The 57,671-nt window shown below is 56.1% G+C and carries 49 protein-coding genes and 1 riboswitch (2 of these 50 running past the window's edge); of the genes, 26 read left to right on the top strand and 23 right to left on the bottom strand.

Translation table 11 applies throughout. The features are described 5' to 3' along the window. Positions 1-1,624, top strand: partial view of a Na/Pi cotransporter family protein gene (locus ACL2XG_RS14870; RefSeq protein ID WP_410012634.1) — the 3' portion only. Its footprint begins 38 nt before the window's first position; 1,624 of the gene's 1,662 nt are visible here — the last part of the coding sequence; its start codon lies beyond the left edge, outside the window; it ends in the stop codon at positions 1,622-1,624. A gap of 54 nt (positions 1,625-1,678) precedes the next feature. Here ACL2XG_RS14870 and lysC read toward each other — a convergent pair whose 3' ends face one another. Beyond that, positions 1,679-3,040: a lysine-sensitive aspartokinase 3 gene (gene lysC, locus ACL2XG_RS14865; protein ID WP_413721835.1), complete on the bottom strand. Its 1,362-nt coding sequence runs from the start codon at positions 3,038-3,040 to the stop codon at positions 1,679-1,681. A gap of 113 nt (positions 3,041-3,153) precedes the next feature. After that, a riboswitch (Lysine riboswitch) is annotated at positions 3,154-3,347 on the bottom strand. A gap of 186 nt (positions 3,348-3,533) precedes the next feature. Here lysC and pgi point away from each other — a divergent pair. The 7 genes from pgi to ubiA all read left to right on the top strand — a co-directional run bounded on the left by pgi (position 3,534) and on the right by ubiA (position 11,186). Further along, positions 3,534-5,183: a glucose-6-phosphate isomerase gene (gene pgi, locus ACL2XG_RS14860; RefSeq protein WP_413721836.1), complete on the top strand. Its 1,650-nt coding sequence runs from the start codon at positions 3,534-3,536 to the stop codon at positions 5,181-5,183. A 474-nt stretch (positions 5,184-5,657) separates the two neighbouring features. Continuing rightward, the gene (gene yjbE / locus ACL2XG_RS14855; RefSeq protein WP_410012631.1) at positions 5,658-6,020 is read left to right on the top strand and encodes an exopolysaccharide production protein YjbE; all 363 of its coding nucleotides are present in this window, start codon (positions 5,658-5,660) and stop codon (positions 6,018-6,020) included. A gap of 69 nt (positions 6,021-6,089) precedes the next feature. Beyond that, complete coding sequence (locus tag ACL2XG_RS14850; protein ID WP_410012630.1) at positions 6,090-6,737, top strand: YjbF family lipoprotein; 648 nt, start codon at positions 6,090-6,092, stop codon at positions 6,735-6,737. Then, positions 6,734-7,489 carry a capsule biosynthesis GfcC D2 domain-containing protein gene (locus ACL2XG_RS14845; RefSeq protein WP_410012629.1) on the top strand — a complete coding sequence of 252 codons (756 nt, stop codon included), beginning with the start codon at positions 6,734-6,736 and terminating at the stop codon, positions 7,487-7,489. Before ACL2XG_RS14850 ends, ACL2XG_RS14845 begins: the two co-directional genes overlap by 4 nt. Next, positions 7,489-9,576, top strand: a complete 2,088-nt coding sequence (locus tag ACL2XG_RS14840; protein WP_413721837.1) for a YjbH domain-containing protein — start codon at positions 7,489-7,491, stop codon at positions 9,574-9,576. The genes ACL2XG_RS14845 and ACL2XG_RS14840 overlap by 1 nt, the downstream gene beginning before the upstream one ends. A 185-nt stretch (positions 9,577-9,761) precedes the next feature. Further along, complete coding sequence (gene ubiC / locus ACL2XG_RS14835) at positions 9,762-10,268, top strand: chorismate lyase (RefSeq protein ID WP_410012627.1); 507 nt, start codon at positions 9,762-9,764, stop codon at positions 10,266-10,268. Positions 10,269-10,322: 54 nt separating this feature from the next. Next, the gene (gene ubiA / locus ACL2XG_RS14830) at positions 10,323-11,186 is read left to right on the top strand and encodes a 4-hydroxybenzoate octaprenyltransferase (RefSeq protein WP_410016660.1); all 864 of its coding nucleotides are present in this window, start codon (positions 10,323-10,325) and stop codon (positions 11,184-11,186) included. A 47-nt stretch (positions 11,187-11,233) separates the two neighbouring features. On the opposite strand, the gene plsB is transcribed toward ubiA, so the two are convergent. Continuing rightward, positions 11,234-13,693, bottom strand: coding sequence for a glycerol-3-phosphate 1-O-acyltransferase PlsB (plsB, locus tag ACL2XG_RS14825; protein WP_413721838.1), 2,460 nt, complete (start codon positions 13,691-13,693; stop codon positions 11,234-11,236). A gap of 125 nt (positions 13,694-13,818) precedes the next feature. Between plsB and ACL2XG_RS14820 the strand changes: the two genes are divergently transcribed. The 3 genes from ACL2XG_RS14820 to ACL2XG_RS14810 all read left to right on the top strand — a co-directional run bounded on the left by ACL2XG_RS14820 (position 13,819) and on the right by ACL2XG_RS14810 (position 15,531). Continuing rightward, entirely contained in the window at positions 13,819-14,187 is a 369-nt protein-coding gene (locus ACL2XG_RS14820) for a diacylglycerol kinase (RefSeq protein WP_413721839.1), read from the top strand. Positions 14,188-14,307: 120 nt separating this feature from the next. After that, a complete protein-coding gene (gene lexA / locus ACL2XG_RS14815) occupies positions 14,308-14,916 on the top strand; it encodes a transcriptional repressor LexA (RefSeq protein ID WP_410012624.1) in 609 nt (202 codons plus the stop codon). Positions 14,917-15,321: 405 nt separating this feature from the next. Further along, a complete protein-coding gene (locus ACL2XG_RS14810) occupies positions 15,322-15,531 on the top strand; it encodes a CsbD family protein (RefSeq protein WP_413721840.1) in 210 nt (69 codons plus the stop codon). A 232-nt stretch (positions 15,532-15,763) separates the two neighbouring features. On the opposite strand, the gene zur is transcribed toward ACL2XG_RS14810, so the two are convergent. After that, complete coding sequence (gene zur / locus ACL2XG_RS14805) at positions 15,764-16,273, bottom strand: zinc uptake transcriptional repressor Zur (RefSeq protein ID WP_410012622.1); 510 nt, start codon at positions 16,271-16,273, stop codon at positions 15,764-15,766. 165 nt (positions 16,274-16,438) lie between these two features. After that, positions 16,439-17,068: a transcriptional regulator RcsA gene (gene rcsA, locus ACL2XG_RS14800; protein WP_410012621.1), complete on the bottom strand. Its 630-nt coding sequence runs from the start codon at positions 17,066-17,068 to the stop codon at positions 16,439-16,441. Between the two features lie 428 nt (positions 17,069-17,496). Between rcsA and dusA the strand changes: the two genes are divergently transcribed. The 3 genes from dusA (at position 17,497) to ACL2XG_RS14785 (ending at position 22,105) form a co-directional block, all read left to right on the top strand. After that, positions 17,497-18,534, top strand: a complete 1,038-nt coding sequence (gene dusA / locus ACL2XG_RS14795) for a tRNA dihydrouridine(20/20a) synthase DusA (protein ID WP_413721841.1) — start codon at positions 17,497-17,499, stop codon at positions 18,532-18,534. A 292-nt stretch (positions 18,535-18,826) separates the two neighbouring features. Further along, complete coding sequence (gene pspG, locus ACL2XG_RS14790) at positions 18,827-19,045, top strand: envelope stress response protein PspG (RefSeq protein WP_410012619.1); 219 nt, start codon at positions 18,827-18,829, stop codon at positions 19,043-19,045. A gap of 297 nt (positions 19,046-19,342) precedes the next feature. Then, on the top strand, positions 19,343-22,105 hold the full coding sequence (locus ACL2XG_RS14785) for an inverse autotransporter beta domain-containing protein (protein ID WP_413721842.1): 2,763 nt from the start codon (positions 19,343-19,345) through the stop codon (positions 22,103-22,105). Between the two features lie 47 nt (positions 22,106-22,152). Here ACL2XG_RS14785 and ACL2XG_RS14780 read toward each other — a convergent pair whose 3' ends face one another. From ACL2XG_RS14780 to ACL2XG_RS14765, 4 genes are all read right to left on the bottom strand, one after another. Further along, positions 22,153-23,838, bottom strand: coding sequence for a hypothetical protein (locus ACL2XG_RS14780; RefSeq protein ID WP_413721843.1), 1,686 nt, complete (start codon positions 23,836-23,838; stop codon positions 22,153-22,155). 11 nt (positions 23,839-23,849) lie between these two features. After that, positions 23,850-24,842, bottom strand: a complete 993-nt coding sequence (locus ACL2XG_RS14775; RefSeq protein WP_413721844.1) for a hypothetical protein — start codon at positions 24,840-24,842, stop codon at positions 23,850-23,852. An 87-nt stretch (positions 24,843-24,929) separates the two neighbouring features. After that, positions 24,930-25,976 (bottom strand): hypothetical protein, encoded by a 1,047-nt coding sequence (locus ACL2XG_RS14770; protein ID WP_410012615.1) that lies wholly within the window; start codon positions 25,974-25,976, stop codon positions 24,930-24,932. Between the two features lie 624 nt (positions 25,977-26,600). Beyond that, complete coding sequence (locus ACL2XG_RS14765; protein WP_413721845.1) at positions 26,601-27,584, bottom strand: quinone oxidoreductase; 984 nt, start codon at positions 27,582-27,584, stop codon at positions 26,601-26,603. 150 nt (positions 27,585-27,734) lie between these two features. On the opposite strand from ACL2XG_RS14765, the gene dnaB reads away from it, so the two are divergent. The 5 genes from dnaB (at position 27,735) to ACL2XG_RS14740 (ending at position 32,488) form a co-directional block, all read left to right on the top strand. Beyond that, complete coding sequence (gene dnaB, locus ACL2XG_RS14760) at positions 27,735-29,141, top strand: replicative DNA helicase (RefSeq protein WP_410012613.1); 1,407 nt, start codon at positions 27,735-27,737, stop codon at positions 29,139-29,141. Positions 29,142-29,158: 17 nt separating this feature from the next. Then, the gene (gene alr, locus ACL2XG_RS14755; RefSeq protein ID WP_413721846.1) at positions 29,159-30,253 is read left to right on the top strand and encodes an alanine racemase; all 1,095 of its coding nucleotides are present in this window, start codon (positions 29,159-29,161) and stop codon (positions 30,251-30,253) included. A gap of 94 nt (positions 30,254-30,347) precedes the next feature. Next, the gene (locus tag ACL2XG_RS14750; protein ID WP_413721847.1) at positions 30,348-31,538 is read left to right on the top strand and encodes an aromatic amino acid transaminase; all 1,191 of its coding nucleotides are present in this window, start codon (positions 30,348-30,350) and stop codon (positions 31,536-31,538) included. Positions 31,539-31,715: 177 nt separating this feature from the next. Next, entirely contained in the window at positions 31,716-32,132 is a 417-nt protein-coding gene (locus tag ACL2XG_RS14745; protein ID WP_410012610.1) for a secondary thiamine-phosphate synthase enzyme YjbQ, read from the top strand. Between the two features lie 2 nt (positions 32,133-32,134). After that, entirely contained in the window at positions 32,135-32,488 is a 354-nt protein-coding gene (locus tag ACL2XG_RS14740; protein ID WP_410012609.1) for an MmcQ/YjbR family DNA-binding protein, read from the top strand. Positions 32,489-32,529: 41 nt separating this feature from the next. Here the strand turns inward: ACL2XG_RS14740 and ACL2XG_RS14735 are convergent, their stop codons facing one another. The 5 genes from ACL2XG_RS14735 to ACL2XG_RS14715 form a co-directional block, all read right to left on the bottom strand. Continuing rightward, complete coding sequence (locus tag ACL2XG_RS14735) at positions 32,530-33,672, bottom strand: M20 family metallopeptidase (RefSeq protein WP_413721848.1); 1,143 nt, start codon at positions 33,670-33,672, stop codon at positions 32,530-32,532. A 45-nt stretch (positions 33,673-33,717) separates the two neighbouring features. Then, positions 33,718-34,797: a phosphotriesterase gene (locus tag ACL2XG_RS14730; RefSeq protein WP_410012607.1), complete on the bottom strand. Its 1,080-nt coding sequence runs from the start codon at positions 34,795-34,797 to the stop codon at positions 33,718-33,720. A 5-nt stretch (positions 34,798-34,802) separates the two neighbouring features. Continuing rightward, the gene (locus ACL2XG_RS14725; RefSeq protein WP_410016659.1) at positions 34,803-35,798 is read right to left on the bottom strand and encodes an ABC transporter permease; all 996 of its coding nucleotides are present in this window, start codon (positions 35,796-35,798) and stop codon (positions 34,803-34,805) included. Between the two features lie 23 nt (positions 35,799-35,821). Then, the gene (locus ACL2XG_RS14720) at positions 35,822-36,568 is read right to left on the bottom strand and encodes an ATP-binding cassette domain-containing protein (protein ID WP_410016658.1); all 747 of its coding nucleotides are present in this window, start codon (positions 36,566-36,568) and stop codon (positions 35,822-35,824) included. Between the two features lie 432 nt (positions 36,569-37,000). Further along, positions 37,001-38,020 (bottom strand): LacI family DNA-binding transcriptional regulator, encoded by a 1,020-nt coding sequence (locus tag ACL2XG_RS14715; RefSeq protein WP_413721849.1) that lies wholly within the window; start codon positions 38,018-38,020, stop codon positions 37,001-37,003. A gap of 415 nt (positions 38,021-38,435) precedes the next feature. Here ACL2XG_RS14715 and ACL2XG_RS14710 point away from each other — a divergent pair, with 415 nt between their 5' ends. Further along, positions 38,436-39,407, top strand: coding sequence for a substrate-binding domain-containing protein (locus tag ACL2XG_RS14710; RefSeq protein ID WP_413721850.1), 972 nt, complete (start codon positions 38,436-38,438; stop codon positions 39,405-39,407). A 91-nt stretch (positions 39,408-39,498) separates the two neighbouring features. Here the strand turns inward: ACL2XG_RS14710 and ACL2XG_RS14705 are convergent, their stop codons facing one another. Further along, complete coding sequence (locus ACL2XG_RS14705) at positions 39,499-40,398, bottom strand: ribokinase (protein WP_413721851.1); 900 nt, start codon at positions 40,396-40,398, stop codon at positions 39,499-39,501. A gap of 27 nt (positions 40,399-40,425) precedes the next feature. Between ACL2XG_RS14705 and ACL2XG_RS14700 the strand changes: the two genes are divergently transcribed. Further along, complete coding sequence (locus ACL2XG_RS14700) at positions 40,426-41,268, top strand: BtpA/SgcQ family protein (protein ID WP_410012603.1); 843 nt, start codon at positions 40,426-40,428, stop codon at positions 41,266-41,268. Between the two features lie 2 nt (positions 41,269-41,270). After that, a complete protein-coding gene (locus tag ACL2XG_RS14695; protein ID WP_413721852.1) occupies positions 41,271-41,915 on the top strand; it encodes a TenA family protein in 645 nt (214 codons plus the stop codon). A 56-nt stretch (positions 41,916-41,971) separates the two neighbouring features. On the opposite strand, the gene uvrA is transcribed toward ACL2XG_RS14695, so the two are convergent. Further along, a complete protein-coding gene (uvrA, locus tag ACL2XG_RS14690; protein ID WP_410012601.1) occupies positions 41,972-44,827 on the bottom strand; it encodes an excinuclease ABC subunit UvrA in 2,856 nt (951 codons plus the stop codon). A gap of 260 nt (positions 44,828-45,087) precedes the next feature. On the opposite strand from uvrA, the gene ACL2XG_RS14685 reads away from it, so the two are divergent. Beyond that, positions 45,088-45,648: a single-stranded DNA-binding protein gene (locus ACL2XG_RS14685; RefSeq protein WP_410012600.1), complete on the top strand. Its 561-nt coding sequence runs from the start codon at positions 45,088-45,090 to the stop codon at positions 45,646-45,648. A 614-nt stretch (positions 45,649-46,262) separates the two neighbouring features. Further along, positions 46,263-48,143, top strand: a complete 1,881-nt coding sequence (locus ACL2XG_RS14680) for a group II intron reverse transcriptase (protein WP_413721853.1) — start codon at positions 46,263-46,265, stop codon at positions 48,141-48,143. 255 nt (positions 48,144-48,398) lie between these two features. On the opposite strand, the gene ACL2XG_RS14675 is transcribed toward ACL2XG_RS14680, so the two are convergent. The 7 genes from ACL2XG_RS14675 to ACL2XG_RS14645 form a co-directional block, all read right to left on the bottom strand. Then, positions 48,399-49,943 (bottom strand): amidohydrolase family protein, encoded by a 1,545-nt coding sequence (locus ACL2XG_RS14675; RefSeq protein ID WP_413721854.1) that lies wholly within the window; start codon positions 49,941-49,943, stop codon positions 48,399-48,401. A gap of 23 nt (positions 49,944-49,966) precedes the next feature. Then, complete coding sequence (locus ACL2XG_RS14670; protein ID WP_413721855.1) at positions 49,967-50,848, bottom strand: carbon-nitrogen hydrolase family protein; 882 nt, start codon at positions 50,846-50,848, stop codon at positions 49,967-49,969. Further along, positions 50,848-51,654: an ABC transporter ATP-binding protein gene (locus ACL2XG_RS14665; protein ID WP_413721856.1), complete on the bottom strand. Its 807-nt coding sequence runs from the start codon at positions 51,652-51,654 to the stop codon at positions 50,848-50,850. The genes ACL2XG_RS14670 and ACL2XG_RS14665 overlap by 1 nt, the downstream gene beginning before the upstream one ends. Continuing rightward, positions 51,651-52,571, bottom strand: coding sequence for an ABC transporter permease (locus ACL2XG_RS14660; protein WP_413721857.1), 921 nt, complete (start codon positions 52,569-52,571; stop codon positions 51,651-51,653). Before ACL2XG_RS14660 ends, ACL2XG_RS14665 begins: the two co-directional genes overlap by 4 nt. Continuing rightward, on the bottom strand, positions 52,568-53,617 hold the full coding sequence (locus tag ACL2XG_RS14655) for an ABC transporter substrate-binding protein (protein ID WP_410012594.1): 1,050 nt from the start codon (positions 53,615-53,617) through the stop codon (positions 52,568-52,570). The genes ACL2XG_RS14660 and ACL2XG_RS14655 overlap by 4 nt, the downstream gene beginning before the upstream one ends. Before the next feature lie 105 nt (positions 53,618-53,722). After that, positions 53,723-54,610: an ABC transporter substrate-binding protein gene (locus tag ACL2XG_RS14650; RefSeq protein ID WP_413721858.1), complete on the bottom strand. Its 888-nt coding sequence runs from the start codon at positions 54,608-54,610 to the stop codon at positions 53,723-53,725. 320 nt (positions 54,611-54,930) lie between these two features. After that, positions 54,931-55,662, bottom strand: coding sequence for a GntR family transcriptional regulator (locus ACL2XG_RS14645; protein WP_413721859.1), 732 nt, complete (start codon positions 55,660-55,662; stop codon positions 54,931-54,933). A 331-nt stretch (positions 55,663-55,993) separates the two neighbouring features. Here ACL2XG_RS14645 and ACL2XG_RS14640 point away from each other — a divergent pair, with 331 nt between their 5' ends. Both ACL2XG_RS14640 and ACL2XG_RS14635 read left to right on the top strand, forming a co-directional pair. Beyond that, complete coding sequence (locus tag ACL2XG_RS14640) at positions 55,994-56,614, top strand: response regulator transcription factor (protein ID WP_413721860.1); 621 nt, start codon at positions 55,994-55,996, stop codon at positions 56,612-56,614. A 28-nt stretch (positions 56,615-56,642) separates the two neighbouring features. Continuing rightward, a complete protein-coding gene (locus ACL2XG_RS14635) occupies positions 56,643-57,074 on the top strand; it encodes a hypothetical protein (RefSeq protein ID WP_413721861.1) in 432 nt (143 codons plus the stop codon). A 9-nt stretch (positions 57,075-57,083) separates the two neighbouring features. Here the strand turns inward: ACL2XG_RS14635 and ACL2XG_RS14630 are convergent, their stop codons facing one another. After that, positions 57,084-57,671: the 3' portion of a helix-turn-helix domain-containing protein gene (locus ACL2XG_RS14630; protein ID WP_413721862.1), read on the bottom strand. The gene runs 240 nt beyond the window's last position; 588 of the gene's 828 nt are visible here — the last part of the coding sequence; its start codon lies off the right edge, out of view; its stop codon occupies positions 57,084-57,086.

Raw genomic sequence — 57,671 nt, 5'->3', positions numbered from 1 at the left:
GCTGGTTTGGGGGACGCATATTGTCCGTACCGGGATCATGCGTGTCTACGGTGCCCGCCTGCGGCAGGTGCTGAGCAGAAGCGTAGAAAAAAAACCGATGGCGTTCATGGCGGGCATCGGCGTTACGGCGCTGGTCCAAAGCAGTAACGCCACGGCAATGCTGGTCACCTCGTTTGTCGCCCAGGGCCTGGTGGCGCTGACGCCGGCCCTGGTGATTATCCTGGGCGCCGATGTCGGTACCGCGCTGATGGCCCGGGTGCTGACGTTTGACTTATCCTGGCTCTCCCCCCTGCTGATCTTTATCGGCGTCTGCCTGTTCCTGAGCCGTAAGCAATCGCGCGTCGGCCAGATAGGCCGGGTGTGTATCGGCCTGGGCCTGATCCTACTGGCGCTGGAGCTGATTGTCGCCGCCTCGACCCCCATTACCCAGGCCAACGGCGTCAAGGTCCTGTTCTCATCACTGACCGGCGATGTGGTGCTCGACGCCCTGCTCGGCGCGCTGTTCGCCATTATCAGCTACTCAAGCCTGGCGGCGGTGCTGCTGACCGCGACGCTGACCGCCACCGATGTGATTTCCTTTAAGGTGGCCCTGTGCCTGGTTATCGGCGCCAACCTGGGCAGCGGCATCCTGGCGATGATCAACGCCAGCGGGCAAAACGCGGAAGGCAAACGCGTGGCGCTGGGCAGCCTGCTGTTCAAGCTGGTGGGCGGCTTGGTGGTATTGCCGGCCATCTCATTCCTGGCCGGCCTGCTTGGGCGCCTGCCGGTCAGCGCCTCGGAGCTGGTGATCTATTTCCATGTTTTTTATAACCTGATTCGCTGCCTGCTCCTGGTGCCGTTCGCCGGGCCGATGGCGCGCTTATGTACACAATGGATCGGCGATACGGCGGTCGGCGACGTGGGCGTGCGCCCGCGTCATCTGGATACCAGCGCCCTGGATACGCCCGCGCTGGCGCTGGCCAATGCCTCGAGGGAAACACTGCGCATGGGCGATGTGGTGGAAAGCATGCTGCTGCTGCTTCGTGAAGTGCTGCACGGCCAGCCGAATAAAGACCGGGAAATACGCCGGCTGGATGATGATGTCGACGTGCTGTACACCGCCATCAAACTCTATCTGGCCCAGATGCCGAAAGAGGATCTGGAGGAAGCGGATTCCCGCCGCTGGGCCGAGATTATCGAAATGGCGCTCAACCTGGAACAGGCCGGGGATATTATCGAGCGCATGGCCGGGGATGTGGCCGCCAAGTCTCTGGCCACGCGCCGGGCCTTTTCCACCGAGGGGCTGCAGGAGCTTGATACGCTGCACGAACAGCTGATGTCCAACCTGCGCCTGAGCCTGTCGGTGTTCCTGACCGGCGATATCACCAGCGCGCGGCGCCTGCGCCGCGCCAAACATCGATTTCGCATTACCGACCGGCGCTATGCCCATGCCCATGTGGATCGCCTCCACCAGCAAAATGTGCAGAGCCTGGAAACCAGTTCGCTGCACCTTGGGCTGCTCGGGGATATGAAGCGGATGAACTCCCTATTCTGTTCGGTGGCCTATAACGCGTTGGAACTCAATGAAGAGGACGAGGCGGAAGAGAATGAGGAGCGGCGCGACAAGGCATCCACCCCGCTCTAAAGGCCCGTCATCCCTGGTTGGTCCGGGCGCCCACGCGCCCGTGCGGGGATAACGTCAACCAAACAGGTTGTGGTGCAGGGTCTTGACCACTTGTTCCGCGTCCTGTCCCGGCACCAGCAGGCACAGGTTATGGCTGCTGGCGCCATAGCAGATCAGCCGGATATTAAACGGGTCCAGTACGCCAAATACATCTTTACCCACCCCGCAGGCCTGGGAGAGCTTATTGCCGATCAGGGCGATCAGCGCCAGGTTCTCTTCAACCTCCACCCGGCACAGGGATGAGAGTTCCGTCAGCAGGGACGTGGTCAACAGGCTGGCGCTGGACGAAGTCGATCCCGTGGTGTCCATGGTCAGCGCCACGCTCACCTCGGACGTGGTAATCAAATCCACGGAAATATAATGGCGCGCCAGGATATTGAACACTTCGGCCAGGAATCCGCGCGCCTGCAGCATATTCAGACTGTGCAGGGTCAGCAGCGTTTGCCGGCGGCGCAGGGCAATGGCGCGGAACAGCGGTGGATTGAGCGTTTTATTGCACACCAGGGTGCCGCCGGCATGAGGGTCCTTACTGGACCCGACAAAAACCGGAATATCGCTGCGCACCGCCGGCAACAAGGTGGCGGGATGCAGGATTTTGGCGCCGAAGGTGGCCATTTCCGCCGCCTCCTCGAAACTGATTTCATCAATGCGCTTGGCCTCGGGCACGACGCGCGGGTCGGTGGTATAGATACCGGGCACATCGGTCCAGATGTCGATGCGCTGGGCCTGCAGCGCTTCGCCCAGCAGGGCGGCGGTATAATCGCTGCCGCCCCGTCCCAACGTGGTGGTGCGCCCTTTGGCCTCACTGCCGATAAAGCCCTGGGTAATGATCAGCGCCGCGTCGATGCGCGGCAGCAGCAGGCTTTGGGTTAATTCCTTCAGGACGGCGATCTCCGGCTCGGCATGGCCGAAACGGTCATTGGTACGCATCACCTTGCGAATATCGAACCATTGGGCCTGCGCCTGGCGCTGGCGCAGCACCTCAACGAACAGCAGCGTCGACATCAGTTCGCCGTGGCTGACCAGCTCATCGGTCAGGGCATGGGATGTGGCGAGGCCCGCCGCCTCGGACAGCATGGCGATATTATCGAGCATGCGGTCAATTTCCTCGCGAATCACCCGCGAATCGGCCAGCCGGTCGATAATGGCATACTGGATGCGGCGGATTTCATCCAGATGAAAGGCGCGGCGCTCGGGTTCTTTGCCTTCAGCCAGCGCCACCAGCAAATTGGTGACGCCCGCCGAGGCGGACAACACCACCAGACGGACGGCGGCATTGGACAGCACGATATCCGCGCTGCGGTTCATCGCGTCGTAATCGGCGACGCTGGTGCCGCCGAACTTCGCCACGATAGGGGACTGTATTGATTCTGCCATGCTATTAATGCCTCTAATGCCTCGTGTCAGGATGCCATCCTTGATGACAACATATTAAGCTTTTGGCACGAGTCAGGGGCGGGAAACAGGGAGCAGGCGTAGAAGACTACGGTACACCCAGAAGCGCCCCACCGTGCCTATCGCCAATGGCGAAAATGCCGGTGACAACCCATGGGATTCAGCCCATGCGGCCGGTAACGCCGGCCCGTTTGCCGTACGCTGCCTCGGCGTCGCTCCCCCTTGGGTTTCATCAGCGGAAAACGGATCCTCCGAAACCTTGCCTGGGCGACGCGCCTCTTCTGGTTCACGCAACGGGTGCGCTACTAGGACCTTACAAATAGCGGGTAATTACCCCGGTGTCAACGGGCAGCGCATGATGCAAACGCATTTATCCTGAAAAGAGGGCAATCGCAAGAAAAGGGGTCGCAACTCGTGAGCTACGCGATACAATCATTGTCATCACGTCTTTTTATTCTCAATAAGAGCGTTGCCTATGAAAAACATAAACCCTAGCCACACCGCGGCCTGGAAAGCGCTGCAGCAGCATTTTGAACACATGAAGGATGTTACCATCAGCGAACTGTTCGCCAGGGACAACTCCCGTTTCGACACCTTCTCCGCCACCTTTGACGACCAGATGCTGGTCGATTATTCCAAAAATCGCATTACCCATGAAACGCTGGAAAAATTGCAGGCCCTGGCCCGGGAGTGCGATCTCGACGGGGCCATCAAGTCGATGTTCTCCGGTGAAAAGATCAACCGCACCGAAGATCGCGCGGTGTTGCACGTGGCCCTGCGTAACCGCAGCAACACGCCGATCCTGGTGGACGGCAAAGACGTGATGCCGGATGTGAACGCGGTATTGGCCAAGATCAAGCAATTCTGCCACAGGGTCATCGGCGGTGAATGGAAAGGCTATACCGGCAAAGCGATCACCGACGTGGTGAATATCGGTATCGGCGGCTCGGATCTCGGGCCTTATATGGCGACCGAAGCGCTGCGCCCGTTTAAAAACCACCTGACCATGCACTTCGTATCCAATGTCGACGGCACCCATATCGCCGAAACGGTCAAGCACCTCGACCCGGCCACCACCCTGTTCCTGGTGGCGTCGAAAACCTTTACCACCCAGGAAACCATGACCAACGCCCACAGCGCGCGCGATTGGTTCCTGCAGACCGCCGGCGATGAAAAACACGTCGCCAGGCACTTTGCCGCCCTGTCCACCAATGCCAAGGCCGTGGGTGAATTCGGCATCGATACCGACAATATGTTTGAGTTCTGGGACTGGGTCGGCGGCCGTTATTCCCTGTGGTCGGCCATCGGCCTGTCCATTGCCCTGTCCGTGGGTTTTGACAATTTTGAACAGCTGCTCAGCGGCGCCCATGCCATGGATCGCCATTTCCGGGACACCCCGGCGGAACAAAACCTGCCGGTGCTGCTGGCCTTGATCGGCATTTGGTATAACAATTTCTACGGCATGGAAACAGAAGCCATCCTGCCCTACGATCAGTATATGCACCGTTTCCCCGCGTATTTCCAGCAGGGTAATATGGAGTCCAACGGCAAGTACGTGGATCGCAACGGCCATCCGGTGGATTACCAAACCGGCCCGATTATTTGGGGTGAACCGGGCACCAACGGCCAGCATGCCTTTTACCAGCTGATTCACCAGGGCACCAAAGTGGTTCCCTGCGATTTTATCGCCCCGGCGATAAGCCATAATCCGCTCAGCGATCATCACGCCAAGCTGCTGTCGAACTTCTTTGCGCAAACCGAGGCCCTGGCGTTTGGTAAATCTTTGCAGGTGGTCGAGGACGAATTCGCGGCGGCGGGTAAAACCCCGGATCAGGTCGGGCACGTGGCGCCTTTCAAAGTCTTCGCCGGCAATCGGCCGACCAATTCCATACTGCTCAGGGAAATCACCCCTTACAGCCTGGGCGCGCTGATTGCGCTGTATGAACATAAAATCTTCACCCAGGGCGTTATCCTGAACATCTACACCTTTGACCAATGGGGCGTGGAACTGGGTAAACAGCTGGCGAACCGGATCCTGCCGGAACTGGCGGCCGATGACCGGGTCACCAGCCATGACAGCTCCACCAATGGCCTGATTAACTGCTTTAAAAACTGGCGCGGCTGATACGCGCCGAAGGCCTTGCAGGACGGCCAGGGAACGGCCGCCGGGAGGCCGTCATATCCGGCGGTTGCGCTGCTTTCGCCGGTGTTGCAGAAAACAGCCGTGGTGTTAACTGTTTGTTACTTGGCGGCTTTTTGGCACTCTTTAAGGATTTTCCTAAAAACTAGCCGCGCCTGTTTTCAGAATAAGGCGCATCGTTGCGGGCAGGGAATATAAAAACCGGCTCTAAGGCCTTATTTTAAAACACGCAGACGGCTTATATACTTTTGGGCGTATAAGCCTCCTCATTGAGGTACTGACAGCGGAATTATCTGATTTTGCCCCTTGGCGTGAACTTCTCATTCACCGAAAAATTGTGCCCTAAATCGCATTACTGGTGATTAATTTTGCTTTTATGCAACAAAAGAGGGCATTTCACTACTTTGCCGCGTACCAATGCGGTGTCGCGCATTTTTTCGGCTAAATCAGGGATGATGAATGCAAGATATATTTTATTGCATTATATTCCTTTATGATGCTTATATAAGGCAAATCATCATTTCATTGCTTTATAGTCATCATCCTCATGAATCAAAGGTAATAAATATGAATAAACTGTTTAGTGTAGTAATGGCTGCAATGTTGATGGCTAGTGGTTCTTATGCGTTAGCTGCCACGCCGGGTAACAGTAGCGGTAACACCGAGACTGCTTCTGGTCTGAGCGCCGGGGCTGCCACGGCAGTCGGCGTTGGTGCGGTCGCACTGTTAGCTGGAGTGGCCTTAATCGGCGCTCATAATGACGATAACGGTGACGGTAATGGCAATACCGGTACCGGCACCACCACCTCAACGGTGCAGTAATAATAACTATTCGATAACCACACGCAAGTGTGGTTATTTTTTGGTCTCCTTTCGTTTGGGATAAACGACGTGCGCTATTTATTTATGGTGGTGGTGTGCTTTCTGGTGGCCGCTTGCAGTCAGTCGCAACAAGGTATTGGTGAAACATTCAAACTGGCGCTGTTCGGCACGCCGGACGTTGAGTTAACGCCGGAGCAGGTCCATGACATTCCTTACGCCAGTATTTACGCGCGCATCAATGACGGCGCGCAGATCTTCATGGTCTTGGCTTATGCCGAAAACGGCGATTTAAAATGGGTTTCGCGCGATAAAGCCATGCTGGTGACCCGCAATGGCCGCCTGATCAAAACCCTGGGCCTGCCCGATAATCTCCTCGAAGTCACCAACCTGGCCTCCGATCCGCTGGCCCACGCTCAAAGGATTACCGACGGCACTGAATGGACCCGCATCCAGTCCTGGACGGAAGATAAACAACTACGTTCGGCAACCCTGACCTCCCGTTTCACCCTGGCGGGCACCGAGACTATTACCGTATTGAATGCGCCGCACGCCTACCGCGTCATCAATGAGGATGTTACGGTGGCCGAGCTCAACACGCATTATCAAAACCGCTTTTGGATCGAACCAGGCACCGGCGCCGTGCGCAAAGCCCAACAATATGTCGGGCCGGGTAATTTCCCGATTGAAACCATCACTTTAAATCCTTATAAGCCATGAAAAAACAACTCTTACTCGTAGTGAGTTTATGTGCTGGTTTTATTGCCTCCGCCGCAGCCGACAGTCGTGTGGCGGTTTATTCTCCAGGTCAATCGCAGCCCGTGGTCCTGACGGGGATTAATACCCTCCAGCAGCTGACCCTGGATCCGAAACTGGCCGGGCGTACCTGGTGGCCCGGCACCGTTATCGCGGAAAACCTGGCCACCGCCGTCCAGCAGGAGCAACAGCGGCAATTGCTGGCGCGCCTGAGCGCCCTGAGCGCCGATTTCCGCCAGGACAACGACTTGGATCTGGCCGATGCCGTTGATCGGGTGCGCGGCCAGATCGCCGCCCTGAAGGTGACCGGGCGTCAGTTCGTCTCGCTGGACGCGGACGTGATTCGCCTGCAGACCGGCGCCAACCGCAGGCTCGTGGGCGACTACAGCCTGTATACGCTGGCTAAGCCGACCAGCGTTTATGTTTTCGGCGCGGTGACGCCCACCGGTTCACAGCCGTTTCAGGTGGGTCGCGACGCGGATGATTATCTGCAGACCCACCAGCGCCTGAGCGGAGCCGAAAGAAGTTATGCCTGGATAATCCTGCCGGATGGGCAGGCCAAATCGGTGCCGGTGGCCTACTGGAACCGGCGCCACAATGAAGTGGCGCCGGGCAGTGCGATTTACGTGGGTTTTTCCTCGTGGTCATTGCCGCGGGCCTATCAGGACGTAAACGAAAAAATTGTTTCCTTGCTGACACACCGGATCCCTGACTGATGAAAACACAATATCTATTAAGTCTCATCGCGCTGTCAGTGGCCTCCGCTTGCCAGGCGGCCTCCTATACCGAGCCGCTGGGGCCATCGCAGATGGATATGGGCGGCGCCGGGTTATTGCAAACCCCCTCCGGGCGCATGGCGAAGGACGGTGAATTCAGCCTGAACTACCGGGATAACGATCAGTACCGCTTTTATTCCATCAACGTGCAGCTGTTCCCCTGGCTTGAAAGTACTATCCGCTATACCGACGTCCGTACCCGGCAATACAGCGCCAATGAAAATTTCAGCGGCGATCAAACCTATAAAGATAAGGGTATCGATCTTAAATTGCGGTTATGGGAAGAGGGGTACTGGCTGCCCGAGACCTCGGTGGGTATCCGCGATTTTGGCGGTTCCGGCCTGTTTGACAGCGAGTTTATCGCCGCCAGCAAAGCCTGGGGTCCCCTGGACTTCACCCTGGGGCTTGGCTGGGGCTACCTGGGCAACAGCGGCAATGTGAAAAACCCGTTCTGCGAAGTTTCCGATGGCTACTGCACTCGTAATAATGCCCACCGCAGCGCCGGTTCATTTAACACCGGCGACTTCTTTCATGGCCCGGCCTCGCTGTTTGGCGGCGTGGAATACCAAACGCCGTGGCAGCCGCTGCGCTTTAAGCTGGAATATGAAGGCAACGATTACGAAGGGGATTTTGCCGGCCGGCTGAAGCAGGACTCGCCGGTCAACGTCGGCGCCATATACCGGCTTGGCAAATGGACGGATCTTAACCTGAGCTATGAACGCGGCAATACCGTGATGTTCGGCGTAACATTTCGCACCAACTTTAACGACCTGACCCAGCAGCATCGCGACAGCGAAAAACCGGCTTATGCGCCGCAGCCGCAGACCGACATGCTCCAGCATCAGGTGGTGGCGCAGCAGCTGACCGATATGGACAGCAACGCCGGTTTTGCCGGCCCGCATATCCAGGTCAAAGATCGCACCCTGTATATGACCGGCGAGCAGTATAAGTACCGGGATAATGCAGAGGGTGTCGATCGCGCCAATCGGATCCTGGTCAATAACCTGCCGGCGAATATTGATACGCTGAAGGTGACCCAGACCCGGCAAAACCTGCCGCAGGTGACCACGGAAACCGACGTGAAGAGTTTGCAGGACACGCTGGCGGGCTACCCCCTGGGGCATGAGCAGCCGCTCAAGCAGCGCCGCACCGAGCCGGATGTGCCGAAAAACGCTGAACAGGGTTACTATATCGAACGGGACCGCCTGCAGCTTGGCTGGGCGCCGGTGCTTAACCAATCGTTCGGCGGGCCTGAATCGTTTTATATGTATCAAATCGGCGTCGAAGGCACGGCCAGTTATTGGCTGACCGACCATTGGGTGACCTCCGGTACCCTGTTCGGCAATATCATCAATAACTATGACCGGTTTAACTTTACCGCGCCGCCGAGCGACTCGCATTTGCCGCGCGTCCGTACCCGGATTCGGGAATATGTGCAGAACGATGTTTATATCAGCAACCTGCAAACCACCTATATGGATCGCCTGGGCGACGGCTGGTACGGCCAGCTTTACGGCGGTTACCTGGAAATGATGTACGGCGGCGTCGGCGGTGAAGTACTGTACCGCCCGCTGGACAAGAACTGGGCGGTGGGTCTTGACGGTAACTACGTCAAGCAGCGCGACTGGGACAATATGATGCAGTTCGCCGACTATACCGTGGCGACCGGCAACCTGACCGGCTACTGGCAGCCCGGCTTTTTGGACGGCGTACTGGTTAAAGCCAGCGTCGGACGATACCTGGCCAAGGATAAGGGCGTCACCTTCGATGTCTCGCGCCGCTTTGACAGCGGGGTCACCGCCGGCGCCTTTGCCACCTTTACCAATGTCTCCAAAGAGGATTATGGCGAAGGGTCGTTTACCAAAGGATTCTATCTCTCGATTCCGCTGGATCTGCTGACGCCGACGCCGAACCGCAGCCGGGCGCAGCTGAACTGGATCCCGCTGACGCGTGACGGCGGCCAGATGGTCGGCCGGAAATACTATCTGTACGGTCTAACCGAAGAACGTTCGCCGGCGCTGGAATAGCGGCGGGCAGATCTGATTTTAACGGCCTCCCTGCGGAGGCCTTTTTTTTGCCGCCGGCGCCTTAGCGCCCGGCGACCGGTATATTGCCGCCTGAAGAAACGCATTCTTCCCGCATCGGCAGGTTAATAAAATGGCGTTCTGAGCTACAATATCGGAGCTGACCACCTGAAACCATGGGGAACAGGATGACGGACGATCCCTCTATCGCCTTATTGGCATCCATTACCTGGCTGACTGACCAGGATCCGCCGCCATCGCCCGCCCTGGCGGACTGGTTGATGGAACAAGGGTCGATGACCCGGCGCTTCGAGCGCCATTGCCGGCGGGTTACCATCCGCCGCGGCCGCGAAGGTTATTTCCCGGCCCAGGCGCTGGGAGACGATATCGCTCTGTTGCCGCCAAGCGATCGCTACTGGCTGCGCGAAATCGTCTTATGCGGCGATGAACGGCCCTGGCTGGCCGGCCGCACCCTGGTGCCCGAAAACGCCATGAACGGAGCGGAGTGGGCGCTCACCACGCTGGGAGATATCCCCCTGGGCCGCTGGCTGTTCCGCGGCCGGGCGCCGGAGCGGGACTTTATCCAGCTGGGCCGCGCTGACGGCCTGTGGGCGCGGCGCTCCTGCCTGCGGCCGGACGGTAAGCCGTTATTGCTGACCGAACTGTTTTTACCCCAAGCCCCGCTGTATTGTTAAGCGCCGTGCGAGAATGATGAAGTAAAGGAGAAATAAGTGGAACAAAGCGCCACGATGGGCAAATGGCAGGCCTGGTGCCGCCTGATGCGCATTGATAAACCCATTGGTTCTCTGTTATTGCTTTGGCCGACCCTGTGGGCTTTATGGCTGGCGGGAAGCGGCACGCCCGCTTTCGGCACGCTGGTGGTATTTGTCCTCGGGGTGTTTTTCATGCGCGCCGCGGGGTGTGTCGTCAATGATTATGCCGATCGCAAGATAGACGGCCACGTCAAGCGTACGGCATCCCGCCCTTTGCCCAGCGGTCTTATCAGCGAAAAAGAAGCCAAGATCATCTTTGTGGTCCTGGTGGGGGTGTCGTTTGGGCTGGTGCTGACGCTTAATACCATGACCATTGCGCTATCGGTGGCGGGACTGGCGCTGGCCTGGGCGTACCCCTTTATGAAGCGGGTAACCCATCTGCCGCAACTGGTGCTGGGCGCGGCGTTCGGCTGGTCGATACCGATGGGCTACGCGGCGGTCAGTGAGTCCTTACCTCTTTCCTGCTGGCTGCTGTTTGCCGCCAATATCCTCTGGACGGTGGCGTACGATACGCAGTACGCCATGGTGGATCGCGATGACGATATCCGTATCGGCGTCAAATCCACCGCCATCCTTTTTGGGCGCCATGACAAACTGATTATCGGCCTGCTGCAAGCGGCGACGCTGCTGTTGCTGGTCTGGCTGGGAATACGGTCTGCGCTGGGGGTGATGTTCTATACGTCCCTGGCGCTGGCGGGGGCGTTATTTGTCTATCAGCAAAAACTGATCGCGCGGCGGGAACGGGATGCCTGTTTTAAAGCTTTTTTAAACAATAACCTGGTGGGCATGCTGATTTTTATCGGTATTGCCCTGAGTTTTTTCGGCCAGGGCCGTTTATAGCAGCGCGGTAAAGACGGGCGATGCGTCGGCATACGCCCGTTGCTTTCTTACACCGTGGACGGGGAGGCGTCTTCCGGCGTTGCGGCCAGCAGGCTGGCGCTGTTAATGGTCAGCTGTACCTCCGGCGTCATCAGTTCGCTCAGGATTTCGCTCATCTCATTGACCTTCTCGCCGATGGCATCGCCGGTGTCGCTAATATAATGTTCATCCCGCAGCGTCGCCACCAGGGTGGAGAATACCGCTTTATCAAAAAACTCCGGCGCGTTGATGCCATGCAACACCGAAAGTCGCTGGGCCATAATCCGGCTTTCCTTCTCCAATGTGCTGCGATTGATCCGGGGATTAAAACGCAGCAATGAAAAGGTAATGGCATACCGTTGCAATGTCTCGCGCACGCCCGCCGCCAGCAGTTGCAAGGTAAATGATTGCGGAGGGTTCAAGAACAACTGCCCCTCGCGCTCGGCAATCAGCTCCTGGCGCGACAGTTCCCCGATGAGCGCGTCGATGACCGGGCCGAGCTGCGACGTCTCGTAGCGCATGAACAGCTCGGCTTTCATCAGTGGGTAAAGCAAATCGATACGGCGTGCCAGCTGCGCGCGATCGATGCCGGGATGGCCGATAATGATACTGGCGACCAACGCGGGCAGGATAAACAGATGCTGGATATTATTGCGGTAATAGGTCATCAGTACCGCCTGCTCGCGGGACAGGTAGATGATATCGCCAATGGTATCCTGCTCGACGCTGAATTTGTTCATCGCCAGGGCATGCTCCAACAGGTCCTGCGCCGTGGTGTCCGGCACCGTGACGTCATCGGCGTAGGGCACATTGCGCATCAGTTCCAGATAGCAGGCCAACTGCTGCAAAAGCTGCTCGCGGGTTAACGAACGCTGGCGGGAGGCCAGCAACACCGTGGAACACAGGTTGATGGCGTTTGCCGCCGCGGCGTTATTAATGCGCACCATGATTTTCGCGGCGATGTCATCCACCGCCGGCGCCAGCCAGCCGGGACGCTGGGCTTCGATGGGGTCGATGGAATCACGCCAGTGCGGTACCTGCTGGTTAAGATAGGCGCTTAACGACAGCGGCTCGCCAAAATTGACATAACCCTGTCCCAGGTTGCGTAACTTACGTAAACCGCGCACCATCTGCACAAAGCCTTCTTTTTCCTTGGTGGCGCCCCGTAATTCCTTGGCGTAGGTCGCCACTTCCATAACATGTTCATAGCCGACATAGATGGGCACCAGCGTAATAGGCCGGTTGCCGCCGCGCAGCATCGCCTGGATGGTCATGGTCAATGTGCCGGTCTTGGGATCGAGCAGGCGCCCGGTACGCGACCGCCCGCCTTCCATAAAATATTCCACCGAATAACCCCGGGTAAATAACTCACCCAGATATTCGCGGAATATGGTGGAGTAAAGTTTATTGCCCTTGAAGGTACGCCGGATAAAAAACGCGCCCAGCCGACGAAAAATCGGACCCGCCGGCCAGAAGTTCAGGTTAATGCCGGCGGCGATATGCGGCGGCACCAGCCCCTGATGATACAGGACATAGGACAGCAGCAGATAATCCATATGGCTGCGGTGACAGGGCACATAGACAATCTCATGGCCGTCCTCGGCCAGTTGCCGGACGCGTTCGGCATTGCGCACGTGCAGGCCCTGGTATAGCCGGTTCCAGGTCCAGCTTAATACCCGATCCGACAAGCGCACGGCTTCATAGGAAAAATCCGCCGCAATTTCTTCCATCAGCTCGATGGCGTTTTGCTGCGCTTTATCAGTCGAGATTTTTTTAGCGCGGGCTTCGTCCTCCACGGCTTTTTCAATCGCCTTGGACGCCAGCAGCTTATTAAATAAATCCTGACGGACAGGCAGCCGCGGCCCCACAGCCACCAGGCGTTGGCGGGCAAAATGAATCATGGCGACGCGTGCCAGCTTCTGCGCGATGGTTTTATCGGTGCCATGCTCGGTCGCCATATAGCGCATGGACAGCGGACGGGAAAAACGCACAAAGCTGTCGCGCCCCAACCACAAGACGGCGATAAACTTCTGGAAACCATTGAGGAGGCGCAACTGGGGCGCCGGCTGGTTCTGCTGCGCTTCACGGCCGGGCGATCGTCCGAACATAACGGATACCGGCACCATCTGGACATCAAGCTGCGGATTATTGCGATGTAAATCCAGATAATCGTGAAACAGCTTCACGGATTCCAGTTTTTCGGAAAAATAGCGAAAAATACGGGGGCCATCGTGGATAAAGACGTAGCGCGGCAAGACGACGCCGTCGATCTCCAGCGGTATCAGCGGATCGGACAACCCCAGTTGCAGACATTGCGCGCGCAGGGTGAGCAGGTCCGTCTTGGAGTTATAGGGCAAAACATACATCATTGGCCGCAGCGGGTCCAAGCCGGCTTCTTGCCGGGGATTGGCGGGAATGGCTTTACTCCGCACCAGTAGCCTGAGCGGTAAATTCAACAACGTATAATAAATAGTACGCCAGCCTGACATATCTTCGTGAAGCCTCTTGTTAGCATTGCGCCACAAGAATACCAGAAACCGCGCGACAGATCTGTGGTGATGCGAACGAGAAGAAACGGTAATATAGGCACAATTTTTCTTTAGCGCGCAAAATTATGGCAAACCAAACCAACGGACTTCGGCGCATCTTTAACGCCATGGGCTATTCCATAAAAGGATATCGCGCCGCCTGGCGGCATGAAGCCGCTTTTCGCCAGGAAGTGGTGGTTGCCGTGGTGGCGGTTGCCCTTGCCTGTTACCTGGAGCCAGAACCCGTGGCGCGGATTTTATTGATCGGTTCGGTATGGCTGGTGCTGATCGTTGAGATCGTGAATAGTGCTATTGAAGCGGTGGTGGATCGCATCGGGCCGGAGCTGCATCCACTTTCTGGCCGGGCGAAGGACCTGGGCTCGGCGGCGGTGACCCTGGCCATTGTTTTGGCGCTGTTCGTGTGGATAACGCTGTTATGGCGGTATATTCCTTAAAATGGCCGGTGCGGCCGGTCGTCGGCAGGGTTTTATCACATTTTGCAACGCTTGTGGTTTTCAATTGCTGCGGACCTGTATATACTCACAGAAAGACTGTATAAACAAACAGGGGACGGAATGAAAGCATTAACCGCCAGACAACAAGAGGTATTTGACCTCATCCGCGATCATCTTGCGCAAACCGGCATGCCGCCGACCCGGGCGGAGATCGCGCATCGTCTGGGATTTAAATCCCCTAACGCCGCCGAAGAGCACCTTAAGGCGCTGGCGCGCAAGGGCGCCATTGAAATCGTTTCCGGCGCCTCGCGCGGCATCCGGTTATTGATAGAAGAAGAAACCGGCCTGCCGCTGATCGGCCGCGTGGCCGCCGGAGAACCCCTGCTGGCCGAACAGCATATCGAAAGCCATTACCAGATCGATCCCGATCTGTTTAAGCCCCACGCGGATTTCCTGCTGCGTGTCAGCGGCATGTCCATGAAGGATATCGGCATCATGGACGGCGATCTGCTGGCGGTGCATAAAACCCAGGATGCCCATAACGGTCAGGTCGTGGTGGCGCGAATCAATGACGAGGTCACGGTAAAACGCCTGAAAAGACACGGTAACATCGTTGAGTTGCTACCGGAAAACAGCGAGTTTTCGCCCATTATTGTCGATTTGCGCGAGCAGGAAATGTCCATCGAAGGTTTAGCGGTCGGCGTTATCCGCAACGGCAACTGGATTTAACTCACGGTGCTCCATGGCATCCTGAATATCCCTTATCCCGCGTCAGCGAGGATTTTATGGCGGATAACCGGCGACGCGGAATGCGGGTTCGCCGCCATAAAAGTGCTGCGGCGCGGCCGCTGCCGCTAGCGGTATTTATATTTAGTTACAATTAGCGGTGTACGGGCTGATACCTTCTACCTACTGTTTTATTTCACCTTATAGCCCATACGGCGTTTATAACCCTGCCAATATGGTCTAATCATCTGCTGAATAAACCTTATGCCAAATCCCCTGCTATACTTTAGACATAGGGTTAACTTATGACATGCAGGTTTTGGGACGCAATACGTGTCCTCGCTATGCGCTAACAAAACCTGGAGTGGCAGATGTTGACTGAGAAACCGATAACCAAGGAGAACTCCGATGAACAAAGATCAAGCCAGCGGTAATTGGAAACAGTTCAAAGGTAAAATGAAAGAACAATGGGGTAAGCTTACTGACGATGATCTGACGGTAGTTGAAGGTAAACGCGATCAGTTAATCGGTAAGATCCAGGAACGTTACGGTTACGGTAAAGAAGCCGCGGAAACGGAAGTAAAGGACTGGGAAACACGTAACAAATATCGTTGGTAATGATTTTTGGAAATCATGACTAATGCATGACTAATGCATATTCACTGTGCGGTTATGGCTTCCTTAAGTGTTCCTACCCAAAGGTACAAGGACGTACCACCTATTTAATATGATCCTATCAGCATTCCTCTGTTTTGCGGCCTCTCCAATGTATTAACCAAACGCGTTATCTCACTTCAGCCATAATAAACGTCATTTGCTCCCGGGTTCTTGTAAAAGCCAAAATGGGACGCTAGCGTTTCTTTATCGCTACGCTATGATCGTGTCCGCAGTCCTGGGGATTGTCACAAGCTTGCACTTCGGCGCATAAGGTACAAAACCCGTGTGCCTCGACGACATTATGGCGCATGGCGAAACCCGTGGCTTGCGCCATTTTTTGCAAAATATCTTCAATGCCTTCGGTTGATTGTTCAGTCACCTGGCCGCAGCGATCGCAGATAAAGAAGGCGGAGGTGTGACTGGGCTGCTCAAAATGGTGGCAAAGAACAAAGCTGTTAGTGGATTCCACTCTATGGATAAAACCTTGTTCCAGAAGGAAATCCAGCGCGCGGTAAATTGTCGGCGGCTTTGCCTGCGGTTCCGTCGCCCGCAGCAGATCAAGCAGGTCGTAAGCACTGATCGCGCCATCCTGCTGTGTCATCAGGCGCAACACTTCCAGTCGCTGTGGCGTCAGGCGCACGTTGCGTTGCTCACATAATTGTTCAGCCTGGCTGAGCAATTGAGACTGATCGGTGGTATTCATAGCGTTTCCCCCACTGCTGATTTCCGCCCTCTATCTTATCATGAAGGCGGAAAAACGCCGAATATTGGCGTGTTTTAACCCATATTGTCACCGGCAAAAGGGTGAGGGGACGGGGATCGGGGGCAGGTTTCTTTAGCTGTGGCGTTCGAACGGAGCCGCTGGTTTTCAGCAAACGGGATAACGGATATTGATACTATCTGTGACGCTGTTGGCAATAGCAATTAAATGGTATATCACCTGTTTATTACTGGCCTTGGTTTTCCGCTTAATATTTATTTTGTGAGAAGAAAGCGTTTTTTCTTTAATGTGCAATTGGGTACAGATATACATGGTGTCATAACCTGACATCCACATGGTTAAAATTTCTACTTCGGTCTTGCTAAAACGCAGCGGAGAGAACCCGATGGCGGAATCGTCATTGCGCCAGGCTTTGGTGTCCATAAAGTAACGGATTATCATTAACAATGTGCTGATCTTTATAAATTTTGATAAAATAATCACATTGTCCCTGATCGGCACGAAATCATGGAACTTAATATTCTCATTACCAATGAAAATAAAAAAAAGCGTCAAAGGCCGTTCGTCAATAATGGATTTTAATCCTTCTCCATCCCCTTGATACTGATAAGAGTTTTGATTAATAAAAACTATCGAAGGATTGGCGTTTTTGCATCTCATTCGCAACGTGCTGATATTGTCCACATCGCGAATGGCGCCTTTGATACCGCTTGCCGACAATGAGCTTTTAAGCGCGCATTTAGTATAAGTGCAAGGATCGAGTATAAATACTGTCATAATAATATCTGCAATTAGATTCATCCTGAAATAAAAAGGATTCGGATAAAAAATGACATAGGGGGATATTAAAATATAAAAATTACTGTCTATATCGATTTATCATTTTTCAACCTTTTATCAGCATGGCTGGATAAATTTGAATTAAGATCATGTGATAAATGATTATGATCGCTTTGTAAATCACTTGGGGAGGTATTGGGATGAAATGGTGCTTATTTGAGACGCCGTGGCCTTTTCGCGCATTCTGGAAGCATGATTATTTAACAATCTTTAAACATTTACCTATGTTTAGTAAGAATTAAACATTAACATGTTTGATGAATCGCCGCATTGGGTGTTCGCTACCTAATAGGGTTTCTGTGATACACTACACAGATAATCTCCCTGTATTCCTTAAACCCATTTTTATGCCTGCATATGACGTTATGACATTTTCAACCGAGGCTAACAGCCGGCTGGCCGTAGCGCCTTTATCCCCGCAGCACTTCTCCGTCGCGCCGATGCTGGACTGGACCGATCGTCACTGCCGCTATTTTCTGCGCCAGTTGACCCGTCATGCATTGCTGTATACGGAGATGGTGACCACCGGCGCATTGCTATACGGCAAGGGCGACTACCTGGCCTATAACGAGGCCGAGCATCCGGTGGCGTTGCAATTGGGCGGCAGCGAGCCGGATGCATTGGCGCAATGCGCGCGCATGGGCGCGCTGCGCGGTTATGACGAAATTAATCTTAATGTCGGCTGCCCTTCCGACCGGGTACAAAACGGCCGCTTCGGCGCCTGCCTGATGGCTGAGCGCGAGCGGGTGGCCCATTGTATCGCCGCTATGCGCTCGGCGGTGTCGATTCCGGTGACAGTGAAAACCCGTATTGGTATAGACGAACAGGATAGTTATGAATTCTTGTGCGAGTTTATCCAGACTGTGGCTGAGCAGGGCGGCTGCGAGACCTTTATTATCCATGCGCGTAAGGCGTGGCTATCGGGGCTGAGCCCGAAGGAAAATCGCGAGATACCGCCGCTGGATTATGAACGCGTCTATCAGCTAAAACGCGATTTTCCTTCCTTGACGTTTGCCATTAATGGCGGCATCACGACGCTTGACGACGCCCAGCGGCATCTGAGCTGCCTGGATGGCGTGATGATAGGACGCGAGGCCTACCAGAATCCCGGTATGCTGTGCCAGGTGGACAGCCGGTTATTTGGTGTCGTTGATCCCCATGACACCATGACAGCGGTGGTGGAAGCCATGTTTCCTTATATGGAACGCGAGCTGGCGAACGGCACTTACCTCGGCCATATCACCCGCCATATGCTTGGGATATTCCAGGGCGTGCCGGGCGCGCGGCAATGGCGACGTCATCTGAGCGAAAACGCCCACAAGCCCGGCGCCGGTATTGAGGTGGTACGTCAGGCATTGGCCAAAGTGGCAAAAGCTGAACCGATGCGGTGCGTTGCCGAATAACTTTTGCCGGCTGCCCCCAGCCAATGGGTACCGCCATGCGCCGCCGGGGGCGAAAGCGCGTCATGAGGGCTATTGTGGCCATGGCGCGGGATTGAGGCTGCTGATAGCGGCGATAATAACTATTAATTAGTCAAAAATACCATTCCTGCTTTGAGCACAACACTATTTTTCATTATTTTTCAATGGTCTGGCGCGCTACTTTATTGGCACGATTTTTGTAATATGTTTATTATCATCGCAATAGGCGCAGAAGGTCCAGCCTGCTGTGTCACCCCGATTTCAGGAGCCTGTAATGGTGGAATTCGTCTTTGTCATCGCATTCTTTTTCATGCTGCTGTTGACCGGTATCTCATTCCTGGGCGTACTGGCGGCGCTGGCGGTGGGTTTCCTGGTCATGATGTTTGCCGGCGTGCTGGTCATGGCGTTGAAACTGCTCCCCTGGCTGTTACTCGCGCTGGTGGTGGCCTGGATCTGGCGTACGGTTAACCCGCCCCGTTTTCCCCGCTATTAAGCTACCCGCCCGGGATGGGCGGCATAGGTGTTATATCTAATCCGAAGTCTTCCAGCTGGCGCCTTACCTGACAAGGGCAAGGTGCCAAAACGTTATTTTTGATATAATAATATTAGTATCCCATAAGCTTTTCAAAAACCCAGCGAATATCTCGATATTGCTTATTTATAGATTGCTATAGTAGCTCTCGTTATTTAAAGCTATGCGTCCACTCACATCGCTATATAAATGAGAGCTGCATTTCATTGAAGCTGATGTGCATTTTTAATATATATTATTTATAATGCGTGGTATATCATGCAGCTAACTAAAGTTAAAATACATAAATCGTTATTTTATCGATTAGCTTTTTTTAAGTATTTTATTTGGCTTTTTGTTTTTATAATCCTGATGTTGCACTCTGTTATCATTGATGTGCATGCTGCTGAGACGCAAGGTGCCACTGTATTTATGAGTCGGACTTATATTTTAGGGGAAGGGGAAACGGTTGATTCTGTAGCAAGGAAATATCATATTACAGCGGAAAATTTAAAAAATTTGAATAAATTCCGTACTTTTTCGAAACCTTTCGCTTCATTGACGGCAGGGGATGAAATTGACGTGCCGGCTGGCGACACCTTGAGTAAGCCTGGTTTGCCCATAGCCGTGGCGACCGACGATGATCAGCGGTTCATCAATAGGTTTTCCACGCTTGGCACGATGATGTCCGCCGATCAATCCGATGGGGAGATGGGAGCAAGGGTTGGCTCGCTGGTGACCGGCGAGGCAGGCGCGGCCATGCAGAAATGGTTAAATCACTATGGTACCGCCAGGGTGAAGATCAATACCGATAATCGTTTCCGCTTCGTAAATAGCTCGCTGGATTTTTTATTACCTCTGTATGACGACGACTCTGCTATGTTATTTGTGCAATTGGGCGGGCGGAATAACGACGATAGGAACACCCTTAATATGGGATGGGGAATAAGAACCTATCATGATGCCTGGCTGTACGGGATGAATTTTTTCTACGATAACGACCTGACCGGCAACAATCGTCGGGCAGGCGTAGGCGCGGAGGCCTGGACCGATTACCTGAAATTATCCGCCAACAACTACTTTGCTTTGTCCGGCTGGCATCAGTCGCGGGATTATGCCGATTATAATGAACGGCCGGCGGACGGCTATGATGTGCGCGCACAAGCCTGGCTACCGGCCTGGCCGCAATTAGGCGGGAAACTCATCTATGAAAAATACCGCGGAGATGATGTGGCCTTGTTCGGCAGGGGAACCCGGGTGCAAAATCCTTATGCCGTGACGCTGGGGGTGAATTATACCCCTTTCCCGTTATTAACCCTGGGCGCAAATTACCGCATCGGAAAAGGTAATAATGAGGATACCTCTATCAACCTGCAGCTAAACTATCGCATCGGCGAGACGTGGCAAAAACAAATCGACCCCGCGGACGTTGCCGTTATGCGTACTCTGGCCGTAAGCCGTTATGATCTGGTCGAACGTAACAACGATATTGTTCTCGAATACCAGAAGCAAGAATTAATCCGCCTGATTTTACCAGAGCAGTTGACCGGAACCGCCGGTGAGACAATGCATATCAGCGCGCAGGTTATGGCAAAATATGGGCTGGCAAGGATTGATTGGGATGCCGCGGAGCTTGTGGGGGCGGGGGGCGCGGTAACCCTTCCTGCCACGGATGCCATCGACATCGTGCTGCCGCCGTTCCGGCAGGGAGGAGCTTCGGCCAACCGCTATCATCTGCGCGCGCGCGCCATCGACCAACAGGGCAATGGGTCAAACCAGGCACAGGTGGTCATCAACATCGTGGCCCCCGCCGAACAGCTAGTGATAAGTGGGCTTGCGGTGACGGTGGATAACGCCGAAGCGAACGGCGCCGCGGCTAATGAGGTTCAGGCCACCGTCACCCTGGCCGGGCGGGCGGTCGCCGGGCAGGCGGTCAACTTTAGCGCCACCAATGAGGCCACGGTGCCAAGTCCAGTGGTCACGGACCGCTTTGGTATCGCCACCGCCCGGATTACCTCGTTGAAAGGCGGTACCAGCCAGGTGAGGGCGACGGTCGCGGGCAGCAGCCGCGCGGTGGATGTGCATTTTGCTGCTGTCGCCGCGCCGGACGAAGCCAACACGACGCTTGAGATTTTAACCAGCGGCGATAAAGTGGCCGACAATATTGACGCCCACCAGATTAAACTTACGGTAAGGGATATAAACAATCAGCCCCTGGCCGATCTGCCGGTGACCTTCTCGGCGGATAATGACGCCAGGGTGAATCCTGCCAGCGGACGCACGCGTGATGACGGTACCTTGATGGCAAGCGTCACCACCGATCGGCCGGGGCCGGTCAAGGTGACGGCGGCGGTCGAAGGTATCAGCAAAACCTCCGGGGAAATGCATTTTATCGAGCAGGTGGTGATGCTGAGTATCGCCGTTACGGCAAATGATGGTTTAAGCAACGGCCTCCAGCAAAATGTCGCTGAAATTATTGCCAAAGATGTTAACGGCATTCCTTTGCCAAATGTCCAGCTTGCGTTAAGCGCCGCCTATACCCTGCCTTCAAACCCGGGGACCTTAACCATTGATTCGTCAACCAACCCGGTGACAGATGGCAATGGCAGGGCGGAGGTGCGTTATACCAGTACCAGCAATGGCAGCGTGGTTCTCACCGCCGCATTGGGAAATGGGCAAAACTACTCCAGCACCGGCGGCCGTTTCGCGTCGCCTACCGCTACCTGGCGTGTTATCACCAATAATCAGCCCGCTGACGGCTTTTCACGTAATAGAATCGAAATAGACCTTCTTTCGCCGCGAGGCGAACCGGTGCCTAACGCAAGAATAGATATCACCTTTGTCCGGGTACAGTCTGGTGTCCAGCTGCCGTCAACTGCCGCGGCCGTCGTCAACCCTGTTTTTACCGGTGCTGACGGTATCGCCACCCTTGAAGCAACCAATGGCTCGGCGGAAGCAAATGTGGTGGTCCTGGGGGCATTAGCCGCTTATAACCTGGGCATGCAAATAAACAGTACAGGTAATTATATGAATTTTCTATAAAATAAACAGTGACTATAACCGCGGATAATTGACAGGCGGACCCGTCGTTACACCGGCAGGGTATAGGAAATATTGCCTGCCAGCACGGCGGGAACATTGGCTTGTTGCGCGGCTTCGCCGCCGCCCCATACGCTGACCCGTGAGTCATCCTGTAGCGCGGCGAAAGACCTTCTACCGCCATAGATAGCGCGTATATTACGTAAGTATGTGATATTTAATGGAGGGTTTCCCCCTGCGAATGACGAGCCCCATGCCGCCACGCTACCATCGGCGCGCAGGGCGGCAAAGGCTGTTTCCGTACTGCTCAGAGAGACAATATCCCTTAAACTGCCGATGACGCCCGGCAGGGGGCCGCCAAAGTATTCATGACCCCATGCTACGACACTGCCATTTTGGCGTAGAGCGGCAAACGCGCCTCCGTTGCCGCACAGGGCGATGATATCCCGTAACGTGGCGATTGCCATAGGCACAGACCCGCCATACTGCGCGGTACCCCATGCGACGACGCCTCCGCCTCTGCGTAAGGCCGCAAATGCATAGTTTGCCGACACTACGCTGATAATATCGGTTAGCGCGCCGATTTCCGGCGGGAGTTGCTGCCCCCCTCCCCAGGACAATACGCTGCCATTGCGCCTGAGTAGGGTGAAGGTAAGGTTTGATGCGCTTACGCTTATGATATCGCGTAATACTTCGGCTTCCGGTGGCACGATGCCACCGCCTGAAACTGTGCCCCAGGCCACCACGCTACCGTCCTGGCGCAACGCGCTAAAGGCATTAGCCGTTGCCCGCAGGCTGACGATATCGCGAAGTTGGCTGATGTTGTAGGGCACAGACCCGCCTTCGGACGGCGAACCCCAGGCCACCACCCCGCCGTTTTGCCGAATGGCGGCAAAAGCAAAATCACAGGCGCACAGGCTTATAATGTCACGTAAATTACCTATGTCGGCAGGTACCTCCCCGCCCCGGCCCGCGATCCCCCAGCCGATCACGCCGCCATTTTGCCTCAGGCCGGCAAAGGCGTTAAGCGTGGCGCAAAGCGTCACGATATCGCGCAGGCCGGCTATTGCCCCCGGCACCGTTGCTTCAGCATTCCCCCATGCTACAACGCTGCCATTATTAAGGCAGGCGGCCACCGCACCGAAATGATTGTCATTGATTATTACGTTCAACGGTCGTATCCGCGCCGTCGCACCGCCGGCCGTGACCCGCAAAATTTTTTCAGGCTTGGTATCAATAAAATACGCGCCGCTGACGCTAATCGATTCACCTTCATATTGCCAATGGGCGTTAAGTAATGTGCGATCCATACGGTTAAGCGCGGTTAACAGCGTGGGATTCCCCGTGTATCTCGCCGTTTGCTGGGATCGCCGCCCCATGACCCAGGGTATCATGCCCGGCGTCCCCGGCGGGTGGAATTGCGATGTAACGGTATCGATGGCGCCGGGTCGGTTAATGAGAATGGCCTGTACGATAACAGTTTCCGCACTTTGATTAGTGAAAAAAACCTGGGCCCTGCCCGTTACGCCGGTACGAAGTTGCTGTGTTGCTAAGCCATTGGTAAATCGCGCGTTGCCGGATAAGGTAAACAGGGTATCTTCATTTGCCAGCAAAATGTCGTTATCCCGTAAGGCTGTTGCCGTCGCGCTATTGGTATCCTGCCCGTCTGCGGTTGCGGATGAGGTGGCGGATAGCGATACTGAAAATTCCTGGCGCATGTTTGCAAGATAATACATAGGCGATTCTCCTATCTATCCCTGACATAACCGGGTGCCGCAATGCCGGGGACCGGTTGCGCGACGAAATCGGTATTCAGCGTGAATGCCCCACCGGCAACCTGCGGCAGCCGCAGGATCACCGTCACCCTCTCGACATAGGTATCAGTGATATTGATAGCGACCGAATTGTCGCTGTTCAACGCGATGGTGGCGGCTTGCGCGTTGTAGCCGGCAATAACGGCATGCCCGTTTACCCTAACGTCGATTTCGGTGATATATATGCCCCCGGCCTGGGGGCGGGTTTGCAGGTAAATAGAATTCTGCGTGCGGCCATTCGCCGGAGCATGAGTGGTAAAGTTTATGGCTTCGATATTTTCATTGCCAATTTTATAAGGACCAAAAATCATGGTGTCGTGCAATACGCGATCGGGCCTGTCGGTTTCATAGGCTGTTAAATATGTCATTACTTGTCTTGGCGAATACACCTTAAAAAATCCAAGCCCATTTTGGTCTAAAAAAAAGCTATATTTCTGACTGTGCGACTCATAAATAAAAGCAGGTTCGCTAACAGTGACATTAACCTGGGCAGTTGGCCTCCCCACCAATGCCCCTTGATTAAAGGGTTCTACATTAATAGCGTCGTAATCAATACTGGCGGCATTGGTTGAAACCGCCATAGCCAACGGGGGTGAAGGCGCCTGGCTATTGCCGGTTATAAAGACCTCCGCCGCCGGCGATGTACTCGTTTGATTAAACGTATCTGTGACCGTATAGAATAGCGTGTTATTTCCGTTCGGAACATTATACGCCGGGATAATTGTAGAAAATGGCGGTTCATTGGCTAAATCCATAATAATGCGCTGGAGTACTGATGTTCCATTAAATATGAGATCAATATAATCGCCCAGCCCTGCGGTCACATAGCGGGGAACAATTACAATCAGTCCCCCCGCCACCGCCAAATCGTTTCCGGTAACGACACCCTCTTTTTTTTGAGGAACTGTAGGTTCAGGCAATGCCATAGCGTTTCCCCTTTTTGTCCATAATTCACTATTACGGACGATGAGAGCCAGGGTTATGTTCTGGCTCGGGATATTTTGGTAATACGTCTATCCGGGTAACACTGTATTGATCAATACTCTTGTAATATTGGAAACACTAACTGCATTTGTAATACGATTGATAATGCTATAAGAAATACTGCCGTTTACGCCACTGAGTTCCCGGAGATTGAAATAATTTATAGTGGCGTTTGTGCCCACCGTTGAGTTGGTCACGTCACCCTCCGCTACCACCGTACTACGGATAGGTACGCCGGCGTAGGTGCTGAGTGCTAACGTTATTCTGTAATGGTCCCCGTTGGAGACATTCGGCTGGCCACCGGGAATTTGCACTATGACGCCCTGGACCGCGGCATTATAAGTTATACGATAATCGGATATGTAGGGTAATGTTGGCGCGGCCAGAGTTGGAAGACTATAGGGGCTTCCTTCAATAGCAAGAAGCAATGGCGTGGAGGGAAAAAAGCCGTTCTGACTTTCTACTTCATAATAAACAAGGTAGGTTCCGTCAACGAGGTCGACTCCTGCATCCACTAGACCGGAAATATCTATGACCCAAGGGATATTCGTACCATCATAGAATCTTTGCGTTTTAAAAGACCCCCAGTAAAAAGTGAATACGTCGCCAATTGCCAGCACAACCGGGCGATATATGAGTGCCTGGACGCCTTGTTTGATAACGCTACCGGGCAAGACATTTTGTGTCGTCAGACCATTCACGCGCACCGGCAGCAAACTGGCATTAAAATAGATTATATTAATGGATGCGCTATTACCGCCGACAGAAGCTGTTACCGTCGCGGTGCCGAATTGAGGATTTGCCACTGAATTCATCAGCGTATTAGTGGTGATCCCATTATTGTCCGTTTCAGTGACCTGTGTAATTTCACCAAAAGAAGAACTCCAGGTTACCAACGCATCTCTATGGGGCACCCCCGCCGAACTGGCGAAAAGGCTCAGCGTTACATCCGGGATGACTTGTGGGTTAATATAATAGGTCTCAGAGGTCAAGGATATCTCTACCGCCAGCGGATTTACCGGGCATACCGAATTGTGCTCTGGTGCATAATCAGGTTGATAAAATGTGTCAGACATAAGCACCCCTCTAAGAAATTACGCTAAAATTGCCGGCACAAATACCGGCAAAATTATCTTTTGTTTGTTCATTCCCAATCAGATTTGTTGCACACACATGGGCAATGCGGAAATAAATCAGCATAGATAAAGCATATGTTTATCAGCATCAATGAAATCGGCTAATTCAATATTAAGCGCGGCAATAATCGGAAGTCCATTGCCTTTTTCGCCTTATTACGCCCAAGGCGCTTTTCCTCGCACCGCATGGCCGGACGCCACTATCAAAAAATGAGGCGCGCGGCGTATGCGTATAAGTAAGGAAGGGAAATGTGGGCGATGGATCACACTTTGATGTTTTGCTGACGTCAGTCAGCGGCAAAGTATGCATTTTACTTATCTATCCTGTTAGAATAATACCTCGGTTTTAGCATAAGCGTTTCATCGGCATCGGTGAATAATAGCTGTATAAGCAGCATACACCGTTGTTTAAGCCACTGTCCTACCTACACACGCGTTTTGCAGTTCGTTGTAATCGACGGGCCTTCGTGAGAAGGCCCGTTTTTTTGCATGGCGCAAGGCATGCTTTGGCCATGGATTATCCCCGCGGTCGGAGAAGGGAGGGGATAATGTGGCCGAACATAATCAGGGTATTAATAATGAGGAGCCGTTGGTTTCACGGTTTTCCAGTGCCTCGTGCGCCCGCCGTGCCTCGCCCAGGGGGTATTTTTGCCGCTCCGGTACCGTGATCTTGATGGCGCCGCTGGCAATCATCGAGAACAATTCGTTACTGGCAAATTTCAGCTCTTCGCGATTGGTGACATACCCGTTAAGCGAGGGACGGGTAACGTACAGCGAGCCTTTTTGGTTCAGGATGGCCAGGTTAACGCCGGTCACCGGGCCGGACGAGTTGCCGAAGCTGACCATCAGGCCGCGCCGGCGCAGGCTGTCCAGCGAAGCTTCCCAGGTGTTTTTACCCACTGAATCATACACCACGCTCACCTTGTTCCCCTGGGTCAGCGCCGCAACGCGTTCCGGCACGTTTTCTTCCCGGTAGTTGATGATTTCCCAGGCGCCGGCCTCTTTGGCCAGGGCGGCTTTTTCCTGCGAGCCGACGGTGCCAATCATCTTGGCGCCCAGCGCCTTGGCCCACTGGCAGGCAATGCGGCCGACACCTCCGGCGGCGGCGTGAAACAGGAAAATTTCATTCGGTTTGATTTCGTAGGTCTGGCGCAGCAGGTAAAAGACGGTCAGGCCTTTCAAAAATGACGCTGCGGCCTGCTCAAACGAAATGGCGTCGGGCAGGAGGGCGATATTTTTTTCCGGCACGTTATGCACGTCGCTATAGGCGCCCAGGGGCGACTGCGCATACACCACCCGATCGCCCGCCTTCAGCCCGGAGACGCCGGCGCCCACCTTGATGATAATGCCGGCGGCCTCGGTCCCCAGGCCCGACGGCTTGGCGGGCGTCGGGTATAACCCGCTGCGTACATAGGTATCGATGTAATTGATGCCTATGGCTTTATTCGCAACCTGCACCTCGCCCGCCGCCGGATCCGCCGGGTTAAACTCCACGTATTGCATCACTTCCGGTCCGCCGTTGGCGGCAAACTGAATGCGCTTGGCCATGTCTGTTCCTCGCTTGGACAATGTTATTTACCCTTTATTTAACCATAAGCGCTTAATACCGGTTTGCAAAGCCGCATAGGATTTGGCGACAATCAACGCTACAATGCTGTTTTACCCAATGTCGCATCTATCAGGCAAAACCATTATTCCATGTCAGAAAAAAAACCAGCCGCCAAAACACAATTTTCCCGTGACCGCCAGGTCGAGGGTCTGAAACTTCCTCCCCATTCGCTGGAAGCGGAGCAGTCGGTATTGGGCGGATTGATGCTGGATAATGAACGTTGGGATAACGTCGCGGAACGCGTCACCGCCAAGGACTTCTTCAATCGTCCCCACCGCCTGATTTTTGGCGAGATGCAGCGTTTGCTGGAGCTGAACAAGCCGATCGATCTAATCACTCTTTCCGAGTCGCTGGAGCAGAAAGGCGATTTGGATTCGGTGGGCGGGTTCGCCTACCTGGCGGAATTATCCAAAAACACGCCCAGCGCGGCCAATATCTCGGCCTATGCCGATATCGTGCGGGAACGGGCGGTGGTGCGTGAAATGATCGCCGTCGCCCACGAAATCGCCGACGCCGGTTACGATCCCCAGGGGCGCAGCAGCGAGGATTTGCTCGATCTGGCGGAATCCAGGGTATTCCAGATTGCCGAAAACCGCGCCAGCAAGGATGAAGGTCCCAAGAGCATCGACCGCATCCTGGAAGACACCGTGGCGCGCATCGAGCAGTTGTACCAAAAACCGCATGACGGCGTTACCGGCGTCTCAAGCGGTTATTCCGATCTGGATAAAAAAACCGCCGGCCTGCAGAAATCCGATTTGATTATCATCGCGGCGCGCCCGTCGATGGGTAAAACCACGTTCGCCATGAACCTGTGTGAAAACGCCGCTATGACCGAGGATAAACCGGTGCTGATTTTCAGCCTGGAAATGCCCGGCGAGCAAATCATGATGCGTATGCTGGCGTCACTGTCCCGCGTCGATCAGACGCGTATCCGCACCGGCCAGCTGGACGATGAGGACTGGGCGCGAATTTCCAGCACCATGGGCATCCTGCTGGAAAAACGCAATATGTATATCGATGACTCGTCGGGGCTGACGCCGACCGATGTACGCTCGCGCGCCCGGCGGGTTTTTCGCGAGCACGACGGCCTGAGCCTTATCATGATCGACTACCTGCAGCTGATGCGCGTGCCGCAGTTGTCGGAAAACCGTACCCTGGAAATCGCCGAAATTTCCCGTTCGCTGAAAGCGTTGGCTAAAGAATTGCAGGTACCGGTAGTGGCGCTGTCCCAGCTCAATCGCGGCCTGGAGCAGCGCGCCGATAAACGTCCGATCAACTCCGATCTGCGTGAATCCGGCTCCATCGAGCAGGATGCCGATCTGATCATGTTTATCTATCGTGATGAGGTTTATCACGAAAACAGCGATATGAAAGGTATCGCGGAAATTATTCTCGGCAAGCAACGTAACGGCCCGATCGGGACGGTACGGCTGACCTTTAACGGACAGTGGTCGCGGTTCGACAGTTACGCCGGGCCGCAATATGATGATGATTAACAACCAGGACAAGGATAATGAAAACGGCAATCGCCGTTATTGACCGTGATGCGTTGCGCCATAACCTGCGGCAGGTTCGCCGGTTGGCGCCGCATAGCCGCGTGGTGGCGGTGGTAAAAGCGCAGGCATATGGTCATGGGCTGCTGGAAACCGCGTTCGCCGTGCAGGATGAGGCCGATTATTTTGGCGTTGCGCGCCTTGACGAGGCGCTTCAGCTGCGCAAAGCCGGCATCACCAAGCCGATTTTGCTGTTGGAGGGATTTTTCAGCGCCGATGAGCTGCCGCTCCTGGCCGAATACCGTCTCGCCACCGCGGTGCACAGCCCCGAGGAGCTGCAGGCGCTGGAACAGGCTACGCTGGCGCATCCCCTAGAGGTCTGGCTGAAGCTGGATACCGGCATGCACCGCCTGGGCGTACGTCCGTCCCAGGCCGAGGCGTTCTACGCGCGGCTGGCGGCCAGTCGGAATGTCGCCGGGCCGGTAAATATCATGAGCCACTTTGCCCGCGCCGACGAGCCGGAGCTGGATACCACCCGCCGGCAACTGGCCGTTTTCGACGCCTTCGCGCAGGGCAGGCCGGGCAAACAATCCATTGCCGCTTCCGGCGGCATCCTGCTGTGGCCGCAATCCCACCGCGATATGGTCCGCCCCGGCATCCTGCTCTACGGCGTCTCGCCGCTTGACCACGGAACGGCGGCGGACGACGGTTTTCGCCCGGCGATGACCCTCGCCTCCGTGCTGATTGCGGTGCGCCGCCATCGTGCCGGCGAGGCCTGCGGTTACGGCGGCACCTGGGTCAGCCCGCGCGATACCCGCCTCGGCGTGGTGGCGTTCGGCTACGGCGACGGTTATCCGCGCAGCGCGCCGAACGGCACCCCGGTGCTGGTTAATGGCCGCGAAGTGCCGCTGGCGGGGAGGGTGTCCATGGATATGCTGACCGTCGATCTCGGGCCGGACGGGCGTGAGCGCGTGGGCGACCGCGTCGAGCTGTGGGGGCCGCGGCTTCCGGTGGAACGCATTGCCGCCGCCAGCGGCATCAGCGCCTATGAGCTTATCACCAAGGTCACCTCGCGGGTCGCGCGCGAGTATGTGGATGGCGGCGACATCCGTTAAATTTTAATTAGGGTTATGACAAATAATTATATTTATTTGGTAATGTAGTGGCGAGGTTTCATATTTGAACCCGACAACCCAGGAGAGCTGCACTGTGTTCCAGAATGTTGATGCTTATGCGGGGGATCCAATCCTGTCGCTGATGGAAACCTACAAACAGGACCCGCGACCGGACAAAGTCAACCTGAGCATAGGGCTGTATTACAATGAGCAGGCGATTATTCCGCAATTGAAATCGGTGGCGCAAGCCGAATCCCTGCTAGAAGTCAGCCCGACGCAGGCATCATCCTACCTGCCGATGGCGGGACTGGCCTCGTACCGTTCCGCCAGCCAGTCGCTGCTGTTCGGTGAGCATCATCCGATGCGCGCGGCGTTGCGCATCGCCACCATCCAGACCCTGGGCGGCTCGGGAGGGTTAAGGATTGGCGCGGATTTCCTCAGGGATTATTTCCCGCAGTCCGAAGTCTGGGTCAGCGATCCGACTTGGGAAAATCATGTGGCCATTTTTTCCGGCGCAGGGTTTAAGGTCAACCGTTATCCCTATTTTGACGGCGAAACGCTGACGGTCAATGTCAGCGCCATGCTGGAATGCCTGCGCCAGTTGCCGGCCCGGAGCATCGTGCTGCTGCATCCGTGCTGCCACAACCCCACCGGTTCCGATCTCACCCGCGAACAATGGGACCGGGTTATCAGCGTGGTGGCGGAGCGGGAACTCATCCCGTTCCTGGATATTGCCTACCAGGGCTTTGGCGAAGGATTGGATGAGGATGCCTATGCGGTGCGCGAAATGGCGCGGCTGGGACTGCCATGCCTGGTAAGCCAGTCGTTCTCGAAAATTTTCTCGCTCTATGCCGAGCGGGTGGGAACGTTGTCCGTGGTCTGCGCCAGCGCGGAAGAAGCCGGGCGCGTTCTGGGCCAGCTGACGTCCACCGTGCGCCGTAACTATTCCAGCCCGCCTAATTTTGGTGCGCAGGTGGTGGCGCGGGTGCTTAACGATCCGGCGCTGTACGCGCTGTGGCGTGAGGAAGTCGCCGCCATGCGCGCGCGTATCCTGCAGATGCGCCGGGACCTGGTGGGCGCGCTGAAAGTCGCGTTGCCCGCGCGTCGTTTTGACTATTTGCTGGAGCAGCGCGGCATGTTCAGCTATACCGGCCTTAGCCCGCGGCAGGTGGACCGGCTGCGCGACGAGTTTGGCGTTTATCTGATTGGCAGCGGCCGGATGTGCCTCGCCGGGCTGAACACCGATAACGTCCAGCGGGTAGCGCGGGCTATCGCCGCGCTGTAATGTGCCCGGCAATGCCCCAACGGCCCGCCGCGCGTTTTGCCGGCGGCGGGCCGCCGGCGCCTGCCATGAACGCCCGCTTTTCTCCGGTTCCCCCCTCTATTCATAACCCCCTTTCCACGGCGGTATGCCCCTATGCTCGCGCTGCTATACTTAAACTTATTAAAAGGAGCCTGAACTATGTGGCATCAACAAACCCTGATCCTGAAAGCCCGCGCGCGCGGTTTTCACCTGGTCACCGACGAGATAGCCGGCCAGCTCCCCGCGCTTGCCGATATTCGCACCGGCCTGCTGCATTTATTGCTGCAGCATACTTCCGCCTCGCTGACGCTGAATGAAAACTGCGACCCCAGCGTCAGAACCGATATGGAAAGCCATTTCCTGCGCCAGGTGCCCGAGGACGCCCCCTATGAACATGATTACGAAGGCGCGGACGATATGCCCGCGCACATTAAATCGTCTTTACTGGGTGCGTCACTGTTGATCCCCATCGGTCGGGGTAAATTGCTATTGGGGACCTGGCAGGGCATCTGGCTGGGTGAACATCGTAATCGGGGAGGGGAGCGCCGCATCGTCGCTACCCTGCAAGGGGAGTAAATATGGATCAATCCACATTTCTGGCGTATTGCATGGATAAGCCGGGCACGGAACAGAGCCTGCGGCAAGAATGGCAGGCCAGTCAGGTAAAAGTGGGGGAGGTTATGTTCGCCATGACCCACGAAATGAATGGCAAGCCCGTGATTTCACTGAAAAGCAGTCCGGAAATGGCGGCATCGCTGCGCGCGGAATATCAAGCCATCGTGCCGTGCGGCCTGTTGAATAAAACGCACTGGAATACGCTGTTCCTGGACGGGGATATCCCTGATTCGCAGTTTTATCACCTGGCCGACGCCTCCTGGCAGCTGGCGGTGGAATCGCTGCCGGACGCGCGGCGCCAGGAACTGAATATCTGACAGGGCGAAAACGCGCTCACCCTGCGGCGGCGCCTGTGCCGTTACGCCGCGCCGTATTTTCCCCAGTCGCTAATTAAAGCGCCATACAGCGCTACGGCCTGCCGTAGTTTATCCACCGCGCAGTATTCGTTGGTTTGATGCGCCATCGTCGGTTCACCGGGGCCGAGGATAATGCACGGCGGCGCGCCCAGCGCGCCCAGCAGCAGCGAGGCGTCGGTAAAATAGGGCACCACGCGCGGCTCTGGCTGCGCGTCATGCAGCGGGGCGCAGCGTTCGAATACCCGGCGGATCCAGGCGTTGCGGGGCTCGGTCAGTATCGCGGGCAGATCCACAAGCGTCGTCACCGTCACGGTATCGCCCAGCGCGGTGGTCAGCCGCTGGCGGATTTCGTCATGACGCAGATTGGGCGCGGTGCGGATATCCACGTCAAATTGGCTATGGTCCGGTACCGAATTGATATTCAGCCCGCCGCGGATGGTGCCGACGTTCAGGGTGGGCTGTTTCATCAGCGGATGCGGCGCGCCCGGCGTGAAATGACGGATCTTGCCTATTGCCTCGGCGGCCAGGTAAATGGCGTTGATACCCAACTCCGGCATGGCGCCGTGGGCGGTTTTTCCCCGGGTTTCGCAGCGCAGCCACAAGGCGCCCTTATGGCCGATGACCGGATAGTTGGCGGTGGGTTCGCCGACAATCAGCGCGCCTGCCGCCGGCAATGTGTCGCGCGCCGCGTCGATCAACGCCCGGGCGCCGTCGCAGCCGGTTTCCTCGCCGCCGGTTAAGACCAGCACCACGCCGGGGCCTGCCAGGATGGCATCGCGATACTGGCGGCAGGCGACGATAAAGGCGGCGATGGCCGCTTTCATATCGCTGGCGCCGCGCCCGTACAGCCGGCCGTCGCTGATTTCGCCCGCAAAGGGGTCAAAACGCCACTCCGCGTTGCCGAGCGGCACGGTATCCACATGGCCGGTGAACGCCAGCGGTTTCTCGTCGGCCCGCCGGCCCGCGAGGCGGGCCACCAGGTTAAACCGCCGCTCGCCGAACCGCTTGAGATCGATGCTGAATCCCTGTTCCCGCAGATAATCCGCCAGGAATGCCATGCATAAAGACTCGTCGCCGGGCGGATTGATGGTATTAAACCGCACCAGGGCGCGGGTGAGTGAAATAACGTCATCGTTCGGGTTCATGGCTTGGTCCGCAATCAGCGCCACGGGGGCGATGCCCCGCGGCATTCAGCGCGTAAAGACACGCCGGGGATTATCGATCATCAGGGTTTCCAACTGCTCGCCGCTGATGCCGTGGCGCCGCAGGCGCGGTACAAAATGCTTGAGAATATAACCATAGCCATGGCCGCCATAGCGGGTCAGCATGGTTTTCAGGAACACATCCTGGGACAGCAGCACCTGTTGAATAAACCCGTCGTCGATAAGCTCGCGAATGGCGCGGGCGTTTTCTTCGTCCGACGGCGATTGCGCGGCTTCATCGGCATAATAATAACCCATGCCGATCATATCGTATTCCAGGAACGCGCCGCGCCGCGCCAGATCGCGCTGATAGGTTTTATCCTGGAAACTGGGGTTCATATGGCACAGCACCACATGGCGCAGGTCGGCGCCCTCATGCTCCAGGATGTCCAGCACCCGGTGGCCGTGGCGTTCCCAGCCCGGCAAATGGATTTCCATCGGCACGCCGGTGGCGGCGCTGGCGCGTCCGGCGGCGCGCAGCGATTTTTCTTCATCCGGCGTAAACGCGGCGGATACGCCGATTTCGCCGATAAGCCCGGCGATAACCAGCGGTTTTTCCACGGCGCCGCCGACATCGTAGATAAGCTGCTCCGTTAACTGTTCCACCGATCGGGTCTTGACGTAGGCCGGATGCGAGGGTTCCAGGTAAAAGCCGGTGCCCATCACGATATTCAGGCCGGTAAGGCGCGAAATGCGCTGCAACGCCAGCGGATCGCGGCCGATGCCGATATTCGTGGGATCAACTACCGTTTCGCCGCCGAGCGCGCGAAATTTCATCAGCTCCGCCACCGCCAGCTCCGGGTCGAACAGCTGGCAATTATCGCGGCTGGCCAGGGGATTGAGCGCCAGTTCGCCGAGGTTTTCCATCCGCACCGGCATTTCGGCCAGGTGGCGTTCGCTGCAGCAGCAGGGCGGCACCCATTTGCCGGAAGCATCCAGCAGAATATGCTCATGCATCAGGGTCACCCCCATCCGCGCCACCGGCAGCGGGCCGAGCACCGTCATCACATAACCGCTGTCCACGCCGAGCGGCAGCGGATCGGCATGGCGGAAAATCGAGTTTTGCATCCTGTCTATCCTTTGGTCGGCACGGGATTAAAAATGCGGGTATTGAGCCAGATTGCCAGCAGGATTATGGTGCCGGTGGCAATTTGGGTATAAAACGGCGATATATGCGACAGGATCAGTCCGTTTTGGATTACGGCAATGGACAGGGCCCCCAGCAGGGTACCGATAATGGTGCCGAATCCGCCGAACAGGCTGGTGCTGCCGAGCACCACCGCGGCGATAACCTGCAGCTCGAATCCCTCGCCCTGGTTGGAGGAACCGCTGCCCAGGCGGGCGGTAATAATCATTCCCGCCAGCGCGGCGCTCATGCCGCTTAGCACATACACCCACAGGGTGGTGGCGCGGGTATTGACCCCCGCGCGCCTGACTCCTTCGGTGTTGGAGCCGATGCCGGTGACATAACGGCCGAAACGGGTGTGATTAAGCAAAACATGCCCGCAAAGCAGGGCCAGCACGCCCAGGATGGCCGGCAAGGGCAACCCTATCACCCATGCCCGTCCCAGCAGGGTAAAAGGGCTATCGGCCGGGATGGGAATGGAATAGCCCTGGGTTATCAGCAGCGCCACGCCGCGCACCACCGCAAGCGTCGCCAGGGTGACGATAAAGGCCGGGATGCCTTCGTAGGCGATAAAATACCCGTTAAGCACGCCTATCATCCCGCCGAGCGCCAGGCCGCCCAGCAGCACCACCGGCCAGGGCAATCCCCAGTTATTCAGGGCAATGGCGGACAGCGCGCCCACCAGGGCCAGGGTGGATCCTACCGACAGGTCGATGCCGCCGGTGGTGATCACAAGCGTCATGGCCGTGGCGACAATGAGCAGCGGCGCGCTCTGGCGAATAATATTCAGCCAGTTGGCGCCGCTGAGGAAGTTATCGGTAATCAGCGCAAACACCACGCAGCAGAACAGGCAAAACAGCGCGATGCTGACCACGCCGGAGTGATTGTGCAGGATGCGTCTTGGCAGGGAGTGCCGGATCATTCGGGTACTGGTCATATTTATCATACTCATGCGGAGATCCCCCGTTAATGGGCGCGGGCGGAATGCGCCTCGAACTTTTCGCCAACGATAAGGTTAACGATTTCCGCCAGGCTGGTATCGGCCACCCGGCGGTCGGCAACATTCGTGCCCTCGTACATCACCATAATGCGATCGCATACCAGGAACAGATCCTGTAAGCGGTGGGTAATCAGGATCACGCTGACCCCGCGGGCGCTGACGCGTTTGATTAACGCCAGAACCGCCTCCACCTCGGCCACCGCCAGCGCGGCGGTCGGCTCATCCATGATCAGCACCTTGGGTTCGAATGCCGCGGCGCGGGCGATGGCGATGGCCTGCCGTTGCCCGCCGGACAGGTTGCGCACCAGCAGACGGGTATCGGGAATGGAAATGCCCAGCCCCTGCAGCATGTCCCGCGCCTCGGCATGCATTCTTTTTTCATCCAGGAACGGCATGCCCAGTAGCCGCGTCTGCGGCTCCCGGCCCATAAATAAATTACCGGCCACATCCACCGTGTCGCACAACGATAAATCCTGATAGACCATTTCGATATGGCAGCGGCGGGCATCGGCGGGCGTGGCGAATCGCTGTTCGCTGCCGTCGATGCGGATGGCGCCGCTGGAGGGGACCACCGCGCCGGATAAAATCTTGGTCAGCGTGGATTTGCCCGCGCCGTTATCGCCGACCAGTCCCAGCACCTCGCCCGGCGCCAGCTTGAGATTGACGCCGCGTAGCGAACGTATGGATCCGTAGGTTTTGGTGATGGCCACCATCTCCACCCGGGGTGGCACCCTCTGTGCTACAGCCATTGATTAACCTCCACTCGTGTTAACAAATACGAAGGGGGGGCATGCCGGCCCGCAGGGCCGTCACGCCGGCGTCGGAAATTGCCGTTATTTTCGGTTTGCATTCCTTTGTAAACCGGTTTACCAAAATAACGGGAATCCACTTTCGCCGCTCCACTCGCAATAACGCGCTGCTCATGGATATTTGTATCGCCATACGCCATCAAGCAGCTTTCATGCCATTCAGGATGGGGCGGGGGCGACATATTGGTGTAATGAACAGGTATTTAACTGTTTTTTAAGATAATAAAAATTATTCGCAACATTGCGATCCCGGACTTGCCGGTCAGGGGGACCGGCGCGGATTACCGCGCCGTGACGCAGGGTTGTGCAGGCATGCGCCGTTATGGTGCAAAAGCGTTAGACCGGGGCATAAGGTTTGACCGAATCGCGGCCAATCCATTCCACCGGGATGCGGGTAACCTGGGCCACCGCCTGGCCGCCGCCAAGCAGCTTCATCATAATCTCAATGGCGGTGCGGCCCAGCAGCCGGGCGGGCTGGCGAATGGTGGACAGCCGCGGGGTGATAAGCTCGGCATAGCTGGCGTCATCGAAGCCGACCAGCGATAGTGCGTCGGGGGCGCTTTGGCCCCGTTGGCGCAGTCCGTCCAGCAGACCCAGCACCAGATAATCACTGGCGGCGAATACCGCGCTCGGCGCATCCGGCAGCGCCAGCAGCCGGTGCAGGGCGGCCTGGCCGAACTCGCGGCTGTAATCGCCATACAGTACCCATTCCGGCGGGCAGCTCAAACCGGCGCGCGCCATCGCCTGCCTGAATCCTTCATGCCGTTCCCGCACGCTCATCAGGGCGTCGGGACCGCCGACAAAGGCGATACGCCGGTGTCCGGCATCAAGCAAATGCTGGGTGGCCAGTATTCCGCCCTGGACATTATCGACAAAGACCTTAGGCACGGCGCTGCCCGGGATATCCTCGTCAATCAGCACGATGCGCTGATGGCCCAGCAACTCCTCGCGCAGCAGGCCGTTATCGGGCCGGTTGGTCGTGAACAGCAGGCCGTCCACCTGGCAGGTATCCAGCCAGCGGATAAACTGACGCTCCTTGTCGGGATTATTGCGGGTAATGCACAGCACCAGGCTGTAGTGGTGTTCAGAGGCCGCCTCTTCCGCCGCATCGGCCAGCTCGGCAAAAAACGGATTGGTAATATCCGGCAGCACCAGGCCGATAGTCTCGCTGCCGCCCTTGCTCAGGCGGCGCGCCAGGCTGTTGGCCCGATAGTCCAGACTGGCAATGGCATCCTCGATACGCGTTATAGTGGCCTGCGGCAGGACGATGCTGTTATTCAGGTAGCGCGAAACGGTAGCCTTGGACAGGCCCGCCAGAGCGGCGACATCCGACAGTACGACCCTTTTTTTACCCATCCAGCCCACCGCTGTCAGTGAATCCAGCGGTATTGTTAACACATTTTGGTCAGGCGTTTACAGCCTTTTTTTAGCCGGCGCGGGCTCCCGGCTGCTAGCCATAAAAAAATTAGCGCTTGACAAAAAAACGGCGCCGATTAATTGTAATTAACAGTTTACCTGCACCAAAGAGTAACCGGGAGTTATTCCCAAGCCTGTTGGTTCCTGCCGTGAAATAGCCTACATGGACAGGTTATGGTAAGGATTCAGCAGTGACGATGTATGCAAACCCGGCGAAAACGATTTAAGCCCGGGAATGTTTCTTCGCGCTATCAGATATTTGTCCCGCCAAAAAATAATCCTTGATGCGTAACGCGGCTGCCGCTTTACATTTCCCATCATGCCCTGAGCGTTTATTTCCGACGAGGACAACGTTATGTCATTCTATGCCAGTAAAAAAATTATCCGTACTGTAGCATGCTCGCTAAGCGCCGCCGCGCTCGTGGCCGGCGGGGTTTTCTCCGCCGGGGCAATGGCCAAGGACGCGCCGCCCACCTACGCGCTGGTGCAAATTAACCAGCAGGCGTTGTTCTTTAACCTGATGAATAAAGGCGCGCAGGAAGCCGCGAAAGAGAGCGGTAAATCATTGGTCATCTTTAATGCCAACGACAATCCGGTGGCGCAGAATGACGCCATCGAAAACTATATCCAGCAGGGAGTGAAAGGCATCCTGGTGGATGCTATTGATGTCAACGGCATTATGCCCGCCATTAAGGAAGCGGCGGACGCCCATATACCGGTTATCGCCATCGACGCGGTACTCCCGGACGGCCCGCAAAAATCCCAGGTGGGCGTGGATAATGTCAAAGGAGGCCAGATCCTGGGCGATTATTTTACCGATTATGTACAAAAAAATATGAACGGCAAAGCGAAGGTCGGTATTGTCGGCGCCCTGAACTCAGCCATTCAGAATGCCCGGCAGAAAGGTTTTGAAGACGCGTTAAAAAAGAATCCGGCGATTACCGTCGCCGATGTGGTGGACGGACGCAATATCCAGGATGATGCCCTGACCGCGGCGGAAAACCTGATCACCGGCAACCCGGATATGACCGCGATTTACGCCACCGGCGAGCCGGCGCTGCTGGGTGCCATGGCGGCGGTGGTCAACCAGGGACGCCAGGGCGATATCAAGGTCTTCGGCTGGGATTTGACCGCCCAGGCGATTGCCGGTATCGATCAGGGGTATGTGGCGGCGGTACTGCAGCAGGATCCGCAGAAAATGGGCGCCGAGGCGTTGAAGGCGCTAAACGCGGTAACCGCCGGCAACAGCGTGGAGAAAAATATCCTGGTACCGGCCGCGGTGGTGACCAAAACCAACGTCGATACCTATCGGCCATTGTTTAAATAACGCCGATCGGATCGGTGTTGATGGTCATGGGTGATAACGCCATTACCCGTACGGCATCCCGGCCCGGGCCGGGATGGATGAACGCGTCCGGTCACGCCAGGATGGCGTCAAGCTCGGCGCGGGTGGGAAACGCGCGCAGCGTACCGCTGCGGCCGATGGTGACTGCCGCCGCCAGGCCCGCGTGCCGCAGGGCGATAGCATCAACCGGCAGGTCGCGCCGCAGCGCGGAGGCCAGCATGGCCGCCAAAAAGGTATCGCCCGCGCCGGTGGTGTCGACGACCCGGCAGGGCGCGGCTTCGGCCCGCAGTTGCCGGCCGTCCCTGAACAATACCGCGCCGTCGGCGCCCAGGGTCATGACCAGGGCGCCGTTGCCGCCGGCCAGCAGGCGCCGTGCGGCGTCGGTCCTGTTTTCCAGGGCGGCGTTGAGCAAACGGGCCTCGACGCTGTTCACCACGGCCAAATCGACCAGCGGCCAGAGCCGGGCGAATTCCGTTTTGACCGGCGAGGGATTAAACACGGTGTATAACCGGCGGCTGCGGCAATATTCAAAAATGGCGCGCGTTTTATCAAAGGAGAAATTACCCTGCTGCAAGACGATATCGCCCGGCCGGGCATCGGCCAGGACGGAAGTTATCTGCGCCAGCGATAACATCCCGGCGGCGGTGGTGGTGGTAATATTGGCGTTATCACCGTCGGCGCTGTTTAAGATAATCGAGGTATCGGTCGCACAATCCAAGGGTTCTTCTGGAAATAATGTTAATGATTCCTGAGCTAATTTATCGCGACACCAGTCACCCTGATGATCGTTGCCGCGGGCGGCGATTAACGTGGTGCTTATTCCGCAGCGGGCCAATATTACGGCCTGATTGGCGCCTTTACCGCCAAGATCCTGCGATATTTTTCGGCCATGGATCGATGCGCCTTTTTCCGGCAGTTCATCGATTTGATAGGTCTGGTCAACGCCCATATTACCCACGACATAGACGTGCATAACTTATTCCTTAGAAGGTGAAACATAATGGCATCTATATCAGCAGAAAAACCAAGCGCAATACAAGATATATTTTCAAGAAACAAAGCGATTATTGGCGTGGTCCATTGCGAAGCCTTTCCCGGCTCGCCACAATATAAAGGCCAGTCTTTTGCTAAAATAATTGATCGCGCGCTCTATGACGCAAAAAGTTATATTGAAGGCGGTGTGCATGGATTAATTGTCGAGAACCACGGCGATATTCCTTTTTCTAAACCCGAGGATATCGGCCCGGAAACGGCGGCGTTAATGTCGGTGATTACCGATCGTATTAAGATGGCATTCGGCGTGCCGCTCGGCATCAATGTATTGGCCAATGCGGCGTTGCCGGCATTGGCCACGGCGTTGGCGGGCGGCGCGGATTTTATCCGGGTCAACCAATGGGCGAACGCCTACATCGCCAACGAAGGTTTTATCGAGGGGGCGGCGGCCAGGGCGCTGCGTTATCGCAGCCTGCTGCGCGCCGAGCATATCCGGGTATTTGCCGACAGCCATGTAAAACACGGCAGCCATGCCATTGTCGCCGATCGCTCCATCCAGGAACTGACCCGCGATGTGGATTTTTTCCAGGCCGACGCGGTGATCGCCACCGGCCAGCGCACCGGCGACAGCGCCACCCTGGAGGAAATTGACGAAATCCGTTCGGCCACGGCGTTGCCGTTGCTGGTCGGGTCGGGCGTCACGCCAGATAACGTAGGACAGATCCTGCAGCGCACCCAGGGGGTGATCGTGGCCAGCACCCTGAAAGTGGGCGGCGTATGGTGGAACGAAGTGGAGCCGGCGCGGGTTAAACATTTTATGGCCGCGGCGCGGGCCGCGCTGGAGGCGTGATCGTGATAAGTTTTAGCGAACAATTGCTGGCGGAACATCAATCCACCTGGCAGGCCATGCAGCAGCATCGTTTTGTCACCGATATCGGGCAGGATCGGCTGCCGGCGCGGGTGTTTAACCAGTACCTGGTGTTTGAAGGCGATTTTGTCGCCACGGCCATCGGCATTTTTGCCCTGGCGGTGAGCAAGGCGCCTGGCATCCGCCAGCAGCGCTGGCTGGTGGGCGTGCTAAACGCGCTGGTGGACGAGCAGATGGGCTATTTTGAGGACGTGCTGGCAAGGCGCGGCATCGATATTAACAACTACAGGCGCGATGTGCCGGCGGTCGCCCGTTTTCGCGACGGTATGCTGGCGGCGGCGCGGCAGGGGGGCTATGCGGATATTATTACCCTGATGTTCGGCGCCGAGTGGATGTATTACGCCTGGTGTCGGCGCGTCAGCGAGTCGGCGCAGTCGGACGCCGATTTGCGCCATTGGGTGGAGATGCATGCCGCCGAGGCGTTTTTTGCCCAGGCGCGCTGGTTAAAAGAGGAATTGGACGCCCTCGCCGCGGCCCTGCCGGAGACGGAGCGCCGGCGCCTTTCCGCCCTTTACCGCCAGGTGCTGGTGTGGGAAATTGATTTTCACGAGGCGGCGTATACCCAATAAGGCAGGGAAACAACGCCGGGTGGTTGCCCGGCGTTGGGTAGGGCGGCTTTGCGCCATCACCCGACGGAGGTTACCGGATGATGTTTGCGCGCCAGGATCGGCTTGAGAAAACGCGCGGTATGCGAGGTTTCACAGGCCGCCACCGTTTCCGGCGTGCCGGAGATCAGGATTTCGCCGCCGCCGTTGCCCCCTTCCGGACCCAAATCGACAATCCAGTCCGCGGTTTTAATCACGTCCAGGTTATGCTCGATAACCACGATGGTATTGCCCTGATCGCGCAGCTGGTGCAGTACCGCCAGCAGCTGTTCGATATCGGCAAAATGCAACCCGGTGGTGGGTTCGTCAAGGATATACAGCGTCTGCCCGGTGCCGCGTTTCGACAGTTCGCGCGCCAGCTTCACGCGCTGCGCCTCGCCGCCGGACAACGTGGTCGCCGACTGGCCCAGCCGGATATAGGACAGGCCCACGTCGATCAGGGTTTGCAGCTTGCGCGCCAGTGCGGGCACCGCGTCAAAAAACTCGCGGGCGTCCTCGATGGTCATATCCAGCACCTCGTGGATATTTTTACCCTTATACTTCACTTCCAGGGTTTCACGGTTGTAACGCTGCCCTTTGCACTGATCGCAGGGCACGTAGATATCCGGCAGAAAGTGCATTTCCACTTTTATCACCCCGTCGCCCTGGCAGGCTTCGCAACGTCCGCCGCGCACGTTAAAACTGAAACGCCCCGGCGTATAACCGCGGGTACGGGATTCAGGCACGCCGGCAAACAGTTCACGCACCGGCGTGAATACGCCGGTATAGGTCGCCGGGTTGGAGCGCGGCGTGCGCCCGATGGGGCTTTGGTCGATATCAATGACCTTATCGAAATGTTCCAGGCCCTGGATATCGCGATAAGGGGCGACCTCGGTGGTGGTGGCGCCGTTGAGCTGGCGCTGCGCCACCGGGAACAGCGTGTCATTGATAAGCGTCGATTTACCGGAACCCGAGACGCCGGTGATGCAGGTAAACAGGCCCACCGGCAGGGTCAGCGTAACATCCTTGAGGTTATTGCCCCGGGCGCCGATAAGCTTCAGCACCTTGGTGGGGTCGGCCGGTATGCGGTGTTCGGGGATGGCGATTTCCCGCTTGCCGCTTAGGAACTGGCCGGTCAGCGAGGCCGGATTGGCCATGATCTGCTCGGCGGTGCCTTCCGCGACGATTTCGCCGCCGTGCACCCCCGCGCCCGGGCCGATATCGATAATATGATCCGCCGACCGGATGGCGTCTTCGTCATGTTCGACCACAATCACCGTATTGCCGAGGTTGCGCAAATGAATAAGCGTTTCCAGCAGGCGTTCGTTATCGCGCTGGTGCAGCCCGATGGACGGTTCGTCCAGCACATACATCACCCCCACCAGGCCGGCGCCGATCTGGCTGGCCAGGCGGATGCGCTGCGCCTCGCCGCCGGACAGGGTTTCCGCCGAGCGGGACAGCGAGAGGTAGTTCAGGCCCACGTTCACCAGGAATTTCAGCCGATCGCGGATCTCCTTGAGGATTTTGTCCGCAATCTGCGCGCGCTGGCCGCTGAGTTTCATCTCATCAAAGAACCCCAGCGCATTGCCGATGCCCATATCGGAAATGGTCGGCAGGGTGGTGTTTTCCACAAACACATGGCGCGCCTCGCGCCTGAGGCGGGTGCCGCCGCAGCTGGCGCAGGGCCGGTTGCTGATGTATTTCGCCAGTTCCTCGCGCACCGCCGAGGATTCGGTTTCCTTATAGCGGCGCTCCATGTTCGGCAGCACGCCCTCGAAAGGATGGCGCCTGACCGAGCTGTCGCCGCGATCGTTGATATACCTGAACTCAATGGTTTCCTTGCCGGAGCCGAACAGGATTTTTTGCTGTACCGAGGCGTCCAGCGCATTGAACGGCGCTTCCACATCGAACTTATAATGGTCCGCCAGGGAGCGCAGCATTTGGAAATAGTAAAAGTTGCGCCGATCCCAGCCGCGAATGGCGCCGCCCGCCAGCGAGATTTCCTCGTTCTGCAATACACGTTCCGGATCGAAGTATTGCTGCACGCCCAGTCCGTCGCAGGTGGGGCAGGCGCCGGCCGGGTTATTAAATGAGAACAGCCGGGGTTCCAGCTCCGGCATGCTATAACCGCAGATCGGGCAGGCAAAGTTGGCCGAAAACAGCATCTCCTCGGCATCGCCGCCGTCCATCTCGGCCACCACCGCCGTGCCGCCTGACAGGCCGAGCGCGGTTTCAAACGATTCCGCCAGGCGCTGGGCCAGATCTTCGCGCACCTTGAACCTGTCGACCACCACTTCGATGGTGTGTTTCTTTTGCAGTTCCAGTTTGGGCGGATCGGAGAGATCGCATACTTCGCCGTCGATGCGGGCGCGGATATAGCCCTGGGTGGCCAGGCCTTCCAGGGTTTTGCTGTGCTCGCCTTTGCGGTCTTTGACGATCGGCGCCAGTAGCATCAGGCGCTTGCCCTCCGGCTGCGACAGCACGTTATCCACCATCTGGCTGACGGTTTGCGCCGCCAGCGGCACGTCGTGATCGGGACAGCGCGGCTCGCCGACGCGGGCGAACAGCAGGCGCAGGTAGTCGTGGATTTCGGTAATCGTCCCGACGGTTGAGCGCGGGTTATGCGAGGTGGATTTCTGCTCGATGGAAATAGCGGGGGACAACCCCTCGATATGGTCGACATCCGGTTTTTCCATCAGCGACAGGAACTGGCGGGCATAAGCGGACAGCGATTCGACGTAGCGGCGCTGCCCTTCGGCATACAGAGTGTCGAACGCCAGCGAGGACTTGCCGGAGCCGGACAGGCCGGTAATCACTATGAGCTTGTCGCGGGGAATAATCAGACTAATGTTTTTCAGATTGTGGGTACGCGCACCCCGAACTTCGATCTTATCCATTCAACTTAATCCCGACACCGGATGAATATTTGCCGCCGGTGATGCCTGCAACGACACACCTGGCGCGAAACGGACAATTATGACACAAAAAAAGCTGAACGAATATCCAGTATTGATTGTAACGCTGAACTCTGCATTCATCGGGCTGCGATCGCAGCCGCAATGATTTTCACCCGTGTCCTTTGGGCATTTGCGTGGTAAACTTTACCGATTACACTTACGTAAACGTTTAAGTAAAACATCTTATCAGGAGAGTCGACATGGCCAGCAGAGGCGTTAATAAAGTGATTCTAGTCGGAAATCTGGGCCAGGATCCGGAAGTCCGCTACATGCCGAACGGTGGCGCCGTGGCCAACATGACTCTGGCCACTTCCGAGAGCTGGCGCGACAAGCAGACCGGCGAGACCAAGGAAAAAACGGAATGGCACCGCGTGGTGCTGTTCGGCAAGCTGGCGGAAGTGGCCGGCGAATATCTGAAAAAAGGGTCGCAGGTCTATATCGAAGGCGCGTTGCAAACGCGTAAATGGACCGATCAGGGCGGCCAGGAACGTTACACCACCGAAGTCGTGGTTAACGTCGGCGGCACCATGCAGATGCTGGGCGGCCGCCAGGGCGGCGGCGCGGCGGGTGCCGGCGCGGGCGGCGGCCAGCAGGGCTGGGGCCAGCCGCAGCAGCCGCAGGGCGGCAACGCGCAGTTCAGCGGCAATCCGGGCGGCGCGGCGCCGGCAGCGCCCGCGGCCAGTCGTCCCGCCGCGCAGAACAATGCGCCGGCCGCGGGCAATGAGCCGCCGATGGATTTTGACGACGATATCCCGTTTTAAGTGTGCCGTTTTGCTTTGTAAATCAAGTGGTTAATTCGAGTTATTGAATTAATCATAGGCTGTTGGAGTGCCTATTGCAAGCCTGACTTATCCTTACCCAGTAATGGGTTTGAACCTCGAAAGAGGGAGGGGAGTGTAGCATGTCAGGAAAAGGCTGGTTGCGGGGAAATAACCTACTTTGCGCCAGCCATTGCAAATCCCATATGGTTAAGCCTGATTGGTTGAATCATAGTTCATAGTGGGTTTCGGGATATCGATGGCTCACGGTTATTTAGGAGTCATACCAATATTTATAGTAATTATTTTTAGAAGGTTACTATATCCAACAATGTTGGCACCTGCTCGGTGAGAGTGGTAATTGAACGTAAGTGAAACCTAAGTGGGATGCACCTTGACTACAAAGAAATACGGGATTACCTAAGTTGGTTAAGTAATTAACCAATAGGGTAACGGAGACTCCGTAGTACCCAACGTACCTCTGTAATGGAGTCGCAATTGGCTAACCAATCTGAAAAATATATATAAATTGATAAGTAATTATCAGTGAAACTATATTCGTAAGGGGGAAGGGAGTCAGTTGGATCTATACTAATAGAAGCGGGGTTCGATAGTCAGTGCTATCACAGAGAACACTCAATGCTCTAAATGGTATAAACAAAGCCAGTATACAAGGTTATAAGATCAAGAAACTGCATAAAATTATGTGCAGTAATAAAGATCTTTGGGCACAGGCCTATGCTAATATTTATTCTAATCAGGGAGCCATGACGAGAGGAATAAATAACAATACGATGGATGGAATGAGTGTGGACAGGATTATTAGTCTTATTCACCTCATAGAGTCCGGTTCGTACATACCCAAACCTTGTAAGCGCACGCACATACCCAAAGATGCCCGAAAACCGAATGGAAAGAAAGGTCCATTAGGTATTCCAACCGGAGACGATAAATTAATACAGGAAGTAATGAGAATGTTATTGGAAGAAATCTATGAACCGGTTTTTAGCGACTGGAGCTATGGATTCAGGCCTAAGCGTTCCTGTCATTCTGCATTAAAAGAAATCAGAAACGGTTGGAAAGGAACAAAATGGGTATGTGATGTTGATATCAAAGGTTACTTCGACAACATTGACCACGATCTGCTGCTGAAATTCCTGAGCAAGCGGATCGCTGATAACAAATTTCTGGCGCTTCTCAAGAAGTTCCTGAAAGCTGGCTATCTGGACAACTGGCGTTACTTTGGCACTCATAGCGGAACACCACAAGGTGGCATTATCTCCCCTATTCTTGCCAATGTATTTCTCCACGAGCTTGATGAATTTATGAAAAATAGAATCACCGAATTCGGCAAAGGAGGACGGAGGAAACCCAATCCCATATACAGAAGAGCACTACAAAACCGGACAAATCGTATTAAATGGATCAGGCAAGGTTTCGGCGCTTCAGGAATGCCTGCTGATGAGCAGAAAATCCAAAAGTGGAAACAGGAAGCGGATGAACTGGAGAAACAATTGCGCACACTATCCAGTGTTATTATGGATGATACTGAATTCAAAAGAATGCGGTATGTTCGATATGCTGATGATTTTCTGATTGGAGTGATAGGAAGTAAAGGTGAGGCAAAAAAGATAATGGAAGAGGTTGTCTATTTTGTTGAATCCGAACTTCATCTGGAAATATCAAAGGAAAAATCCGGCATTATTGACCCGAAGAAAGGATTCACTTTTCTCGGTTATGAAATAAAAACACGCCGTGAAAGAAAACAGGTCAAATGTGTTGTAGGGCTTAATACAGATGGAAGTAAAACTCATGCGGTAAAACGTACGATAACGGAACACGTCCATCTGGGTGTACCGAGGGAAAGAATCCTGAAATTCTGCTCTCTACGTGGCTATGGGAATTACGATGGCGGATATGGTAATAGTGCTGGTCGGCCAGCAATGATGCACATGTCTGACTATGAAATCATTAGTCAGTACAACGCTGAAATGCGCGGCTACGCGAATTACTACAATCTTGCCCCCGTTCTCTATCTCAATAAGTTGCATTGGATATGGGAAAACAGTCTTTATAAGACGCTGGCAGGTAAGCATCGGATATCTCGCACCAAAATCGCGCGGCGGTTAAGGCAAGCGGATGACAGGTATGTTTATCGGGAAAATCGTAATGGAAAGGTATATGAGTTGGAGGTATTTAGACTCAAAAACAGGAGTGCGCCCAAACACAGTTCACCGGATATATTGCCGAATACGTATAAATATTCTGGCAGAACTGAATTGCTGGACAGGATGGCTGCATGCCAATGTGAATATTGCGGTACCAGAACCGGCCCTTTTGAAGTCCACCATGTGAGGAAACTTAAGGATATCAAGTCGGGTACAGATAACTGGAAGACGCTGATGATTGCCCGTAACAGGAAAACATTAGTGATCTGCCGGATCTGTCACGTCAACCTTCACAGAGGAACACTGCCAGACCGAAGAAGCTTTGTTTGATCCAATGGAGAGCCGGATGCATAGAAATGTGCAAGTCCGGTTCGGTGGGGGGGTAACGGCTAATCCGTCAGGACGCACGTACCCTACCCAACTAGCTACCCAGCCCATCTTGCCACATCCAGGCTTAAAACCCCCGCATCGCGGGGGTTTTGTATTTTCGCCGTCACTCAGCGCTAAGCCGAACCGGGGGACGTGATATCCGCTGATGAAATCCGCCACTGGCCGTCATGACGTGTGGCGGCGGAATGTATCCTGCTAGCGACGGGACGACGGCGCGTAGAACGGTGCGCGCGGCGTTTCCTGCGCCAGATAATCGCGGTAAAAATCTTTTACATGCGGGAATACGGCCTTGCCCAGCTCGCGCCGGGCCTGCTCGTCCGCGCTGCGCGGCGCGGCCAGCTTTTGCGCGATATCATTGAGCACGGCGGCGCGATCGACCCGGGTAAACCGCCCCCGATGGCAGACTTCCTCGCCCTGGATGAATACGCTCTCGATATCCTTGGCGCGCGCCCGCTGCACCAGCACATCCAGCAGGGGAATATCCTCATCCTGATACGGCCAGGTGATACTTTGCCAATCGAACAGCACCGCATCCGCCAGTTTTCCCGGCTCCAGCCGGCCGATCCGTCCGGCAAAGGGGGTGGTTTTTGCCCCGCCCTCGGTGGCCATGCGCACGATTTCCCCACAGGACGGCACTTCATCGTCCTCAATGCCGGGCACGCGATGCACCCGCAACGCCAGACGCATCTCCTGCAGCATATCGCGATCTTCGTTAATTCCCGCCTCATCCAGCCCCAGGCCGACGGTCAGCCCATGGCGGCGGAAGGCGTTCAGCGGCGCGACGCCGCTGCGCAGGCGCAAATTAGAACTGCAGTTATGGCAAACGCAGGTTCCCGTCGCCGCCGCCAGTTCAATATCGGCCTCGTTCAGCCAAACGCCATGTCCCAGGGTCAGCGATGGTCCCAGCAGGCCCAGCTTGTGCAGGTGCGCCAGTGCCGTGGTGCCGGTGCGTCTACGGGCATATTCCCGCTGGTAGGCGGTTTCGACCAGATGCATATGCATCGGCACGCCGGCGTTATCCGCCTCCGCTTTGATCGCCTGTAACCCTTCGTCGCTGCACCAGTGCAGGTTGGCGGGCGCCAGTTGAATACGGGTCAGCGATTGGCCGCTATTATCTGCCGCCAGCATGCGGAACAGTTTGAGGTGATCGCCCAGCGGCAGCCGCTGTTTTTTCAAATGGGCAGCCAACTGCGGCTGGATTTCAGCCGGCACGCGGGCCACAAACCGTTCATCGGCTTCATAGACCAGCAGATTCTGCTCACGCACCGCGAAGCTGTAGGAGGCGCGCATGCCTATCTCACGGTAGGCGGCAAGCACCGCGCCAGCCGCCTGGTGTATCGTCTCCAGCGTGCCGGGGCGCCAGCCGTGGATATGCTGTACGGTGGTGATGCCGGAGGCGATCATCTCAAAAGCGGAATAAAGCGTATCCAGCCGCAAATCCACCTCGCGCGCGCCCATGCGGCTGGCAAACCACAGTTCCAGCGCATAATCGGGCGAACCCAACTGCAGCGGGGTTAAGCCCACATGATGATGGCTGTTGACAAATCCCGGCATCAGCACGTGTTGCATGGACCCGTAGCGGCGGACCTGGGGATATTTATGGATCAAATCATCGGCATTGCCGATGTCCTCTATAACACCGTCTTTTTGGTAAAGCGCGCTCCGTTCCACCGCGATCGGGCGACCATCGTCGCCGATCCCCTGGATAAGGGTGCCCGCCAAGATCAATGATTCAGACATAGGGATATCCTGTAGCTGTGAGTTTATCGTACCCAGCCGTATGGCACGGGGCCGAACAAATCGTCGCGCCGATCGTTGAAATAGCGCATTTGCTGACGAATTTGACTGAATTGCCGGTAATCCAGCGTTGCGTTCACTTCCCCCGCCCCAAGGTGGCGAGGGCGGTGCGCCAGCAGCGTGCCGTCGGCGTTGATCACACACGACTCGCCGTAATTATCCGTCGCTATTTCGTCCAGCCATTCCTCGCCCACTTTATTGGCGCAAACGACTATCAGGCCGTTCTCTTTGGCATGGGTACGCAATTCGCCGAGGAAGAAGGCTGCGTCATCGCCGCCGCTGCCGGCGACGGGAACAATGACCACCTCAACCCCCGCCTGGCGCAGCGCGCGCCAGCATTCAGGAAAGCGGCGGTCATAACAGATCAAAATCGCACAGCGCCAGCCTTCAATAGCGAACCTTTGCAGTCCGTCGCCCGGCGTGAAATGCGCGGCCTCGTCATAGCCGGGCGGCGGATAGTCGCTGGCCGGCAAATGCAGCTTCCTGGCCAGGGCGCCGTCGCCCAGCCGTTTCCCCAGGCGGTCAAAACCGATAACGGCGTTGTGGTAACAGCCGGTTTGGCTATCGTGCTCATAGAGCGGCAATAAAATAGCGCATCCCAGCCGCTGGGCCAGCGCCGCGCACCATCCGGCGCTCTCGCCCCGGACGGATTCGGCCCAGTGGCGATATTTTTCCGCCGGCGCGGCGCAAAAATAGGGCGTCAGCGCCAGCTCGGGCAGCGCCACCAGCCGTGCGCCGGCTTGAGCGGCGCGGGTAATGGCCGCCTCCAGCTGCCGGCGATTAAGCGCCAAATCCTCGCAACCCGGCGGCATTTGCAGCGCGGCCACCGGCAGGTAGGGTGATATCATCAGCCCACCTCCTGTTCGGCAAAGGCGCGATCGACTTCATCGCGCAGCAAATCGATAAGATGATCGCTGAGCTGGTGGAAGAGCGGGCTTTTGGGGTCGCGCGGCCGCGGGAGATCGATGGGAATGATTTCTTTGATGCCGCCCGGACGCGCGGTAAAAACCACCACGCGATCGGCCAGCGCCACGGCTTCATCAATATGATGGGTGACAAAAATCATCGATACGCCGGTTTGACGCCATATGCGGATAAGAAAGTCCTGCATCTTCGCCCGCGTTTGCACATCCAATGCCGCAAAGGGTTCATCCAGCAGCAGCGCCTCGGGATTCAGCGCCAGCGCCCTGGCCATCGCCACCCGCTGGCGCATGCCGCCGGATAACTGATCGGGCCGTTTCTCCGCGGCATCGGCGAGGCCGACGTTTTGCAAGATGGACTGCGCCCGTTTCAGCCTTTGTTCTTTCGACATACCCTGCATCTTCAGGCCGAAGGCGACATTTTCCGCAACCGAAAGCCAGGGATAGAGCGACGCTTCCTGGAAGACAAATCCGCGATCGGTGCCCGGTTGCGACACCTCGGCGCCGCCGCAGCGGATTGAGCCTTCGCTGACCGATTCCAGCCCGGCTATCATATACAGCAGGGTGCTTTTACCGCAGCCGCTGGGCCCAAGCAGCACGACAAACTCTCCGCGCGCCACCTGCAAGTCGACATTTTTCAGCGCGACGACAGCGCCGCCTTGCGCGTCGGTCCAAACTTTGCCCACGCTATTGCAATCAATCAGCGGCGGCTGTGGGAGGGTATTTTGCGTCATTTCTGGCCTCCGGCGCGGTTGTCAGGTACCCAGTAAAGGAGCTTTTTCTGCACATAGCGCAACAGCAGATCGAAAACAAATCCGGTAATGCCGATGATGGTCATGGTGAAAAACGACAGGCTGGAATTGAAGGTATTGCGCGCCTGCATGACGATTTGCCCCAACCCGCTGCCAACGCCTGTCGCCTCAGCCACTAGCACAATCATCCAGGCGCCGAACAGGTTCATGCGCAGTACGAAAAATAACGCGGGCAGAATGGCGGGGATAATGACGTAACGGAAGGTTTGCGCCCGGGTGGCCCCCATAACCGCCGCCACGTTGAGATGGGTTTTGCTCACGCTCTCAATCTGGCTGATAGTGGATACCGTCATGACGAAAAACAGTGAAATAAACACCATGAAAATCGCCGGCGGATTGCCGATGCCGAAAATAAAAATGGCCACCGGCAGCCAGGCGATAGGCGAAATAGGCGCCAGCAGTGTGATGGTCGGCAATACCAGCTTGCCAAACAGACGGAAATAGCAAATGGCCAGGCCACACACCAGGCTCAGGATGAAACCAAGAGTCAGGCCCGCCATCACGCGGCCCACCGTGGCGAGAATGGTTTTTCCCAACGACAATAAGGCGGTGTCGTTGGTGACCTGGCCAATCACATCGGTTGGGATAAAGTATTGCGCCTGCTGGGCAAAATTCGCCAGGAAGATATGTGGCGGCGGCAACAACAGCGGATTTAATCCCCCAAAAGCCCAGCACGCTTCCCAGATCCCGGCAAACAGGGCGACGGAAGCCACGCCCCAGCCGAGGCGCGAGAAAAACGCCGGCCAGCCGCGGCGGCGGGTTTTCCTGACCGGAGGAATGATCTCGACCGGTGAAACACCGGCGGCTTTTACCGGCTTTCGCAGGGTATTCACCTTCATGCGCTTTTCAGCTCCAGCGAACCATACAAGTCGGGATTTTCCTTAATCACCTCATTGAGCAATGACCAGTCGAAGATATCCGTTCCTGGTACCTTCTGGATGTAACGCAGCTCTTTCAGGTTATTGGCGCGCTGCAGGATAAAATCCTGGTTCTGCCGCTGGTCTATCATCGCCGGCTGTTTGGCGGCGGCGTCCAGGGTGGCTTCGTAGCTGGTCTTGAAATATTTGCCCACGGTATCCTTGACCGCCGAGGCGCGGTCGGTCTCTTCCTGATGCTGGCCGATCATCATGCCCTTGATAAGCGCCTTCACCGCCTCGCGATTTTCCGCCAGCACGGAGGAGCGTACCGCCAGCACGCAATCGCTATAGTTCTTGCCATAGATGTCGACGCCGTCGGAAAGCCGTACTGCGCCAGGGCGCGCCTGCAATGCCTGGGTAGCATAAGGTTCGATATGGCACATGGCGTCGATATTGCCGTTGATAAACGCCTGGGCCAGTTCCGGGGAGGTGCCGAAGTAGCGCACTTTGACGTCGGCAAAGCCCATGCCCGCTTTTTTCAGGTAGTCATAAGGCAGCATTTCCAGCGTATCCGCCTGGAAGGTGCCCAGCGTCTTGCCGCGCAGCTTTTCGGCGGAATCGATGCCCTGCTGGCTGACGATTACGCAGCCCTGCACGCCTGAGCCGGCGACGATCTTGATTGGCGCGCCCTGGGCGAAAAGCGTAATAAAGTTGGTGTAGGGGACTACCGTCACATCCACCAGCCCGGCGCCGAACAAGGCGGCTATATCGGCGTTAGTCGGGGTGGTGACAAAATCCAGCGCGACGTTTTTCGCCAGCCCGCGTTCCTTGACCAGGAAGAAGGGACAGTTGCATAAGCCCGTCCCATGGGTGGCCTTAAAGGTGGTGATATCCGCCGCCAGGGCGGGGGTGCTGATAAGGTATTTGCCCAACGCCAGGCCGCCGGCCGCCAGCGCGCTGTGTTTCAGGAAATGGCGGCGATTGATATCAAAGCCATTAAGCCGCGGAAAAACCCGTTTTGTTGACATGATGTTTGTCTCCTGGTGTTGATAAAAGAGCGAACGAACCCCTGCCTGCAAGGCATAATGTCCAGTGGATGGCTGTCGCGGCCTGGTGGTAGGCGAAGCCGCGTATTAGTGCGTATACTCCGTTTGCGCCAGCAGGGCGGATAACCGGCTGAAATCGAGTACGGAATACGGATTCTCCGGCGGCGCCAGCCTGCCCATCGCCGCCAGCGCCTGGAACCGGCTGATAATGGCGCCGGCAAGAGGGCGAATATCGATTTGCGGCGGTTGCCGCGCCAAGCCTTGCATCATCGTCGCCGGGGGAACGCCGGGATAAAATCGGGTTACGCTTGCCAGGGCGCCCTGCGGATCCGCCTTTATCGTGGTTTCCGCCTGCAACAGGGCCTTTATCACCGCATCCACCACATCCGGGTATTGATGTAAAAAGCTCTGGCGTGTGACCAATACGGTATCGGGGTAACCGGTTCCCCACACTTCGGCGGCGTCGCACATTTTTTGAAAACCCAGCATTTCGAGCTGGCTAATCACCGGCTCGATAAAAGTGCAGGCGTCTATTTCACGCCGCTGCATGGCGGTAATCGCCTGGTGCAAGGTGTCGAAATAACGAATATCGCTGTGTTGCCAGGCGCCGCGGTAATGGGTGATCGTATCGTGCAGCAACACTTCCATCGGGTCCTCGAAGAAGGTGCCGAAGCGCAGGGCAGAAGGCGCCGCGGCCACGCTGTCCGGATGGATCATTACCGCCATGCCGCCAACGCCGCTTCCGGCGATAATGCGCAGCGGATCCGGCGCGCTGAAATCGCTCAGCGGCTGGGTAAATCCCGTGGTGCCAATCTGCGCCGCGCCGCTTCTGAGCAAGGCGATGGTTGACGCCGTGCCGCTGAGTTCCGGCACCCTTACCGTTAATCCCTGTTCGCGAAAGTAACCGCATGCCTGCGCCACAAATAACGGCAGGTTGGAAAGCGCTTCACCATGAGCCAATACCAGTTCAGACATGCGGTGCTCCACAAAATGCTTAAAGATTGTCAACAATCATCTGCGGCGAAATAGCGTCGGGATCGTTGCGGCAGAGGATATGGATTAAATTTGACAATAAGATCATGCAAAATTGAAGTCAATAATTATTTAAATTGTTCATCAGTTTTATTTTCGTGATATGCATTTCTTATATATAGCGTTTTGCGGGCAAAAAGAAAGGAAAATACAAAGTGAAAAAAAGAGCGCCTAAAGCGCTCTTTCTACAGGGGAAAACCGGTGGATGTAAAGGATAGGGGGACATCGAGGCTGCCGGACCGCATGCGCCAGATATAAGAAATTCAGTTTCCCGTGCCGAGCAGGATCTCTTCCAGATCGTCTTCCTCTTCTTCCGGCTCTTCCAGATGAAGCGAATTTTCGATCCCCAACAGGTGATCCAACATCAGTTTTTGCGCGCGCATGCTGTCCCGCGCCTCTACCGCATCGACCAGCCGTTCATGCTCGTTGTGCTGGCAGGTGACGTCCGTGGGGGTGTCATACAGCAGGATAGTCAAGCACGTCAATAACTGCAGGCCGCGTACGGTTCTTTCAAGAAAACGATTTCCCGCCAGGGAGGCCAGCAGCACATGAAACTCGCCGGACAAGCGCACAATCTTGCGGCGATCGCCTGAATGCCTGGCTTTTTCTTCCTGTTTAACGTGCTGGCGCAGCAGCGTGATTTCCTGCGCGGTCACCCGCTGACATATATTTTCCAGCAAGGGAATCTCGACATAGCGCCGGGCCTGGAAAAATTCCTTCGCTTCCGCAATGGTGGGGCTGGCAATAAAAGCGCCACGGTTGGGCAGGATTTCCACCACGCGCTCGAAAGCCATTTGTTGCAAAGCCTCTCTTACGACGGTGCGGGAGACCTTGAAAATGGCCGCCAGCTTTTCTTCCGTAAGCTTGGTGCCGGGCTTCAGGCGGTGTTCCGAGATGGCATTCATTAATTTCTCATACACCGCGCTGCGATCCCGGGCACATAGCGTGGCCGCGGCCTGCATATTTTCATCTGTCGGACGTTTCGCTCTGGCCATGTTAAATCACTCAGCCTCCTACCTGTGGCGGAATTTAATATCAATATTTATTTACAACAATCATGACACCAATATGTATATGTCTACAAGATAAATTGTTAAACATTAAAATTAATTATGTTTATCAGTCTATCCGGCCAAGTTGGTATGGCCATGGTGTTATGACATTATGGCCCGGGCTACTATCCCTGAATTGCCCTCACTTGTCCGGCTTTTGTTGGCTAATATCACTTGTTTCGTTAAAAAATCGTACTATTTTACAAGATCGGCAGCGGCCTTCCAGGGATTATCGAAGCGTAGACACGCGTCGTATCAATAATAGGACCATGCCATGGATCATATTGTGTATGTTGTTGACGATGATGATGCGGTAAGACAAGCCATCGTTCGGCTGCTACAGTCGGAAGACTTTAACGTTGCCGATTTCGCCTCGGCGGAGATGTTCCTGAACCAGCATTTTGGCCCGCTCCCCAGTTGCTTGATCCTCGATATGAATATGCCGGTGGCGGATGGGTTCCAGGTTCTGGCCGCGCTGGAAAAAAAGGGCAGGGAATTGCCGATTATTTTTATCACCGGGTTTGGCACCATTCCTCTTTCGGTGCGAGCGATGAAGGCCGGGGCCTGCGAGTTTTTAACCAAACCGATCGACGCGGAAGACCTGCTTAACGCCGTGCGCGAGGGGCTGTCGGCGGCGGAAAAAAACCTCTCGTTCGTGAGCGAGCAGTCGAGCCTGGCCCAACGGCATCAAACCCTGACGCCCCGGGAGCGCGAAGTACTGGGACTGGCCATCGGCGGCCTGCTGAATAAACAAATCGCCACGGCGCTGGGCGTCAGTGAAATTACCGCCAAGGTCCATAAACGGCGGGTGATGGAAAAAATGCAGACCCGCTCCCTGGCCGATCTGGTGCGGGCGGCGGAACGGCTGCATATTGTTAAATCACAAAGTCGTTAACGCTTCCCTTCTTATGAGGAACATCATTATGCCGGAGCATGTCAATGGCGATTATCGCGCCAGCCTCAAAACCGTTTCAACCTCATTACGTAAGCTGCATAAGGCCTTGATTGACCTGGAAACGGCGCGCTTCGGCCCGATCGGCGGCCCGTTTGAGCATTTGCAACTGGTGAGCAGCCATCCGCAGTTTGCCTGGATCCGGCGCCTGTCGGAGATCTTGGTGGAATTGGACGAACGGCTGGATGAACCGGACGACATCGATGCCGCAACGGTCCTGTCATATAAAACCGTCATTGAGCGTTTACTTGCCCTCGGGCCGGAAAACGACACGGAATTCGCTAAAAAATATATCGCCGCGCTGCAGGAATCCACCGAGGTGGCGATGGCGCACGGGGCGCTGCGTCATCTCCTGTTTTTAGCCAATGATACGTCAGGCGCGCCGGGTAATGCGCCGGCATGATGCATAGGCTCAGGGCTGTGCCGGGGGCCACGGCGCCGTCGGTACGGCCAGGCTGCCGCCCTGGGTGCGTTGCCAATAACCCGGCGATGTGCCGGTAAAGGTTTTAAATACCCGTGAAAAATGGCTTTGGTCGGTAAAACCGCATTCGAGCGCGATCTCCGTCAGCGTCTGTTGCCTGGCGCCCAGGAGTTCCAGCGCTTTCCGGATGCGCATGTTTTGCAGCCAGACACAGGCGGAAGTGCCGGTGGTATTTTTGAAATTGCGCGCAAAGTGCGCGCGGGACAGGCCGCATTCCCGGGCAATCAATTCAAGCGAAACGCCCTTCGCCAGGTTTTCCAGCATAAAATCCTTGGCCCGTTGTTCCTGCCAGGGCGCCAGCCGGCCTTTTTGCCGGGTCCAGTCCTGGGATGCCTTGCCGTAGACTTCGGCAATATGGGCGAACAGCGCCAGGGAGATATGATCAAACATAAAATCATGCATGCCGCCGGGTTGACCCAATAACGGGATCAGCGCCTGTGCCAGATGATAAATCACCGGATCCAGCGCACCGGGAGCGCAGTCAAAATGACCGATGCGCTTTTGTCCGCTGTCATAGGT

The sequence above is a fragment of the Sodalis sp. RH24 genome, from assembly GCF_047324145.1.
Taxonomy (GTDB): Bacteria; Pseudomonadota; Gammaproteobacteria; order Enterobacterales; family Enterobacteriaceae; genus Acerihabitans.
The sequence above is the reverse complement of the archived record's forward strand: the minus strand, read 5'-3'. Positions and strand labels throughout refer to the sequence as shown.

Excerpts from the sequence above, each read along its gene's own strand:
- lysC (WP_413721835.1), bottom strand. The coding sequence starts at position 3,040 with ATGGCAGAATCAATACAGTCCCCTATCGTGGCGAAGTTCGGCGGCACC.
- pgi (WP_413721836.1), top strand. The coding sequence starts at position 3,534 with ATGAAAAACATAAACCCTAGCCACACCGCGGCCTGGAAAGCGCTGCAG.
- ACL2XG_RS14840 (WP_413721837.1), top strand. The coding sequence starts at position 7,489 with ATGAAAACACAATATCTATTAAGTCTCATCGCGCTGTCAGTGGCCTCC.
- ACL2XG_RS14820 (WP_413721839.1), top strand. The coding sequence starts at position 13,819 with ATGGCAAACCAAACCAACGGACTTCGGCGCATCTTTAACGCCATGGGC.
- ACL2XG_RS14715 (WP_413721849.1), bottom strand. The coding sequence starts at position 38,020 with ATGGGTAAAAAAAGGGTCGTACTGTCGGATGTCGCCGCTCTGGCGGGC.
- ubiA (WP_410016660.1), top strand. The coding sequence starts at position 10,323 with ATGGGCAAATGGCAGGCCTGGTGCCGCCTGATGCGCATTGATAAACCC.
- ACL2XG_RS14670 (WP_413721855.1), bottom strand. The coding sequence starts at position 50,848 with ATGATATCACCCTACCTGCCGGTGGCCGCGCTGCAAATGCCGCCGGGT.
- ACL2XG_RS14785 (WP_413721842.1), top strand. The coding sequence starts at position 19,343 with ATGCAGCTAACTAAAGTTAAAATACATAAATCGTTATTTTATCGATTA.
- ACL2XG_RS14650 (WP_413721858.1), bottom strand. The coding sequence starts at position 54,610 with ATGTCTGAACTGGTATTGGCTCATGGTGAAGCGCTTTCCAACCTGCCG.
- ubiC (WP_410012627.1), top strand. The coding sequence starts at position 9,762 with ATGACGGACGATCCCTCTATCGCCTTATTGGCATCCATTACCTGGCTG.
- ACL2XG_RS14675 (WP_413721854.1), bottom strand. The coding sequence starts at position 49,943 with ATGTCTGAATCATTGATCTTGGCGGGCACCCTTATCCAGGGGATCGGC.
- yjbE (WP_410012631.1), top strand. The coding sequence starts at position 5,658 with ATGCAAGATATATTTTATTGCATTATATTCCTTTATGATGCTTATATA.
- ACL2XG_RS14765 (WP_413721845.1), bottom strand. The coding sequence starts at position 27,584 with ATGGCCAAGCGCATTCAGTTTGCCGCCAACGGCGGACCGGAAGTGATG.
- alr (WP_413721846.1), top strand. The coding sequence starts at position 29,159 with ATGAAAACGGCAATCGCCGTTATTGACCGTGATGCGTTGCGCCATAAC.
- uvrA (WP_410012601.1), bottom strand. The coding sequence starts at position 44,827 with ATGGATAAGATCGAAGTTCGGGGTGCGCGTACCCACAATCTGAAAAAC.
- ACL2XG_RS14660 (WP_413721857.1), bottom strand. The coding sequence starts at position 52,571 with ATGAAGGTGAATACCCTGCGAAAGCCGGTAAAAGCCGCCGGTGTTTCA.
- ACL2XG_RS14845 (WP_410012629.1), top strand. The coding sequence starts at position 6,734 with ATGAAAAAACAACTCTTACTCGTAGTGAGTTTATGTGCTGGTTTTATT.
- ACL2XG_RS14705 (WP_413721851.1), bottom strand. The coding sequence starts at position 40,398 with ATGCACGTCTATGTCGTGGGTAATATGGGCGTTGACCAGACCTATCAA.
- ACL2XG_RS14780 (WP_413721843.1), bottom strand. The coding sequence starts at position 23,838 with ATGTATTATCTTGCAAACATGCGCCAGGAATTTTCAGTATCGCTATCC.
- ACL2XG_RS14810 (WP_413721840.1), top strand. The coding sequence starts at position 15,322 with ATGAACAAAGATCAAGCCAGCGGTAATTGGAAACAGTTCAAAGGTAAA.
- dnaB (WP_410012613.1), top strand. The coding sequence starts at position 27,735 with ATGTCAGAAAAAAAACCAGCCGCCAAAACACAATTTTCCCGTGACCGC.
- pspG (WP_410012619.1), top strand. The coding sequence starts at position 18,827 with ATGGTGGAATTCGTCTTTGTCATCGCATTCTTTTTCATGCTGCTGTTG.
- ACL2XG_RS14640 (WP_413721860.1), top strand. The coding sequence starts at position 55,994 with ATGGATCATATTGTGTATGTTGTTGACGATGATGATGCGGTAAGACAA.
- ACL2XG_RS14685 (WP_410012600.1), top strand. The coding sequence starts at position 45,088 with ATGGCCAGCAGAGGCGTTAATAAAGTGATTCTAGTCGGAAATCTGGGC.
- ACL2XG_RS14740 (WP_410012609.1), top strand. The coding sequence starts at position 32,135 with ATGGATCAATCCACATTTCTGGCGTATTGCATGGATAAGCCGGGCACG.
- lexA (WP_410012624.1), top strand. The coding sequence starts at position 14,308 with ATGAAAGCATTAACCGCCAGACAACAAGAGGTATTTGACCTCATCCGC.
- rcsA (WP_410012621.1), bottom strand. The coding sequence starts at position 17,068 with ATGACAGTATTTATACTCGATCCTTGCACTTATACTAAATGCGCGCTT.
- ACL2XG_RS14730 (WP_410012607.1), bottom strand. The coding sequence starts at position 34,797 with ATGCAAAACTCGATTTTCCGCCATGCCGATCCGCTGCCGCTCGGCGTG.
- ACL2XG_RS14770 (WP_410012615.1), bottom strand. The coding sequence starts at position 25,976 with ATGTCTGACACATTTTATCAACCTGATTATGCACCAGAGCACAATTCG.
- ACL2XG_RS14710 (WP_413721850.1), top strand. The coding sequence starts at position 38,436 with ATGTCATTCTATGCCAGTAAAAAAATTATCCGTACTGTAGCATGCTCG.
- ACL2XG_RS14645 (WP_413721859.1), bottom strand. The coding sequence starts at position 55,662 with ATGGCCAGAGCGAAACGTCCGACAGATGAAAATATGCAGGCCGCGGCC.
- ACL2XG_RS14700 (WP_410012603.1), top strand. The coding sequence starts at position 40,426 with ATGGCATCTATATCAGCAGAAAAACCAAGCGCAATACAAGATATATTT.
- ACL2XG_RS14775 (WP_413721844.1), bottom strand. The coding sequence starts at position 24,842 with ATGGCATTGCCTGAACCTACAGTTCCTCAAAAAAAAGAGGGTGTCGTT.
- dusA (WP_413721841.1), top strand. The coding sequence starts at position 17,497 with ATGACATTTTCAACCGAGGCTAACAGCCGGCTGGCCGTAGCGCCTTTA.
- zur (WP_410012622.1), bottom strand. The coding sequence starts at position 16,273 with ATGAATACCACCGATCAGTCTCAATTGCTCAGCCAGGCTGAACAATTA.
- plsB (WP_413721838.1), bottom strand. The coding sequence starts at position 13,693 with ATGTCAGGCTGGCGTACTATTTATTATACGTTGTTGAATTTACCGCTC.
- ACL2XG_RS14655 (WP_410012594.1), bottom strand. The coding sequence starts at position 53,617 with ATGTCAACAAAACGGGTTTTTCCGCGGCTTAATGGCTTTGATATCAAT.
- ACL2XG_RS14665 (WP_413721856.1), bottom strand. The coding sequence starts at position 51,654 with ATGACGCAAAATACCCTCCCACAGCCGCCGCTGATTGATTGCAATAGC.
- ACL2XG_RS14720 (WP_410016658.1), bottom strand. The coding sequence starts at position 36,568 with ATGGTGGCCATCACCAAAACCTACGGATCCATACGTTCGCTACGCGGC.
- ACL2XG_RS14635 (WP_413721861.1), top strand. The coding sequence starts at position 56,643 with ATGCCGGAGCATGTCAATGGCGATTATCGCGCCAGCCTCAAAACCGTT.
- ACL2XG_RS14735 (WP_413721848.1), bottom strand. The coding sequence starts at position 33,672 with ATGAACCCGAACGATGACGTTATTTCACTCACCCGCGCCCTGGTGCGG.
- ACL2XG_RS14745 (WP_410012610.1), top strand. The coding sequence starts at position 31,716 with ATGTGGCATCAACAAACCCTGATCCTGAAAGCCCGCGCGCGCGGTTTT.